The sequence below is a fragment of the Paraburkholderia sp. DD10 genome (assembly GCF_049177125.1).
GTDB lineage: Bacteria > Pseudomonadota > Gammaproteobacteria > Burkholderiales > Burkholderiaceae > Paraburkholderia > Paraburkholderia terricola.
The window spans coordinates 3,891,164-3,948,834 of record NZ_CP185393.1; the positions used below are offsets into that span (position 1 = coordinate 3,891,164).

Below are 57,671 nucleotides of genomic sequence, written 5' to 3' on the forward strand. Positions count from 1 at the left end.
CAGCACTTTTTCGCGCATGTGTTTTTCCGGCGCGACCGCACGCACGTTTTTAATCGTGACGGCGAGACGGCGCGGCGTTGCGTAGCGTTCGAACGACAGGTCGCCTTCGATCAGGTCGCGCGCCGCGAGGCGCTGCGCAATGCCTTCGGCGAAGGCCTCGCCGAGACGCGCGAGCGCCTTGGGCGGCAGTTCTTCGGTCAGCAGCTCGACGAGCAGGGTAGCTTGATGGGGATGAGTCATTTCTTGGTGTTCTCGTCAGTCCTGGTCGATCTTGCGTTCGACTTTCAGCGGCGGCGCCCAGGCGGGCATCGCGGCATCTTGCGCGTCGGTGGTGAGGCCGGGCACGCCGTGCACCGGATTGCCGAGCATCGGGAAGCCGAGCTTTTCGCGCGAATCGTAGTAAGCCTGCGCGACCAGCTTCGATAGCGCACGAATGCGGCCGATATACGCCGCGCGCTCCGTGACGGAAATGGCGCCGCGCGCGTCGAGCAGATTGAAGGTGTGACCGGCCTTCAGCACCAGTTCGTAGGCGGGCAGCGCGATTTGCGCCTCGATCATGCGCCTCGCTTCCGCCTCGTAGCTGTTGAAGATCGAGAACAGCAACTCGACGTTCGCATGCTCGAAGTTATACGTGGACTGTTCGACTTCGTTCTGGTGGTACACGTCGCCGTAGGTCAGGCGGCGGATTTCGGGGCCGTTCGGACCTTGTTCTTCCCATTCGGTCCAGACGAGGTCGTAGACGTTCTCGACCTTCTGCAAGTACATGGCGAGGCGTTCGAGACCGTAGGTGATTTCGCCGAGCACCGGCTTGCAATCGAGACCGCCCACTTGCTGGAAGTAGGTGAACTGCGTCACTTCCATGCCGTTCAGCCACACTTCCCAGCCGAGGCCCCATGCGCCGAGCGTGGGGTTTTCCCAATCGTCCTCGACAAAACGCACGTCGTTCTGCTTCAGGTCGAAGCCGAGCGCTTCGAGCGAGCCGAGGTACAGATCGAGGATATTTTCCGGCGCCGGCTTGAGCACCACCTGGTACTGGTAGTAATGCTGAAGGCGGTTCGGGTTCTCGCCGTAGCGGCCGTCTTTCGGACGGCGCGACGGTTGCACATAGGCGGCGCGCCACGGTTCCGGGCCGACCGCGCGCAGAAACGTATGAACGTGGGACGTGCCCGCGCCGACTTCCATGTCGATCGGCTGGAGCAATGCGCAACCCTGCTTGTCCCAGTAGGACTGCATTGTCAGGATGATTTGCTGAAACGTGAGCATGAAGTGCCTTTCGGGCATGGGGTCGCGCCGCGAGCGCCGAAGCGCGCGAGGCGACCGTGGAGCGAAGTGCTAAACCTTGGATTTTAACGGAAAGGGGAGGGGGGTGTCCGTTTTGCGGGGTCGGACGGAATCCGACTCAAGCCACCGCCAACCCCACCTTCGGCGCAAAGGAATCGCTTTGCGCCACCGGCCACCACTTCTCATACAGCGAATAGCGATAGGTGCCGTTCAGCAGATCGTTCGGCTCCAGATACTTCAACAACTCCGACATCAACCGCACCTCATGCGACGACACCCGTCGCACGATGTGATGCGCGCGTAATTCCGCCGGATGCTTCAAGCCCGCCGCCTGAATGATTTCCTTCAGCGCATGCAGCGTGTTGTGATGGAAGCTGAACACGCGGTCGGCCTTATCCGGCACGACGAGCGCACGCTGGCGCACCGGGTCCTGGGTCGCGACGCCGGTCGGACAGCGCCCGGTGTGGCAGGTCTGCGCCTGAATGCAGCCGACCGCGAACATGAAGCCGCGCGCCGCGTTCACCCAGTCGGCGCCGATCGCCAGCGTGCGCGTGATGTCGAATGCGGTGATCATCTTGCCGCTCGCGCCGATGCGGATGCGTTGCCGCAAGCCGATGCCGACCAGCGTGTTGTGCACGAGCAGCAGCCCTTCCTGCAACGGCACGCCCACGTGGTCGGTGAATTCCAGCGGCGCCGCGCCCGTGCCGCCTTCCGCGCCGTCCACGACGATGAAGTCCGGCAAGATTCCCGTCTCCAGCATCGCCTTCGCAATGCCGAAGAATTCCCACGGATGGCCGATGCACAGCTTGAAGCCGGTCGGCTTGCCGCCGGACAGCGTGCGCAAGCGGTCGACGAATTCGAGCAGGCCGCGCGGCGTCGAGAACTCCGAATGGGTGGCGGGCGAAATGCAATCGCGGCCCATCGGCACGCCGCGCGTTTCGGCGATTTCCGGCGTGATCTTGGCGGCCGGCAGCACGCCGCCGTGACCGGGCTTCGCCCCTTGCGAGAGCTTCACTTCGATCATCTTCACCTGCGGCTCGGCGGCCTGCCTTGCGAATTTTTCCGCGCTGAAGGAGCCGTCGTCGTTGCGGCAGCCGAAGTAGCCCGACGCGATTTCCCAGATGATGTCGCCGCCATGCTCGCGGTGATACTTGGACATCGAGCCTTCGCCCGTGTCGTGCGCGAAGTTGCCTTTCTTCGCGCCGAGGTTCAGCGCCATGATCGCGTTCGCGGACAGCGAGCCGAAGCTCATCGCGGAGACGTTGAAGATCGACATCGAGTAAGGCTGCGCGCGCTCGCCTCCCACTACGATGCGAAAGTCGTGGCTATCCAGCCTGGTCGGCGCGAGCGAATGACTGATCCATTCGTGCGCGACGGCCTTCACGTCGAGCTCGGTGCCGTAAGGGCGGCTGTCGACGTCGTTCTTCGCGCGCTGGTAGACGATGCTGCGCTGAGCGCGCGAGAACGGCTTCTCGTCGGTATCGTTCTCGACGAAATACTGGCGGATTTCCGGGCGGATGAATTCGAACAGAAAGCGCAAGTGTCCCCACAACGGATAGTTGCGCAGAATCGCGTGGCGCTGCTGCGCCAGGTCGAATACCCCGAGCGCGACGAGCGCCGCCGGCACGATGAGCCAGAACCACGCAATGCGGTGCGTTGCGGCGAGCGCCGCGCAAACGGCGAGCAGCACGGCTGCGCACCACATGGCCAGATAACGCCGAGAAAACATGGAGACTCCGGTGCAGTGAGGATCGTCATGGCGGGATCGTCGGCGCGGATTGCGCCGGCGGAATCCGCCCACGAGGGAAAACGAACGACTGCTTCTTATGGTGAAGCTGGCTGCGACTTGAAGATGCAACGCACGCGTGGAGCGCGCAGTGTCGAATCAGAAGACGCGGTGTGAACTTGAAGCGTAAAGATAAAACGCGTGCGGCGATGACGAGCCTTGCCGCACGGTGCAACGCGGCGCCTAGCGAGCGGTCAGCAGCGCGGCCGTTTGCGGCTGACGTGCCGTCGGCTGCCCGGTCACCGCGTGTTCGATGATGCCGCCGCCGAGACACACGTCGCCATCGTAGAGCACCGCCGATTGCCCCGGTGTGACAGCCCATTGCGCAGTGTCGAAGTTCAGCGCGAAGAGGCCTTCGCCGGCGTTTGCCGCGCTTGCAGCCGCGCTTGCAGCCGCACCGAACGTGCAGCGCGCATCCGCTTGCCGGTAACGGGTTTTCGCGCCGCACGCAAAGCCGTCCGCGGGCGGCTCGCCCGCGACCCAGCTCGTATTGCCCGCAGTGAGCGTATGGCTGAGCAGCCACGGATGGTCGTGGCCCTGCGCGACGTACAACGTGTTCGACGGAATGTCCTTGCCGGCGACGAACCACGGCTCGCCGCTGCCGTCCTTGCTGCCGCCGAGGCCGATACCCTTGCGCTGGCCGAACGTGTAGAACGCGAGGCCGATGTGTTCGCCGACCACTTTGCCGTCGGTGGTTTTCATCGGGCCCGGCCTGGTCGGCAGATAGCGATTCAGAAAATCGCGGAACGGCCGTTCGCCGATGAAGCAGATGCCCGTCGAATCTTTTTTCTTCGCGTTCGGCAGGGCGATCTGTTCGGCGATCTCCCGCACCTTGGTCTTGGGAATCTCGCCCAACGGAAACAGCGTCTTCGATAACTGCGCCTGATTCAGCCGATGCAGGAAGTACGACTGATCCTTCGTATGGTCGAACGCCTTCAGCAATTCGAAGCGGCCGTTGTTCTCACGCACGCGTGCGTAGTGGCCGGTCGCGATGGTTTCCGCGCCGAGCGACATTGCATGGTCGAGAAAGGCCTTGAACTTGATTTCGGCGTTGCACAGCACGTCCGGATTCGGCGTGCGGCCGGCCGAATATTCGCGCAGGAATTCGGCGAACACGCGGTCCTTGTATTCGGACGCGAAGTTGACCGCTTCGACGTCGATGCCGATCAGGTCCGCCACCGACACGACGTCGATCCAGTCCTGCCGCGTCGAGCAGTATTCGCTGTCGTCGTCGTCTTCCCAGTTTTTCATGAACAGGCCGACCACGTCGTAGCCCTGTTCCTTCAGCAGCCATGCGGTCACCGACGAATCGACGCCGCCCGACATGCCTACTACGACTTTCTGCTTGCTCATAAGATGCTCACTGGGTACTGCGTGACTTCATTGATCGTGGGTTGGCCGCTCATCAGGCTACGGCCGTTTTTGCGCGACCGAATGCGTATGCACGAAGTCGAGCGGGAAACGCCGGCCCGCGAGGTAGTCGTCGAGGCATTGCATGACGAGCGGCGTGCGATGCCGTTCGGCACAGGCGCGCAATTCGTCGGCGCTCATCCACAGCGTGCGGGCGATGTCGGGATCGAGCGCGCACTCCGCGTTCGGTTCGCCGCCCGTGCCGCAATAGGTGAAGCGCAGATACGTCACCCCCTCGCTGCCGGGCCGCTCGAAATGCGTCATGTACATGCCGACCAGCGCTTCGGGTTCGAAGGGATGGGCGGTTTCCTCGAGCGTTTCGCGGATTACCGCTTGCAGAAGCGTTTCACCCGCCTCCAGATGGCCGGCGGGCTGATTCAGGCGCAGGCCGTCGGCGGTATTTTCCTCGACCATGAGAAAGCGCCCGTCGCGCTCGACGATGGCCGCGACGGTCACGTGCGGCAACCAGGTTTCCGGTTTCATGGCTGCGCATTTTACCGTTTATGGGCGGGGGCTGCCGGAATGCGGGCGACCGCTCGCCTTGGCTGGCGGCAGGCGCATGGGCCGGAGAGCCGGCGATTGCGTGCGCAGCGGCTGCGATGTGCAAGCCGCCCGCCCGGCCGGGCGCCCCCGGATTGTCCCCGATTTCTGCGCACCCCCGTGTTTCGGTTAAAGTGAGGCGTTAGCCGTTGCACTCGTAAGCCGGCGTGCCTCGTCGGCGATCTGTCGTAAAACAGGAAGTCGAGGAGGAACAACGATGCACATCGGAGTGCCAGCCGAGACGCGCGCGCACGAAACCCGCGTCGCCGCGACGCCCGAAACGGTCAAGAAGTACGTGGCCCAGGGCCATCGGGTCACCATCCAGAGCGGCGCCGGTTCCGGCGCGAGCTTTCCTGACGATGCCTTCACAGCCGCCGGCGCCGAAATCGTCGACGCGGCCACCGCGTTCGGCGCCGATCTCGTCCTCAAGGTGCAGTCTCCAACCGATGCCGAACTGCCGCTCCTCAAGCGCGGCGCGACGCTGATTGGCATGCTCGATCCGTTCAACGCCGAAAACGCGTTGAAACTCGCGGCAGCCGGCGTCACCGCCTTCGCGCTCGAAGCCGCGCCGCGCACCACGCGCGCGCAGAGCCTCGACGTGTTGTCGTCACAGGCGAACATCGCGGGATATAAGGCGGTGCTGCTGGCGGCCACGCTTTATCCGCGCTTCATGCCGATGTTGATGACCGCCGCGGGCACCGTGAAAGCGGCGCGCGTGCTGATTCTCGGCGCGGGCGTGGCGGGTTTGCAGGCGATCGCGACCGCCAAGCGCCTGGGCGCGGTGATCGAAGCGTCCGACGTGCGTCCGGCGGTGAAGGAGCAGATCGAATCGCTCGGCGCCAAGTTTCTCGACGTGCCCTACGAAACCGACGAGGAGCGCGAAGCCGCGCAGGGCGTCGGTGGTTATGCGCGGCCGATGCCGCCGTCGTGGCTGCAACGGCAATCCGCGCTCGTTCATGAGCGCGCGAAACAGGCCGATGTGGTGATCGCCACCGCGCTGATTCCTGGCCGCGCCGCGCCGACGCTGATCTCGGTGGAAACGGTGCAGGCGATGAAACCCGGCTCGGTGCTGATCGACCTGGCGGCGGGCCGCGGCGCGGAGTACGAAGGCCGGCGCGGCGGCAACTGCCCGCTCACCGAGGCGGACCAGGTCGTGAGCAAACACGGCGTGACGATCGTCGGCTATACGAATCTGGCCTCGATGGTGCCCGCCGACGCGTCGTCTTTATACGCGCGCAACCTGCTCGACTTCCTCAAGCTGATCATCACGACGGAAGGCGCCCTGAACATCGATCTCGCGGACGATATCGTCGCGGCCACGCTGCTGGCCCGCGACGGCGAAGTCACGCGCAAGACATAAAACGAATCCACCAGGAGAAACGGCGATGGAAGTGCTCAACCACACCGTCATCAATCTGATCATCTTCGTGCTGGCGATTTACGTCGGCTACCACGTGGTCTGGAATGTCACGCCCGCGTTGCACACGCCGCTGATGGCCGTGACCAACGCGATCTCGGCGATCGTGATCGTCGGCGCGATGCTCGCAACCGGCCTCACGCTCGGCGCGCCCGGCAAGTTCTTCGGCACGCTCGCCGTCGCGCTCGCGGCGGTCAACGTGTTCGGCGGCTTTCTCGTGACGCGGCGAATGCTGGAGATGTTCCGCAAGAAAGAGCCGAAGAAACTCATCGCGGACAAGACCAAGGGGAACGCGTAATGAGCCTGAACCTCGTCACGCTGCTTTATCTGGTCGCGTCGGTCTGCTTCATTCAGGCGCTCAAGGGGCTGTCCAATCCGAAGACGGCGCGCATCGGCAATACCTTCGGCATGGTCGGGATGGCGATCGCGATCCTCACCACCATCGCGCTGATCGCCAAACAGGCCACCACGCTCGGCTCGAATCTGGGCCTCGGGCTCGGCTTGCTGCTGGTTGCGTTGGTGATCGGCGGCGCGGTCGGCGCGTTCGTCGCGGCGCGCGTCGAGATGACCAAGATGCCGGAACTGGTCGCGGCGATGCACTCGCTGATCGGTCTTGCCGCTGTCTGCATCGCGTATGCGGTGGTGTCGGAGCCCTCGGCGTTCGGCTTGATCGATCCCGAGAACCCGGTGCCGGGCTTTCTGCCGTATGGCAATCGCGTCGAGCTATTCATCGGCACGTTCGTCGGCGCGATTACGTTCTCCGGATCGGTGATCGCGTTCGGCAAGCTGTCGGGCAAGTACAAGTTCCGGCTGTTCCAGGGCGCGCCGGTGGTGTACGGCGGTCAGCATCTGATCAACCTCATGCTCGCGATTGGGATGCTCGGCTTCGGCATCATCTTCTTTCTCACGCAGTCGTGGCTGCCGTTCATCATCATGACGATCATCGCGTTCGTGCTCGGCGTGTTGATCATCATCCCGATCGGCGGCGCGGACATGCCGGTGGTGGTGTCCATGCTCAATTCGTACTCGGGCTGGGCGGCGGCGGGCATCGGCTTCTCGCTGAACAATCCGATGCTGATCATCGCGGGCTCGCTCGTCGGCTCGTCGGGTGCGATCCTGTCGTACATCATGTGCCGCGCGATGAACCGCTCGTTCTTCAATGTGATTCTCGGCGGCTTCGGCAATGAGCCGGGTGCGGCGGCGGCGGGCGGCGCGGCGGAGCAGCGTCCGGTGAAATCGGGTTCGGCCGACGATGCGTCGTTCATGCTCGGCAACGCGGAAACGGTGGTGATCGTGCCGGGTTACGGTCTCGCGGTGGCGCGCGCGCAGCATGCGTTGAAGGAGCTGACCGACAAACTGGTCGAGAAGGGCATCGAGGTGAAGTACGCGATTCACCCGGTGGCCGGACGGATGCCGGGTCACATGAACGTGTTGCTCGCCGAAGCCGAAGTGCCTTACGACATGGTGTTCGAGATGGACGACATCAACGGCGAGTTCGGTCAGGTGGACGTGGTGCTGGTGCTCGGCGCGAACGACGTGGTGAACCCGGCGGCGAAGAACGACCCGAAGTCGCCGATCGCGGGCATGCCGATCATCGAGGCGTACAAGGCGCGCACCGTGATCGTCAACAAGCGTTCGATGGCGGCGGGCTACGCCGGTCTCGACAACGATCTCTTCTACATGGACAAGACGATGATGGTGTTCGGCGACGCGAAGAAGGTGATCGAGGATATGGTGAAGGCGGTCGAATAAGCACGCGTTGGCGATTCGCGGCTTGCCTCGCGGCGGGCCGCGATTTTTATTTCGGCTTCGCGTTCACATGCCGCAACAGGTCCGCGAGCCGCCTGCCTTCCTGATCCGGATAGGGTTCGCGCATCTGAAGATCCCGGATCTTCTCCAGCCCGAAATTGCGGAAGTCGCCGCGCAATTCACACCACGCGCCGAGGGTCCAGCGTGCGCCCCAATAGGCGAGCGCGAGCGGCCAGACGCGGCGCTCGGTCGCCGCGCCGTTCACGTCGGTATAGGCAAAGCTCACCACATGTCTTGCATCGATCGCCCGATGCAGCGCGTCCAGTTGCGCGGAGAAATCGCTCTTGATGTGAAACGACGGCGCGAAGATCGCGAGGCGTTCGAGCGTCGCGCGCTTGTCGGCGGGCATTGCCGAGGCGATCTTCGCGAGCGCCCCGCGTGCGCCGCTCGCAAAGCCGGCGCCGCCCCACGATTCGAGCATCCGCGCGCCGGCGGCGAGCGCGGCCAGTTCGTCGGCGGTGAAGGTGAGCGGCGGCAGACTCGCCGCGCGGCTCAACCGGTAGCCGATGCCGGCTTCGCCTTCGATCGGCACGCCCGACAGTTGCAGATCGCGCACGTCGCGATAGACGGTGCGCAGTGAGATGTTCAGCCAGTCGGCGAGTTGTTGCGCGGTGGTCAGGCGCCGTCCGCGCAGCAGTTCGGCGATCTGGAACAGGCGGTCGGCGCGGCGCGTCATCGTGGGCGTCTTGTAGAAAAGGACGGGAACAGTTCCGCGATGATAGCGCCGCATGCCGCGCTCCGGTTTGCGTTTCGGTCTGCGCTACGCTCAGCCGTTGCGCGGCGCTTGCGCGGGCCCTGGACGTTGCTATGACGTTGCCGTGCAGGCTGTGCACGTTGTACGTGAGCGCTGCGCCGCGCCGCGCCGCGTCGTGTCGTGTCGCCGTTAACCGTTGGTCCGCGAATGCAGGCCGAGGCGGTTGCCTTCCGTATCCGTGAAAAACGCAATGTAGCCGATGTCCTGCGGCAGCTTGATCACCGGTCCGTCGGTCTTGCCGCCGGCCTGCTCGACACGGGCGAGCGCGGCGTCGACGGTCGGCTGCGCGTTCAGATAGACGAGCACGCCGTCGCCGGTGGGCGTCATCGACGGACTGTGGACGATCGCGCCGCCCGTCGCCGGTTCTTCATAGCCGAAGACCGCGATCGGCTGGCCGCCGATTTCCTGGCGATTCAGTTCGACGTCGAGCGCGGCTTCGTAAAAGCGAACGGCGCGATCGAAGTCGATCGACGGAATCTCGAACCATGCAACAACTTTGGATGATGCGGACATGACATTCTCCTGTGACGGGCGGGTAAGCCGGGTAAAGCGCCGGATGGCGTGAGGAGAAGTGTGCGGGGGTGCTGCTGACAGCGTGGTGTCAGTAGGGTGTGCCGCGACGCGGGTTGCGGAGAAAACGTTGGCAGAAGTTAGACGCCGACAACAGCGATAGTCTTTGCCCGCGTCGTGCGTTTTTTTCGCCCGCATGGGCTGGAAGAACCGTCAATCAGACGACGTTGATTCGATGTGAAGTGTTGCGCGCGGGCCGATGTTGACAAACCTTGACAGTGGTATTCGTCGGGTTCCACTACGTTACGGGTCCGTTACTGATTTCGCGCAACAGCAATGAACCGAGGAACGCACAGGCTGGTGTTCAGCCGACTGAGAGGCATGCTGGTCGCCGTCGAGGAAACCGCCACGGCGACCGGCAGGAACGCAGGCCAGACGCGCATCCGCGCACGCCGCACGGCATCAGACCGTGACGCGCTGTTCACACTGCGGCAGATCGCCTTCGCCGCCCTGGCGCTGCTCGGCGCATTGCCTGCGATCTCGGGCGCGCAGATCGTTCCCGGTGGCGCGCATGCGCCCTCCGTCATCCAGACGCAGAACGGCCTCGATCAGGTGAACATCAACCGGCCGTCCGGCGCCGGTGTTTCGGTGAATACCTACGGCCAGTTCGACGTGCAGCAGCGCGGCGCGATCCTGAACAACTCGCCGACCATCGTGCAGACGCAGCAGGCGGGCATGATCAACGGCAACCCGAACTTCGGCCCCGGCCAGTCCGCGCGGATCATCGTCAACCAGGTCAACAGCGGCGCGGCGAGCCAGATCAACGGGCATCTGGAAGTCGCGGGCCAGCGCGCGGAAGTCGTGATCGCGAACGGCTCGGGCATCAGCGTGAACGGCGGCGGCTTCATCAACACGTCGCGCGCGATCCTGACGACAGGCACGCCGAACTTCGCAGCGGACGGCTCGCTGACGGGTTTCAATGTGACGGGCGGCAACATTACCGTGCAGGGCGCGGGGCTGAATGCGTCGAACGTCGATCAGGTCGATCTGATCGCGCGCGCGGTGCAGGCGAACGCGGCGATCCATGCGAAAAACCTGAATGTCGTCACGGGTGCGAATGCGGTCGGGCACGACACGCTCACGACCACCCCAATCGCGGGCGATGGTCCGGCGCCGGGTGTGTCGATCGACGTGAGCAACCTGGGCGGCATGTACGCGAACCGCATCGTTCTCGTCGGTACGGAGAACGGCGTCGGCGTGTCGAACAGGGGCGTGCTCGCGGCGCAGGCGGGTGATCTGATCCTGACCGCGCAGGGCAGGCTCGTGCTGGCGGGGCAGACCAACGCGAGCGGCAGCATCAATGTATCCGCTCGCGATGGCATCGACAACAGCGGCACCACCTACGCGCAGCAGAACGTCACGGCGGACACGTCGGGCGCGCTCACGAACAGCGGCGTGCTCGCCGCGCAGCAGAACACAAATGTCAATGCAGGCAGCGTGGCCTCGACCGGCACACTCGGCGCGGGTGTGAACGGCGACGGCACGATTGCCAATGCGGGCGACCTGTCGGTTTCCGCCCAGGGCGCGCTCAGCGCGACCGGCCGTAACGAAGGCGGCGGCAACACGACGATCCAGGGCGCGTCCGTCAGTCTCGCCGGCAGCAACACGTCGGCGAATGGCACGCTGACGCTGGCGGCATACAGTGGCGACCTGGATCTGTCTGGTGCGACGACGACGGCAGGCGGCGCGCTCGACGCGAGCGCAGCGGGCACGCTCACCAACGACCACGGCAACCTGTCCGGCGGGTCGGTCCAGGTGACGGCGGCGAACGTGTCGAACCGCGGCGGTCAGTTCGTTTCGGGCGGCGCACTCAACGTCACGTCGGCGGGCGGCCTGTCGAACCAGGGCGGAACGATCCAGGCAGCGGGCGCACTGTCCGCCGCTACCGGTTCGCTCGAGAACACCGCGGGTCGCATCGTGTCGCTCGGCAGCGACGGGATGACCCTCACGACGACGGGCGCGCTCGTCAACGGGACGGGCGGCACCATCGGCACAAACGGCGCGTTGAATGCGTCAGCGGGCACGCTCGCGAACCAGGGGAAAATCAGCGCGGCGAGCGATGCCCGGGTTCGCGCGCAGGGCATCGACAATCACGCTGGCACGATCGGCGCCGGCGGCGCGCTCGATGTCACCACGACCGGCGCACTGAACAATGCGGCCGGCACGCTGTCAGGCGCGGCGACCACCGTGTCAGCGGCATCCATCGACAACACGAGCGGCGGCATCGAAGGCGATACGCTGGCTGTCTCGGCATCGGGCGACCTCACCAATCGCAGCGGCAGGCTCACGCAGTACGGCACAAGCGATCAGACCGTCAGCGCGGGTGGCACGCTCGACAACACGGGCGGCACGATCGCCTCGAACGGGAACAGCCTGACGGTGTCGGGCCGGTCGGTCGCGAATGACAGCGGCACGCTCCAGCACGCGGGCACAGGCTCGCTTGACGTGAGCGCGACGGCGGCGGTCTCGAACGTCGCGGGTACGCTCCAGACGAACGGCGCGCTCGCCGTCAGCGGGGAGCGCCTCGATAACACCCACGGCACGCTGTCCGCGCAGAAAGCGGCTCAGGTCGACGTGGCCTCGGACATCGTGAACCGGAGCGGCACACTGTACGGCCACGACGGCCTGACCCTCACCGCTCAAAGCGGCATCGACAACACGGACGGCTCGGCGCAGACAGCGGGCGACCTGTCGGTGACGGCGGGCGGCGCGCTGTCGAACGCACGGGGCACGCTGACCGCCAACGGCGCGCACGGCGTGGCGAACGTGACGGCGGCGAGCCTCGACAACACGGCGGGCAGGCTGACCAACGCAGGCGACGGCGCGACGACTGTTTCCGCCGCAAGCGTGACCAGCACGGGCGGAACGCTGGGCGGCAATGGCGACGTGACGCTCAACGCCCAGACGCTGGCGAACGACGCGGGCGCAAATCTCGTCGCGGGCGGCGCAGCGAACCTGAACGTCATGCAGGCCGTGAACAACGCGGGCGGCACGATCTTCGGCGGCACGGCGCTGAACCTGAACCAGGCGGGCGCGGCTGTGATCAATGACGGTGGCGCGATCCTGGGCGGGTTGGATGTGTCGGTCAATGTCGCTTCGCTGTCGAACGCGGGCGGTGCGATCCGCGCGAATCGCGACATCTCCGCAAGCGGTACGGTAGCGGGCGACGGCGACATGGTCGCGGGCCGCAACCTGTCGCTCGCGGTCCTCGGCGACTACACCAACAGCGCGGCCAACAACCTGCACGCCGATGGCGACATGAGCGTGAGCGCGACCGGCACGCTGACGAACGCCGGCACGCTCGCGGCGGCGGGCGCATTGACGGCGACGGGCGCGAACGTCGTCAATTCGGCGGGCGCGGACATCAATTCGTCGTCCACGACCGTGAACGCAGTGGGCACGCTCACGAACGATGGACGCATCGAAGGCGACACGGTCACCACCTCCAGCGCGACGCTCGCGAACACCGGTACGGTCATCGGCAACAACGTCACCGTGAACGCGAACGACGTGCGGAATACCGGCGCCGCAGCCGTGATCGCGGGCGCGAACAGCGTCCGTCTGTACGCGCAGAACTCCGTCACCAACGCCGACGGCGCGCTGATCTACAGCGCCGGCAATCTGGAGATCGCGAAGGACGGCACGCGCGACGCGTCGGGCATGCTCGCGAACCAGACCGGCTCGCTCACGAACAGCGCCGCGACCATCGAGGCGGATGGCGATATCGACATCGCCGCGCGCACGGTGAGTAACGTGCGTACGGGTGTTGTCACGCAGGCGGGCACGCCGCAGGATGCGGGCTCGACTACGCTGACGCTCTGGACCGGGGGGATGTCCGTCGATGACCTCGGTTTCTACGACAGTTTCGACTATCCGCAGTGGAGGTGGAGCCCAGGGGCGATCGGCGGGGAGAGTATCGGCAAGTTAATGACGCCGATCACCGTCACGGTTCCAAAATCGCAGGTCGCCAATCTGGACGCAACCAAGCAGACGCTCTCGCTCACGCAGCCGCTGACCGACACGTACATCAGCGCCACGACGCCGCTCGTCGAGGTCTGCAACGCCCACGATTTCTGCAGCCAGCAACACGTCAAGGCGACGCGCACGATCACCAGCAACGCGACGCAGTACTACAACAGCATTACGGACAACGGCAGCACTTACACGATTACCTTGTGGCCGGACTACGATCCGAAGACGAACATCCGGCCTGACCAGGTGGTGGTGCGAACCGACCTCGGCTCGGACAGTCACGACTACGTGGAGATGTCACGCACCTCGACGACGACCACGGCGACCGACCAGCTCGTCAGCGCGGGCAACGCGGCAACGCTCCGGGCCCAGGGCGCGATCCGTATCAACGCGGACGGCGGCAGCATCAGCAACCAGTCGTCCACGATGGCCGCGGGCGGCGATCTGGTTCGCCGCGCCACGGGGGGCAGCGTCGACGATACGGGCATCGTGCTTCAGCAGACCGTCACGCAAGACTCGCAATCGACGTTCTACTGGCACCAGAAAACCGGCGGCAGCAACGACACGCAGGTGATTGGCACCGGCATCACCCAGAGCACGACGAGCGTCGATGCGCTGCCCGCGATTGCCACGTCGAACCAGACGGTGCAGACCGATGCGCGGGATATCAGCATCAATTCGGTCAACCGTCAGGGGCAGACGGTTGCCGGCTCGGGCGTCACAGGCGGTAGCGCTGACGGCACGCAGACAGGCACCATCAGCGGTCAGTCGAGCCGGCCACAGACGGTCGGCGGCGCGACGGGCGGCATTCCGAACCTGAAACTGCCAGTCGGTGGCCTGTACACCTACAACACGGCACCGGGAGCCACCTATCTGGTGGTCACCGATCCGCGCTTCACGCAGTACAGCAGATTCATATCGAGCGACTACATGCTCGGACAGCTCGGGCTCGATCCGCAGAAGATCCAGAAGCGCCTGGGCGACGGGCTCTATGAAGAAAGGCTGATGCGCGACCAGGTCACGCAACTGACCGGCCGCACGTTCCTCGCGGGCTATACGGATAATCTCGCGCAATATACGGCGCTGATGAACAACGGCGTCGCGTATGCGAAGGCGTTCGGGCTGGAACCGGGCATTGCGCTGTCGCCATCGCAGATGCAGCAGCTGACCACCGACATGGTGTGGCTCGTGTCGCAGGACGTGACCTTGCCGGACGGTTCGCACCAGACGGTGCTGGTGCCCCAGGTCTATCTCGCGCAGTCCAGCACGGTTGACTTGGCGCACAGCGGCGCGCTTGTCGCGGGTAATGCGGTGAACCTGAACGCGAGCGGCGACGTGAATAACAGCGGCCACGTCAGCAGCAATCTCGCGACGACCATCATCGGCAACAACATCACGAACCGCGGCGTGATCGGCAGCGCGGGCGCGACGGCTGTCGCAGCGGTCCAGGACGTGCGCAACACGGGCGGCCGGATCGGCGGCGGGGACGTCGTCGTGCAGGCGGGGCGCGATGTCGTCAATGAGACGCAGACCTATGGTGTGTCGAAATCGTTCGGCTCGAACACGCTGACGGGCAGCGTCACGGGAACCGGCGTTGACGCGATCGGCACGATCTCGGCGACGAACAGCGCCACGGTGATAGCCGGGCGCGACGTGAACCTGACGGGCGCGACGATCCAGGCGGGCGGCAACGCCGCCATTGCGGCGGGCCGCGACCTGAACGTCGGCACGATCACGCTGACCAGCACGCAGGACGTCCAGACACACGACGGGCTGAACGGCGGACACGACAGGGTCACGCAGAACCTCGGCAGTGCGATTGTCGCGGGCGGGAACCTCGCGACCGTGTCAGGGCGCGATACCACGTTCACGGGTGCGACGGTGCAGGCAGGCGGCGATGTCGCGATGGTCGCCGGTAACAACCTGACGGTGACGGCGGCGAAGGACACGCATGAGCATCAGGAGCGGTCGATGGGCGGCAGCCTGTCGCATCACACGAGTTCGTCATACGACGAGTCGGTGCAGGGTTCGAATGTGAGCGCGGGCGGCAATGTAACGCTCGCGGCCGGCCAGAGCGGCGGCGGCAATCTCGCGATACTCGGCTCCAGTGTGACCACCGATGCGGCGGGCACGGGTAGCGTCAGACTCGTCTCGACGGGCGACGTGACGATCGGCGGCGTCGGCGAAACGCACGATTCGCAACGCTGGTCGCATGATGAACGTTCGGGCTTCCTGTCGAAACAGAAAACGACCGACGCGGCCAGTTCGCACCAGGTGATCGCGCAGGGCTCGACGGTATCGGGCGATACGGTCACGGGCGCGGCCGGTCACGACATGACGGTCAGCGGTTCGACGATCGCGGCCACGCACGACGTGACGCTCGCGGCGGGCAACAACCTGACCATCAACACCACGCAGGACACGAGTGAGAGCAGCCACTTCCATCAGGAGGTGAAAACCGGTCTGGGCAGTTCGGGCGGGGTCGGCATCTCCTACGGCAAGGTCGACCAGAAGGACACGACGCACGACAGTTCGGTGACGCAGAACGGGAGTCTCGTCGGTAGCACGGGTGGCAGCGTGAATCTGTCCGCGGGGGCGGACCTGCATGTGACGGGCAGCGATCTGATCGCGGCGCGCAACGTGACGGGGACGGGCGCGAATGTGATCATCGATGCGGCCACCGGTACTAGTCATCACGACGAGGTGCATGAGGTTAGCAAGAGCGGTTTTACGCTGGCTGTGAAGGGCGGACTCGTGGATGCGGTGCAGGGCGCAGTCGATCAGGCGCATGCGGCGGGCGATAGCAAAGACTCCCGCGCCTCCGCCCTGCACGCGATTGCCGCAGTCGGGAGCGTGGCTTCGGCGGGCGAAATGGCTGCGGGCGGTGCGCCCGACATGAAGATCGAACTGAGTTACGGCAGCAGCCACAGCAAGGATACCTTCACGGAAGACTCGGCATCCCAGCAGGGCTCGACCGTGCGCGCGGGCGGCACAGCCGCGTTTGCCGCGACAGGCAACGGTACGCCGGGAAGTGGCGACGTGACGATTGCCGGTTCGGACGTGAATGCAAACGACGTGGTTCTCGCCGCAAGGAATCACGTCAATCTCGTCAATACGACGAATACGGACACGACGCGCAGCACGAACCAGTCGAGTAGCGCGAGCGTGGGCGTCTCGTATGGCACGCAGGGCTTTGGCGTGTCGGCGTCGATGTCGAAGGCGCACGGCGACGCGAATAGCGACGCTGCGATGCAGAACAATACGCACATCGATGGTGCGAACAGCGTGAGCATCACATCGGGCGGCGATACGAACATCATCGGTTCGAACGTGAGCGGCAAACAGATTTCCGTTGGCGTGGGCGGCAACCTGAATGTCGCAAGCGTGCAGGACACGACCGTCAGCAGCGCGCATCAGGAAAGCTCGGGCGGCGGCTTCAGCATCAGCCAGGGCGGCGGTGGCGCGAGTTTCAGTTCACAGCACGGCGACGCGCACGGCAACTATGCGGGCGTCAACGAGCAGGCGGGCATTCAGGCGGGCTCGGGCGGGTTCGACATCAACGTGAAGGGCAACACGGACCTCAAGGGGGCCGTGATCGCCGGTGACGCCGACGCGTCGAGGAACACGCTGACAACGGGCACGCTTACCTTCTCCGATATACAGAACCGCTCGGACTACAGTGCGTCGAGCAGCGGGTTCAGCGCGGGCGCGTCCATCGGTGCGCCGGCCAGAGGCACAGGCGTATCCTCGGTCGGAAATGCGGGCGGCGTCACGCCGATGCTGAGCCAGCACGACAGCGGCAGTGATAGCGCGCTGACGAAGAGCGGCATCAGCGCGGGCACGATCAATGTCACGGACAGTGCGCACCAGACGCAGGACGCGGCCAGCCTGAATCGCGACACGACGAACACCAACGGCACGGTCGCAAGGACGCCGGACGTGAACGATCTGCTGAACCGGCAGGCCGACATGATGAACGCGTCGAGCGCGGCGGGCGAAGCGGTGGCGACGCAGATCGGGCAATATGCCGACAGCAAGCAGAAAGATGCCTTGGCCGCCAAGCAGCAGGCCCTTGACGCAAATGACACAGAACTCGCCGCGCAGTACGCGCAGGAAGCGGCTAACTGGGGCGAAGGTGGCACGTATCGCGTGGCGCTGCATACGGCAGGCGGCGGTCTGATCGCAGGCCTGGGTGGTGGCAACGCGCTGGCAGGCGCGGCAGGCGCAGGTCTGTCGTCAGCCCTAGCGGGTAACCTGAACCAGGTCAGCAACGCCGTCTATGATGCGAATCCGACCGGCGACGCTGACACGAACCGCATGCTCGGGAACGTCCTGGCGAATGCGCTGGCGGATGGCGCTGGCGCACTGGTCGGCGGCAATTCGGGGGCGTTCACCGGCTCGAATACCGATCTGTACAACCGGAGCACTTCGTGCGACGGCGCTCATTGCGACGACAGCAATGCAATCGGCAAGGGCAGCGATCCGCTCAATGCCATCCGGGTCGATCTGGTGAACCGCTATTGCGGCGCGGGCAATGTCTGCACCGATGCGCAATACAAGCAAGTTCTCCAGGCGCAGGGCGAACTTTCGCAGGCGGTCAACCAGAACGCGATGGGCGTGGTCGCCGTGGGTGGTGCAACAGCGGCTCTTGCTGCGGCCGCAATTGCTGGACCGGAGGCGCTCGCTGCGTACAAGGCCGCGCAGGCGGGATATTCGCTTTACACGGCGGCGCTCACTGGTGGGGCCGTCTCCGCGGTAGCGTATACATTTACTGGAGCTGCTGCTGCGGCTATCGCGAAGTTCCAAGGCGGCGACGCCGGAACTGCATTTGATCAACACTTTTCGCTATTGGGCCTTGGTGCTGCTACTACAGTTGGCGCAATGAATGGGATTTTTGGTGCCTCGATGTTCAAGTGGGCGGAAATTCCAAACAAACTCACGAATGTAATAACGATACCTGGTGCAGTGATTCGCCTCAATGGGATGGTACAGGGGCAGGCGGCAGGTAAGGCGGCTCAAGCAGCGATAAATCAGCACGAGCAGAATAGATGATTTGGAGAACATCATGAAACAGGATGTACTTGCGGGTGCGATGTACGGACTGATTGTGCCCATTGTTATGCCGCTCATTGCATATTGGACTCGTAAAGTGAGCTACTGGACATTCTTCGCTTGTGGTGCGCTTGGAATCCCGGTATCCGCGTTTGTATCGATGGGACTACGAGCGGGATGGGCTCGTTCCGTCGATGAAGTTTTACCTCGGGTTTTAACTCTCGAAGGCATCTTGATTATGGTGGGTTTCGGCTGCGCAACGGTATTTTTGGTCTGGATTGCACGTTTGTCCGGCTTCGTGGCATCCGAACGTGCTGATAAGCCGTGAACTACTCCAGCAAATGATAGAAGGCCAAGCTGACTGCGCAGCAACTTGGCATTTCTACGAGGCCGCATTGCGGCGGAAATATCACGCATCCAGAATTTCGTCGTCCCCCGGTAGGGCCGCATCGTTCCACGTGGCCCTACCGCTTTGCCGAATTGTTCTTCGCTACGATTGCGAAGGCGACGATGGTCATTGCCGTTTTGCTTCTTGTTGCTCTCGAACCTTTCAGTTGGGGCATGGGCACAGGCGGGGGCCTAAGCGACCTTCCAACAACTGGCAGAGGTTGGCGAAATCTATTGCTCGTTATGCTGACGATTCTCGTCGTTGTTGCGCTCGGTATTTATTTCTTTGCGCCCACAGTGAGTCACCCGCATCTCTAGACGATCCAGTTGCACTGCGGGCACGTGAAGGTGTGAACGTGGATCACTTCAACCGGCAATTACACGCTGGTGGGACGAATGTTCGCTTCGCCCGCGTAACGAACAGAATCAAAAGATTGGAACAACAATGAAAATCAGCAAGAGGCTATCGCTTCTGCCGTTGATAGCCTCTGCCTCGCTGGCGGGTCAGGCTGTTCACGCGCAGCACGCGCCGACTCCCGCCGACATCGCCACAGCAGCCCGCGCGAACGCCGAACAGAACCAGCAGGTCCAGCAGCAGCGCGAGGCGCAGGAACGCGAGAAGACCATCAACGCGCCTGCGGTGCGCTCGACCGTACCGAAGGCCGGCGTGTATCCCGAACTGCCGCATGAAGAACCCTGCTTCCGCATCGAGTCGTTCACGCTCGACGTCCCGGCGACCCTGCCCGATAGCGTGCGCAAGCACGGCGCGTCGGCGCTGCCGCTCGACCGCTTCGCCTTCGCGCGCGAATGGCTCGACCACTACCGGGGCCAGTGCGTCGGCAAGGGCGGCATCGACACGCTCGCGAAAGGATTGCAGCAGACGATCCTTTCACGCGGCTACATCACCACACGCGTACTCGTCCCACAACAGGACCTGTCAACCGGAACACTGGCCTTCGCTCTCGTGCCAGGCGTCGTGCGCCAGATCCGCTTCGCCGATCCTGAGACGCGTGGCACATGGAAAACCGCATTCCCCGCGAACAACGGCGACCTGCTGAACCTGCGCGATCTCGAACAGGGACTCGAGCAGATGAAGCGCGTCGCCTCGCAGGACGTGGACATGAAAATCGAACCGACCGACACGCCGGGCGAAAGCGATGTCGTGGTGAGCGTGAAGCGCTCGAAGCCCTGGACGTTCGTCGCATCGGTCGATAACTCCGGCACGGAAGCGACGGGCAAATGGCAGGGCAACGTGAGCCTCGGCATCTACAACCCGCTCGGCCTGAACGACGTGTTCACGGTCGGCGCGAACCAGGACCTGTCGTTGCATAACAAGTCGCTCGGTTCGCACGGTTTCAACGGTTCGTACTCGGTGCCGTGGGGCTACTGGACGGCAACCCTGTCGGGCAGCACGAACACCTACTACCAGCCTCTCGCCGGCGCGAACGAGACATTCGTGTCGAGCGGCAACGCGCAGACAACCGCGCTACGTCTCACGCGTGTACTGAGCCGCAGCCAGAACGACGTGTTCGGCGTCGAGTTCCAGCTTTCGAAGCGCTTCGGCGAAAGCTTCATCAATGACGCGAGCATTCCGACGCAGCGGCGCAACAACACCTTCATCGAAGCGGGCCTGACCGATCGCCATTACTTCGGCGCATCGCAGTTCGACGGCACGCTCGCCTACCGTCAAGGTATCGGCGGACTCGGCGCGACGCCGGACCCGTATCCGGGCGGCCCCACCTACCGCTTCCACATGACCGTGCTCGACGCGAACCTGTCGGTGCCGTTCTCCGTTGCGAAACAGAACTTCCGCTACGTGACGACGCTTCACGGCCAGTTCACGAACGACACGCTGTTCTACCTGGACGACCTGACCATCGGCAGCCGCTACACGGTGCGCGGCTTCGACGGTGAAACGATGCTGGCGGCGGAGAAAGGTTTTTACTGGCGCAACGAACTGCAGATGCCGATCGGGCAGACAGGACAGTCGCTATACGCGGGCATCGACTATGGGCGCGTGTTCGGCCCGAATACGGCATTCCTGGCGGGAACGCAACTGGCGGGCGCGGTCATCGGTATCCGTGGCGGCATACCGGCGAAGTACGCGGGACTCGCGTATGACCTGTTCGCGGCAACGCCGATCTACAAGCCGTCCGGCTTTCCCACCGCGCGCGTGACGGTGGGCTTCCAACTCACCGCGCAGTTCTAACCGGCTCAGGCAGAACTCGCATCGACGAGCCCCGTCGCCCACCACCTCTCATCCAATAGCTCGACCTACGTCGAGTACGACGGCGCAGTCCGCTATGGCGAATTGCTGACGGCGGGGGACATGCGCGACCGATTGCCCGCCGCATACAACCGCATCGCGGCAGATTTCAGCGCACAGGAAGAGCAGAGGATCGGCGCGTCGCAGCGACGGCGCTCCGCGGCGGCGTTAAAGAATGTCCTCGAGCCTCGAAGCCAACCCAAGAGCGAGCGTCGCCGGATTTGCTCATTGGATTCCACGACGGCAACGGCAGGGCGCCCGGCGAGACGGAAAGCAACAGGAAGAGCGGAGAGGAGCCGCGATCGTGAGCGCGGTCCTAACCGGAGTACCTCGAAAAAAACGCGGACCTAGGTCCGCGTTCGCTGGTTCGACGCGCAATCGCTGCGTCATTGCGCCGGCGTATCGCTTTGCGGCCGCTGCCGCACGCTGCCCGCGATCAAATCGAAACGGAACAGCCGGCATTCGAGCGCGCCGTTAAAGAGCGGCGTCTTGGTCGATTCACGCAGACGCAACTGCCCGGGCAGCTTGCGATCCGACGTGAGAATGAACGCATGCCAGCCGGTGAAGCGCTGCTTCAGCGCGTCGCCGAGCGACTGGAAAAACTCGCTGTCAGGTGCTTCTTCCTGGGCGCGACGGAAACCGTCGTCGTCGCGGTTCTCGCGATTACCGCGTTCGCGGATTTCGCCACGCGCATTGCGGCCGCGCACTTCGATCCGTTCGCCATACGGCGGATTCGCAACGAGGATGCCGGGCTCCGCGCTCGGCGGCGTCATGCCGCGCGCGTCGACCTGCTTGAGCGGAATGGTCGGCAAACCGGCGCGCTGGAAGTTCGCGCGCGCCTTGTCGAGCATGTCGCCGGAAATATCGCTGCCGTAGATCTGGATATCGGCGCGCGAATTGCGGGCCGCCTGCTTCGCGTCGAGCGCGGCGGCCTTCAGCGTTTGCCAGGTCCTGGCGTCGAATTGCTTGAGCTTTTCGAAGCCGAAGCGGCGTTCAGCGCCCGGTGCGATATTCAACGCCACTTGGGCGGCTTCCGCGAGGAAGGTGCCGCTGCCGCACATCGGATCGTAGAGCGGCGTGCCGGCGGTCCAACCCGTCAGACGCAGGATGCCCGCCGCCAGATTTTCGCGCAGGGGCGCCGCGCCCTTGTCGAGGCGCCAGCCGCGCTTGAAAAGCGGATCGCCCGAGGTGTCGAGGTAGAGCGTGCAATCGGTGGCCGTGAGGAACGCGAACACGCGCACGTCGGGCATGCCGGTGTCGATGCTCGGTCGCGCGCCGCTGACTTCACGCAGACGGTCGCAGATTGCGTCCTTGACGCGCAGCGTCGTGAATTCGAGGCTACGCAGCGGCGATTTGATCGCGGTGACGTCCACGCGCAGCGTTTCGTTCGCGGAGAACCACTGCTCCCAACGCTGTTCGACGGCAAGCGCGTACACGTCCTGCTCGCTGCGATAGGGCCGATGCGCGATCTTCAGCAGCACGCGGCTCGCGATGCGCGAATGCAAATTGGCGGCCATGCCGGCGGCCCAGCCGCCGCGGAAATGAACGCCGCCCGGCACTTGCGCGCCTGCCGTAAACGGCGCGCCGTTCAGGTGTTGCGCGGCAATTTCGGCGAGTTCGGCCGCGAGCGAGGCTTCAAGGCCGCGTGGGCAGGGGAGGAAGAAATCGAAGGACATTGAGTTGCCGGAAGGCGTTAGATAAGGCGCCATTGTACGCGGTCGGGGTGGGACCGGCGGCGCGCCGGCCGCGCGGTTTCCCGCGGATGCCGGAACACGCCGCCGGAACACGCGCTGCCAGATCGCGCAACGCGACGGCGAGCGCACCGCATCGCCCGCGATTTGACCGCCCTACAGAAGACGAACGCAAAACACACAGCCGCGCCGAGTTTCGCGATGCGCGCCGACGCCACGACCGCAACAAAGTGCCCGGTGTTGTAAAGCACCGCGACGGCCGACCAGAGTGCCGGGTATTGCAAAGTGCCGCGACGGCCGACCAGGGTGTAGGTGTTACGAAGCACCGCGACGGCGCGCGCAGCGCCGCCGGAAGAATGACTGCCTTGTCACGAACGCGGAGTGCGCGAGAACACGGATTCCAGATGCACCACTACGCCCTCCAGGCCAGGGGACCCGCTTCAGAACTGGCGGTGTGAGCCGCTTTCTTTGCCTACTTTCTTTGCGGCGGCAAAGAAAGTAGGTGCCGCCCCGCACAGGGGCAACGCTAATAGACCACTAACAACACAAGGAGAGGCCAACCAGCAACAGCACAACCACCACCCAACCAGCAACAGCACAACCACCACCCAACCCGCCGAGCAGGCAAAAAAAAAGCCTCAACCCCCACCCCCCGAAGGGCACCCCGGCACACCCACACCCCCCCCTTTCCCCCGCGAAACAGAACCAGCCATAGCCTTTACAGCAGCCCCAACCTGCAAGGAAACCTGCTCCAACGCCTGCCGATGCCCCTTCACCAGAGAATCATACCCACCGCCAACCGGCTCACTAACCACACTCCGGCAAGTCATCACCACCGCACTCCGCACAGCCCGCACACTCCACACCGCATCGATCAACGCATGCGACCCAGGCCACGACTCAAACCGCTGCACGTTCATGCTGACTCGATAAACCGGCGTCGCATCCGGATAAGCGGTGCCGTACACATCGATGGTATCGAGCTGCTGGGTCAGAGTGGTCGACAAAGCCCGGCGAATCTCGTCCCCCGGCAGGGACGCCCAACGCTCCTGTTCGAGCACGCTGACTTGCGTCGGCGCCGTCTGCACCACCAACTGATTTCTTGCCACTTGCGGCGGCACGTTGATCGGCGCGACTTCGATCAGCCACGCGGGCGCAGCCGAAGTCCGCGTGCCGACAGAAGCCGCGGTGCCGGCCACGCCGCCATCGCTCAATGTATAGAAGCGGCTCGAAGGCGACGAACAGGCCGTCATCGCCAGTAATCCGACCAGGGCGCCAGCGTAAACGGCGCCGCGCACGGGCCCGCGCGGCAGGCGAGGGAGCCGGGCAAACATCATGGTTTATCTCCTGATTTACCGCGCAACAGCGATTCGGGATGACGCTCGAGGTAATCCGACAGCGCGTTCAACGATTGCAACGTGCGCGTGAGTTCCTGCAACGCCTGATGCACATCCGACTGCAACGGCGAGTCCTGCTGCAACGTCGCCTCGGCCGAGCCGAAGGTCTGCTTCGCGGCTGCCAGCGTGTCGCGGGCCTGCGGCACGACTTCCTTGTCGAGTCGGGTGAAGAGCTGATCGGCGTTCTTCAACGCGCTGTTCAGGTTGGCACCGATCTGGTCGAACGGCACCTTGTCGAGCTTCTTCGCAATGTCGGCGACCTGCAACTGCAATTCGTCGAGCGTGTTCGGAATGGTCGGCAATTCGAGCGGATCGCTTGCGACGTCGACGGTGGCCGGCGGCGCCTTCGGGAAGATGTCCAGCGCCACATACAACTGGCTCGTGATCAGATTGCCGGTACGCAACTGACCGCGCAGGCCATGCTTGACGAGCTGTTGCAGCATGGTTTGCCCCGCGATGCTGCCCGGCACCGGAGCCGTTTCGCGGAAGCGCTTGCCGAGCCGGTCGGGGTACAGGTTCATCGTCACCGGCATGGTGAAGCTGCGTTTCTGCGGATCGTAATCGATGCCGATGTTGGTCACCTGGCCCAGCACGATGCCGCGGAAATCCACCGGCGCGCCGACCGACAAACCGCGCAGCGACTGGTTGAAGTTCATCACCACGCGCAGCGGCACGCCGTCCGGCTCGCGCATCGCGTCGGCTTCATCGGAGCCGAGGCGGAACGTCATGTTGTTCGGCGCCTGCGCGCCCACCCCCTGGCCGGGCGGCGACTCGAACGACAAGCCGCCGACGATCACCGTCGCGAGCGACTGCGTGTTCAGCTTGAAGCCGCTCGAGTCGAGCCGCAGATCGACGCCGCTCGCATGCCACCAGCGCGAATTGGTGCCGACGTACTGGTCGAACGGCGCGGACACGAACACCTGCATGGTGACGCCCGTGCCGTCCTTGTCCAGCGAGAAGCCGACCACCTGGCCGACCTGCACGCGCCGGTAGAAGATCGGCGAACCGATGTCGATCGAGCCGAGCGACTCGCCGTGCAGAATGAATTGATGGCCCTTCTGGTCGCCGGTGATCGGCGGCGGCGTTTCGAGGCCGACGAAGTTTTTCTCGGTCTCCGACGAATGACCCGCGTCCGCGCCGATGTAGGCGCCCGAGAGCAGCGTGGTGAGCCCCGAGACACCGCTCGCGCCGACGCGCGGGCGCACCACCCAGAAGCGCGAATCCTTGACCGCGAAGTCCTCGCCTTCCTTGGTCAACTGCACCTGAACCAGAACGTGCGAAAGATCCTTCGACAGCGTGATGGTCTTGACCGCGCCGACGTCGACGTCCTTGTACTTGACCTTGGTCTTGCCCGGTTCGAGGCCCTCGGCGCTGGTGAAGCTGAGCGTGATCGTGGGGCCTTTCTCGGTCACCGACTTGATCACGAGCGCGATGCCGATCAGCGCGGCGATCAGCGGAATCACCCAGACGAGCGAAGGCAGCCAGCGGCTGCGGGGCTCGATCTCGGGGTCGGGCAGTTGGGGCGGCAGCGTGGGTCCGTTCGAATCGTTGCGCGGCGCCTCGGAGGCGGGCGTCGGTCCTTGCGGGCTAGTCATGGTCTGGATCCTGAGGTTCTTTGGTATTGCCTTCCACGTGATCCCAGATGAGCCGTGGATCGAATTGTATGGAGGCCATCATCGTCAGAATCACGACGGAACCGAAGGCGATTGCCCCCGGCCCGGCGGTGATGACGGCGAGCGATTTGAAGCGCACCAGCGCGACAGTCAGCGTGACGACGAAAATATCGAGCATCGACCAGCGGCCGATCCGCTCGACCATCCGGTAAAGCGTGGTGCGTTGCCCCGGCCGCCAGCGCGAGCGGCGCTGCGCGGTGACGGTGAGCAGCACCAGCACGCTCAGCTTGAGCATGGGCACCATGATGCTGGCGACGAACACGATCACAGCGAGCGGCCAGTCGCCCGAGGTCCAGAAATAGACGACGCCGCTCATGATGGTGTCTTCTTCGGAACCGAGCAGCGACGAGGTGTGCATCACCGGCAGCAGGTTGGCGGGAATATACAGCAGGGCCGCGGCGATCAGCAGCGCCCATGTGCGCATGAGGCTGTCGGGATTGCGCGAGTGAAGGCGCGCGCCGCAGCGCCCGCAGTGCTGCGCGGTGACCGAGCGGATGCGGGGTTCGACTCTTCCGCAGGCATGGCAGGCGACGAGACCCGCGCGCTTCGCGGTGACGTATTTCATCGTGCGCTCACCCGTGACGCGGCTTCGGCGGCGCGCCGCGCGCCGAAGTGGGGGACGCCGGCGTTTGGGCCGCGCTTTGAACCGCGCTTTGAACCGCGCTTTGCACCGCATTGTGCATGCCGGGCGGCGCGGGTGGCCCGGCAACCGAACTGACGGCCGCCGCCGCGCTGTCGGCGGCGGTACGCGGTCGCGGCCGCCGCGTGCCGGCGCCCAGCTCGTCGGCGAGATCCCACAGAATGCGCGGATCGAACGTCACGACCACCGCGAACATCAGCGTGAGCGCGCCGAACGCGAAGAGCGCCGCCTCGGGAATCACGCGCGCGAGACTCACCATCTTCACGATCGTGATCAGCACGCCGAGCATGAAGACCTCGATCATGCCCCACGGGCGCACGAATTGAATCGCGCGCAGCACCTGGTTGAAGGCGGGCGGCACGTGGCCCGCGCGCAGCGGGATCAGCACGTAGAGCAGCGCGACCAGTTCGGTGAGCGGAAACAGCACGGTCGAGCAGAACACCATGACGGCGACGATCTGCATGTCTTCGTTCCACAGCGCGACGAGCGCGCCGAACAGCGTGGTTTGCGAGGTGATGCCGTTGGCTTCGAGTTCGACGATGGGAAAGCCCTGAGCTATCAGGAAGGTGATCAGCGCGCCGAGCGTCATGGCGCAGATGCTGTCGAGCTTGCGGGAGACCCCGCTGTAGAGCGTTGCGCCGCAGCGCGGACAGCGCGCGACCTTGCGCCCGACAAGCGTTGGCTTGCGGAACAGCGTATCGCATTCGTGGCACGCGATCAGGTTCTCATGGTCCATGCGGCAAAAGGCCTACGGTGTGAGGGGGAGCGTGCAATACCGGTTCTTGTCGCGCGGGTCTGCAAAATTTGCAGCAATAGTACCAAAACGCGCCCGGGCGTCGCGCCGGCCGCACCCCGAATACAGTTGCGACGCGGGTTGCGTCGCCGTTCGACTGGTTTCTAACGGAATCGCCGTGGCTCTGACAACCTCCGTCCCTAATTGTTCAATAGGGATGCACAGCGATTGAAAGCTTCCAGCGGCGCACTCGACACGAGCCGCAGCCAGCTTTTTCCGCTTGGGGTAGCATGGCGGCCTTGGCGTGTGCCGCATGGCATGTTCCGGTGAAATGTTCCCGTTGGATGCACGGTTTGCATCCGCATGGGGAATAGCGGGGCCGGCCGCGCCGTTAACCTTTATTGGCTCGTGCTGATCTGTCATGGCAATCAATCCTTCCTTCGGCGAACAGGAGTCGTACACGCGCACCGCGATCGCCTTTCACTGGCTGATCGCGCTCCTGATCGTGTGCGGCTTCGCGCTCGGCTGGGTGATGACCGACATCCCCGGCTTCACGCCCACCAAGCTGCGCTACTTCTCGTGGCACAAGTGGATCGGCGTGACGGTGTTCGCGCTCGCGGTGCTGCGCATTCTCTGGCGCGCCACGCACGTCGGCCCGCCGATGCCGCGCCGCATGCCGGCCTGGCAGCGCGGCGCCGCGCATCTCACGCATGTGTTGCTGTACGTGCTGATGATCGTGATTCCCCTGTCGGGCTATCTGTACAGTTCGGCGGCCAACGTGCCGGTGGTGTACCTCGGACTGATTCCGCTGCCGCGCCTGATCGCGCCTGATCCGCATCTCAAGGAACTGCTGAAGAACGTGCATATCGCGCTGAATTACACGTTGCTCGTGCTGGTCGCGCTGCACGTCGCGGCCGCGCTCAAGCATCAATGGCTGGACCGCGACGGTCTGCTGTCGCGCATGCTCCCTTTCATCAAATAAGGACGACCATGAAAGTTTCGTTTTACCGCTACATGCTCGCCGCGTTCGCGGCGGCCTCGTTGACCGCGGCCGGCAGCGCGCTCGCCCAGGTCGACGTCGCGAAGAGTTCGGTGACGGCCACCTCGAAGCAGATGAACGTGCCGGTCGAAGGCAAGTTCGGCAAGTTCACCGCGCAGGTCAAGTTCGATCCGGCGAAGCCCGCCGAGGGCAGCGCGCAGATCAACATCGACGTCGCCAGCTACGATCTCGGCGACGAAAGCTATAACGAGCAGGTGCGCGGCAAGGACTGGTTCGACGCCAGGACCTATCCGAGCGCCACCTTCGTTTCGAGCGCGATCGCGCCCGCCGGCGGCAACCAGTTCAAGGTGACCGGCAAGCTGACCATCAAGGGCAAATCGCAAACGGTGGTGGTGCCGGTCACGGTCACGCAGCAGGGCGGCACGGAAACCTTCGACGGTGCGCTGCCGATCAAGCGTTCGCAATTCGACATCGGCACCGGCGAATGGAAAGACACGTCGGTGGTGGCCGACGAGGTGGTGATCAAGTTTCATATCGTTGCAGCACGCAAGTGACGTTCGCTGCGCTGTTCCGGCGCAGCCGCTTTTTTTCAAAGACCAAGGAGCATGAATTGAAAACATCCATGTTGATCGCCGTTGGCGCATTGGCTTCCTCGCTCTCGCTCGGCGCGTTCGCCGCCGCCGACACCTATCAACTCGATCCGACTCACACGTATCCGAGCTTCGAGGCGGATCACTTCGGCGGCCTCTCGGTGTGGCGCGGCAAGTTCGCCAAGAGTTCCGGCACGGTGACGCTCGACCGCACGGCGAAAACCGGCACGGTGGAGGTGACGGTCGATCCGGCGTCGGTTCAGACCGGCAACGGCAAGCTCGACGAGCACTTGCAGGGCTCGGATTTCTTCGACGTGGCCAAATTCCCGTCGGCGACTTACAAAGGCACCGACATCAAGTTCGACGGCGACAAGCCGGTTGAAGTGGTCGGCAGCCTGACGATGCACGGCGTGACCAAACCGCTGAATCTGAAGATCGAATCGTTCAAGTGCATGCCGCATCCGATGCTCAAGCGGGAAGTGTGCGGCGTCGAGGCGAGCGGCCATTTCAGCCGCGCCGATTACGGCATGGATTCCGGCGTGAAGTACGGCTTCAATATGGATACCAAGCTGCATATTCAGGCCGAGGGCATCAAGCAATAAGCGCCTCGACACGCCTTTTTGCCTGATCGCATTGAATGGCGTCCACGTTACGCCGCAACAAAAACCGCTTCCATTCGCTTTGGCGAGGAAGCGGTTTTTTATTGCCTGTCTGAAGCGCCGCAGACCTGAGGTAGCGGCTCGCCGTCATTTGGCGATAGCATCCGTTTAATTTTTAAGATACATAGAGCGCTGAGGCCGTTTGGCTGCGCGCGCATCCAGTCGGCCATATCGGGCGTAAAAGAGCCCGAATCAATAACAGCTCGCGCGAATTGGAGATCTTCATGGACGCAACGACAGCAGTCAGCCGGGCGGGAACCCGGCAGAACTCGTGGCGAGCGGTGGTCGCCGCCTCGATCGGCAACGCGCTCGAATGGTTCGACCTCGTGGTGTACGGTTTTTTCGCGGTGATCATCGCGAAGCTGTTTTTCCCGGCCGGCAATGAGACGGTCTCGCTGCTGCTCACGCTCGGCACCTTCGGCGTGTCGTTCTTCATGCGGCCGCTGGGCGCGGTGGTGATCGGCGCTTACGCGGACCGCGCCGGGCGCAAGGCGGCGCTCACGCTGTCGATCGTGCTGATGATGAGCGGCACGCTGATCATCGCGGTCTTGCCGACCTACTCGAGCATCGGCCTTGCCGCGCCGGTGATCCTCGTGATCGCCCGTTTGATGCAGGGATTCTCGGCGGGCGGCGAATTCGGCAGCGCGACGGCGTTTCTCGCCGAGCACGTGCCGGGCCGGCGTGGTTTCTTCGCGAGCTGGCAGGTGGCGAGCCAGGGGCTGACCACGCTGCTCGCCGCCGGTTTCGGCGCGCTGCTGACCGGCGAACTCTCGCCGCAACACATGGCGTCGTGGGGCTGGCGCGTGCCGTTCGTGTTTGGCCTCCTGATCGGGCCGGTCGCCTGGTACATCCGCACCCGGCTCGACGAGACCCCCGAGTTCCTCGCGGCGGAAACGACCACCACGCCGCTGCGCGACACGTTCACGAGCCAGAAGCTGCGCTTGCTGATCGCAATCGGCGTGGTGGTGCTGGGGACGGTGTCCACCTATCTGGTGCTGTACATGCCGACTTACGGCGTCAAGCAACTGGGACTCGCGCCCTCGGTCGCCTTCGGGGCGATCGCGTTGACCGGCGTGATCCAGATGCTGTTCGCGCCGCTGGTCGGCCATCTGTCGGACCGCTACGGGCGCACCACGATCATGCTGGCGCCGGCGCTGCTGCTGCTCGTCCTGATCTATCCGGCCTTCGTGTACCTGATCGCGCATCCGAGCTTCGGCACGCTGATCGCGCTGCAGATCGTGTTCGGCTTTCTGATGACGGGCTACTTCGCGGCGCTGCCCGGTTTGCTCTCGGAGATGTTCCCGGTGCAGACGCGTACCACCGGCATGTCGCTCGCCTATAACATCGCGGTGACGATTTTCGGCGGCTTTGGGCCGTTCATCATCGCGTGGCTGATCGGCTTCACGGGTTCGAAGGCGGCGCCGAGCTACTATCTGATTTTTGCCGCCGTGGTGAGTCTCGTCGCGTTGATGGCGGCGCGGCGCAAGCTCGGGTTTCGCTGAGGCGCGAAGTTTTTTCGCCGCGCCTCGGCGAGCGCGGCGTAAACGCAAAAGGCCGGTTCGAGAGAACCGGCCTTTTGCATGGAGCTGCGAAGTCTGCGGCTACAACCGACTCAGACTTGCGCGCCCGCGTTCGGATCGTTTGGATCGGTGCCGACCTTCTTGTCCTTCAACAGATCTTCACGCTTCACGCCGAACCACATGGCGAGCGCCGCCGCGACGAACACCGACGAGTAGATACCAAACAGGATACCCACCGTCAACGCGAGCGCGAAGTAGTGCAGCGTGGGGCCGCCGAACAGGAACATCGACAGCACCATCATTTGCGTACAGCCGTGCGTGATGATCGTGCGCGACATCGTGCTGGTGATCGCGTGGTTGATCACCTCGATCACGGTCATCTTGCGTTCGCGGCGGAAGGTTTCGCGAATCCGGTCGAAAATAACCACCGACTCGTTCACCGAATAGCCGAGCACCGCGAGCACCGCGGCCAGCACCGACAGCGAGAACTCCCACTGGAAGAACGCAAAGAAGCCGAGAATGATGATCACGTCGTGCAGGTTCGCGATCACGCCGGCCACCGCGTACTTCCATTCGAAACGGAACGACAGGTAGATCACGATGCCGATCACCACGCAGGCGAGCGCGAGCAAGCCGTCCGTGGCCAGTTCCTTGCCGACCTGCGGGCCGACGAACTCGACGCGCTGCAATTGCACCTGCGGCGTCTCGGTTCGCAGCGCGCCCATCACCTGGTCGCTCTGTTGCGCGGACGTAAAGCCCTGCTTGAGCGGCAAGCGGATCAGCACGTCGCGCGAGGTGCCGAAGTTCTGCACTTGCGCGTCGGCATAGCCGAGTCTCGCGAGCGTGCCGCGCACCGGTTCGAGCGGCGCGGCGCCCGGATACTGCACTTCGATGACGGTGCCGCCGGTGAACTCCACCGACAGATGCAGCCCGCGATGCAGCAGGAAGAACACAGCGGCAAGGAACGTCAACAGCGAGACTGCGTTGAAGATCAACGCACGCTGCATGAACGGAATGTCTTTGCGAAAACGGAAAAATTCCATGGTCTTGTTCTCCGGGACTCAGCGGGATGAACCCGGTTTCTGCGGCGTGTTCGACGCATTCGGCGACGCATTCGACGCATTGCGGCGGCGCACGGTCGGCTTGCCGGCACGCGCTTGCGCGCCAGCGTTGGCCTTCGGCTTCGCGGTGACGGCAGCGACGGCTTGTGCGGTATCCGTTGCTGCGTCTTCGTTACCGAGGTACGCGGCGGCACCGTCGATACCTTCCGCTTGCGGACGCCACACCTGGCCGATCGCCAGCGACTTGAGCTTCTTCTTGCCGCCGTACCAGAGGTTGACGAGGCCGCGCGAGAAGAACACGGCCGAGAACATCGACGTCAGAATGCCGATACAGTGGACCATCGCGAAGCCGCGCACCGGGCCCGAGCCGAACGCGAGCAGCGCGAGACCGGCGATCAGCGTGGTGACGTTCGAGTCGAGAATCGTCGCCCATGCGTGCGCGTAGCCGTTCTGGATCGCCAGTTGCGGCGGCGCGCCGTGGCGCAGTTCCTCGCGCACGCGCTCGTTGATCAGCACGTTCGCGTCGATCGCCATACCGAGCGCGAGCGCGATAGCGGCGATACCCGGCAACGTGAGCGTGGCCTGCAGCATCGACAGCACGGCGACCAGCAGCAGCAGGTTGACCGACAGGCCGATCATCGAAATCACGCCGAACAGCATGTAGTACGCGATCATGAAGACGGCGATTGCCGCGAAGCCCCACACCACCGAGTGGAAGCCCTTGTTGATGTTGTCCGCGCCGAGGCTCGGACCGATCGTGCGTTCTTCGATGATCTCCATTGGGGCCGCCAGCGAACCGGCGCGCAGCAGCAGCGCGAGGTCGGCGGCGCCTTGCGGCGTGGCCTGGCCGGTGATCTGGAAGCGGTCGCCCAGTTCCGACTGGATGGTCGCCACCGTCAGCACTTCGCCCTTGCCCTTTTCGAACAGCACCATCGCCATCGGCTTGCCGATGTTGTCGCGCGACACGCTGCGCACCGCGCGCCCACCCGCCGAATCGAGGCGGATGTTGACCGACGGACGCTGATGTTCGTCGAACCCGGCCGACGCGTCGATAATCCGGTCGCCCGTGAAGATGATCTGCTTTCTCAGCAGCACCGGCGTCTGGTTGCCTTGCGTGAACAGTTCGTCGCCCGGCGGCACCGGGTCGGACGGATTCGGGTGCGTGTTGACCGGGTCGGCCAGACGCGCTTCGAGCGTTGCCGTGCGGCCGATGATGTCCTTCGCCTTCGCCGTGTCCTGCACGCCCGGCAGTTCGACCACGATGCGATCCGCGCCTTGCTGCTGGATCACCGGCTCGGCCACGCCGAGTTCGTTCACGCGGTTGTGCAGCGTGGTGATGTTCTGCTTGAGCGCCGCATCCTCGACGGTTTTCTGCACCGCGGGCGTGAACGTGCCGACGAGTTGCACGCTGCCGTCGGCGCTGGCTTGCGAGGCCCACTGGAGTTCGCTGATGCCGCGGCCCAGTTGCTTGAGCGCCGCGTCCGCCGTGGCCTGGTCGGCGAAATTGATCACCACCGTCTGGTTGACGCGATTCACGCCGCCGTCGCGGATGTTGTTGTCGCGCAGGAGCGTGCGCGCGTCCGAGGCGTCCGAGTCGAGCTTCTTGTTGAGCGCGCCGGCCATGTCGACCTGCAGCAGGAAGTGCACGCCGCCGCGCAGGTCGAGACCGAGGTACATCGGCAGCGCGTGCAAGGCGGTCAGCCAGCGCGGCGACGCGCTTTGCAGGTTCAGCGCGACGATGAACTGCGGGTCGGTGGGGTCGCTGTTCAGCGACTTCTGCAGCAGGTCCTTCACGCGCAATTGCGTGTCGGTGTCCGTCAGGCGCACGCGAATGTTCGCGTTGGCCGACGTGTTGTCGAACGTGACGTCGGCCGGCTTGATCTGACTGGCCGCGAGCGCGGCTTCGACCGCCGACAGCGTGGTCGAGTCGAGCTTGACCGTTGCCTTGCCGCTCGACACCTGCACCGCCGGCGCTTCGCCGAACAGATTGGGCAGCGTGTACACGAGGCCGATGACCAGAGCCACCAGCATCACGGCGTATTTCCAGAGGGGGTAACGATTCATGAGTGGTCCAACGGGAAGGTTGGCTTGGAAGCGATGCGCCCGGCGATGAGCGCGGGCGGTTCGGCGTTGCGTTGCATGAACCGCCGGCGAGGCCGCGCCGGACGCGAGAGAGCAGGCCTTACAGCGACTTGATCGTGCCCTTCGGGAGAATCGTCGTGACCGACGCTTTTTGCACGGTGATTTCCGTGCCTTCCGAGATTTCGATGCCGACGTAAGCTTCGCCCACCTTGGTCACCTTGCCGACGATGCCGCCATTCGTCACTACCTCGTCGCCCTTGGCCATCGCGGCGAGCATGCTGCGATGTTCCTTCTGGCGCTTCATTTGCGGGCGAATCATGATGAAGTACAGCACGCCGAACATCAAGATCAGCGGCAGGAAGCTCATCAGATTCGATTCAATGCCACCAGTTGCTGTGCCTTGAGCGAAGGCATTGGAAATGAACGACACGTTGGTCTCTCCGTTATAAGTCAAAAACGATCAAAAAAATCAGCCGGTTATTCTACCACTGGCCCTATGCGCGTCGGCGCGGCGAATCGGCTTTGCGATCAATCGGTTAAAGCCTGTTTACCTCGCGCGCGAAAGTGGATTGTAAGGTTTTCCGCGTGACGCCGACGGAATCCTCATGCAAATCCTTCGGCGCGCGCACCGTCTGTCTAATCGATGCCGCGCGCGCGGTTCTCCTGGAAACGCCGGCGGAACGGCTCGAACATTTTTGCGTCGATGGCGTCGCGCATTTCCTGCATCAGTTCGAGGTAGTAGTGCAGGTTGTGGATCGTGTTGAGCTGCGCGCCGAGGATTTCCCCCACGCGATGCAGATGGTGCAGATAGCCGCGGGTTAAGTTTCGACAGGTATAGCAGCCGCATTGCTCGTCGAGCGGGCGCAGCGAATTTTTGTGCGCCGCGTTGCGGATCTTGATGTCGCCGAAACGCGTGAACAGCCAGCCGTTGCGCGCGTTGCGGGTCGGCATCACGCAGTCGAACATGTCGACGCCGGCTGCGACGCCCGCCACCAGATCCTCCGGCGTGCCGACGCCCATCAGGTAGTGCGGCTTGTCGGCCGGCAGCTTCGGGCCGATGTGGTTCAGCACGCGCAGCATGTCTTCCTTCGGCTCGCCGACCGACAACCCGCCGATCGCCAGCCCGTGGAAATCCATTTCCGCGAGACCCGCCAGCGATTCGTCGCGCAGATCCTCGAACATGCCGCCCTGGACGATGCCGAACAGCGCATTCGGATTGCCGAGCCGGTTGAATTCGTCGATCGAGCGCTTCGCCCAGCGCATCGACATGCGCATCGAATCGGCGGCTTCCTGGTGCGAGGTCGGCACATTGTTGGTGGCGTACGGCGTGCATTCGTCGAACTGCATGACGATGTCCGAGTTCAGCACCTTCTGGATCTGCATCGATACTTCCGGCGACAGGAACAGCTTGTCGCCGTTGATCGGCGAAGCGAACGTGACGCCGTCCTCGGTGATCTTGCGCAGATCGCCGAGCGAGAACACCTGAAAGCCGCCGGAGTCCGTCAGGATCGGCTTCTTCCAGCCCATGAAGCCATGCAGGCCGCCGTGCGCCTCGATCGTTTCCAGCCCCGGACGCAACCACAGGTGGAAGGTGTTGCCGAGAATGATCTGCGCGTGCATTTCCTCGAGCTCGCGCGGCTGGACGGCTTTCACCGTGCCGTACGTGCCGACCGGCATGAAGATCGGCGTTTCGACCACGCCGTGATTCAGCGTGACGCGCCCGCGGCGCGCCTGGCCGTCGGTGCCGAGCAGTTCGAATGCGAGGCCGTTATCGGGGCGCGAGGCGGTGTTCCCGCCGGTATTGCCGCTACCGCGTGTATCGTGGGTATGACCTTCGGTCATGGAGACTCCTGTGCCACCGGAGAACAGTCCGGCGCGGTATCGAACGCCGCCGGGTCAGCCACGGCGGCAGGGTAATAAAACTCGAGATGCGGGCATGCCCGCTCAAGAGCGGGGCAAGCACCGCCGCCACATCAACGCGGCAAGGAGCGGCAGACTACCGCGCACATGGCCGGCGCGCAACGCCATCGGCGCGATACGACGGTCTCAGCCTTCCCGCCGCGTAAGCAGCATGGCGTCGCCGTAGCTGAAGAAGCGGTAACGCTCGTCGATCGCATGGCGATACGCTTCGCGAATCGTCTCGACGCCGGCGAACGCCGACACCAGCATCAGCAGCGTCGACTTCGGCAAATGGAAATTGGTCACCAGCCGGTCGACCACGCGGAATTTGTAGCCCGGCGTGATGAAGATGTCGGTTTCCGTGCTGGCGGCGGCAAGCGGCCGGCCGGCGGCTTCGGCGTCGCGCGCGGCGGCTTCGAGCGCGCGCATCGAGGTCGTGCCGACCGCGATCACGCGGTTGCCGCGCTCATGCGTGGCCGCGATCCTGTCGGCGAGCGATTGCGGCAGGTGATACCACTCGCTGTGCATCTTGTGCTCGGCCAGGTTCTCGACCCGCACCGGCTGGAACGTGCCCGCGCCGACGTGCAGCGTCAGCGTCGCGCGTTGCACGCCTTTGGCGTCGAGCTTCGCGAGCAGCGCGTCGTCGAAATGCAGGCCGGCGGTGGGCGCGGCGACCGCGCCCGGATTTTGCGCGAACACCGTTTGATAACGCGTTTCGTCGGTTGCGTCGGGATCGTGCTCGATGTACGGCGGCAACGGCAGGCGGCCGTGTTGCTCGATCAGCGTCAGGCAGTCGTCCGGGAAATGCAGCGTGTAGAACGGCTCGACGCGTTCGCCGACGGTGACGTCGAACGCGTCGGCCAGGCGGATCGTGGTGCCCGGCTGCGGGCTCTTGCTCGCGCGGATTTGCGCGAGCGCCGTGCGCTCGCCGGTGAGGCGCTCCACCAGCACTTCGACCTTGCCGCCACTGGCCTTCTGGCCGAGGAAACGCGCCTTCAGGACTTTGGTATCGTTGAAGACGAGCAGGTCGCCCGCCGCGATGCAATCGGGCAGTTCGGCAAAGCGGCGGTCGATCAGGCGCGCGGCGCCGGCATCGAGCGGATTGTCCACCTCGAGCAGACGGCTCGCGCTGCGCTCGGGCAGCGCGACTTGCGCGATCAGCTCGGGTGGCAGATCGAAATCGAAATCGGAAAGCGTAAACATGCGGACGACTGGAAGCGAATTGGGACGGAATTGAGCCGAAGCCGGAGCCGGGCGGCTATGATTGCGGGACGCCTGAGCGGCCCGCGAGCCCGCGCGCTGATTGGCGGCGACATCTTTGACAGCCGATATTGTACTTGCGAAGCAACCCATGCCTTTGTCCGAACGCCGATTGCCCTCCGCTACCGACGAAGTGAGCGCCGAGCCCAAGCGCCGCGTCTCGCGGGGCAGGCCGGCGGCGGGTGCGGCCGATGCGGTTGGTGCGGGCGGTGCGATGAGCGGCGCGAGCGGTGCTACTAACGTCACCAACGCCACCAACGCCACCAGCGCCAAAGTCGCACCGGACCCGGCAACTCCCAGCGGCGCCAAAGCCGCACCTGACTCAGCCCCCGCGAGCAACGTCAGATCCGCATCCGAATCGGCAACCTCGAACAGCACCAAAACCGCCGCCGCGCCGGACAAAAAGAAAGCCGCGTCCCCGGCGGCCAAGCCTGCGGCCAAACCCGCCGACAAACTCGCCAAGCTCGGCCTCACGCGCGACATCGACCTCGTGCTGCATCTGCCGATGCGCTACGAAGACGAAACCTCGCTGACGCCGATCGGCCACCTGCTGCCGGGCGGCGTCGCGCAAACGGAAGGGGTGGTGTTCGACAACGAGATCGCCTATCGTCCGCGTCGCCAGTTGCTGGTGAAGTTGCGCGACGACGCCGGCGACGAGCTCGTACTGCGCTTTCTGAATTTCTACGGCTCGCAGGTCAAGCAGATGGCGATCGGCGCGCGCCTGCGGGTGCGCGGCGACGTGCGCGGCGGTTTCTTCGGTCTGGAGATGGTGCATCCGGCGGTGCGCGTGGTCGACGAGGACACGCCGCTGCCGCAGGCGCTGACGCCGGTGTATCCGAGCACCGCGGGCGTGACCCAGGCGTATCTGCGCAAATCGATCGACAACGCGTTGTCGCGCACCGCGTTGCCGGAATTGCTGCCCGAGCCGATCGCGCGGGCCTATCTGCAGCCGCTCGGCGTGCCGACGCTGATGGACGCCGTGCGCACGCTGCATCATCCGGGCGTGCAGTCCGATGAAACCGCGTTGATCGACGGCACGCATCCGGCGTGGGTGCGCATCAAGTTCGAGGAATTGCTCGCGCAGCAGATGTCGCTCAAGCGCGCGCACGAAGAGCGCCGCAGGCGCGCGGCGCCGGCCATGCCGCGCCGCAAGCTGGGCGACGAATCCGCGCTGGTGGCGCGTTTGCTGAAGGCGCTGCCGTTTTCGCTGACGGCGGCGCAGGAGCGCGTCGGCGGCGAGATCGCGCTCGATCTGACGCAGCCTCATCCGATGCAGCGGTTGCTGCAGGGCGACGTCGGCAGCGGCAAGACGATCGTCGCCGCGCTGGCGGCGGCGCAGGCGATCGACGCCGGCTATCAGGCCGCGCTGATGGCGCCTACCGAAATCCTCGCCGAGCAACACGCGCGCAAGCTGCGCGGCTGGCTGGAGCCGCTCGGCGTGAGCGTCGCGTGGCTGGCCGGCAGTCTTAAGACCCGCGAAAAGCGCGCCGCGCTCGAAGCCGCCGCGCTCGGCACGGCGCATCTCGTGATCGGCACGCACGCGATCATTCAGGACGCGGTCGAATTTGCGCGGCTGGGGCTCGTGATCGTCGACGAACAGCATCGCTTCGGCGTCGCGCAGCGGCTCGCGTTGCGCGCCAAGGCGCCCAAAGCCGCCGACGGCGTGCGCGAGTTCCAGCCGCATCAGTTGATGATGTCCGCCACGCCGATTCCGCGCACGCTCGCGATGACCTATTACGCCGATCTCGATGTCTCCACGATCGACGAATTGCCGCCGGGGCGCACGCCGATTCTCACCAAACTGGTGTCCGATGCGCGCCGCGAGGAAGTGATCGGCCGCGTGCGCGAAGCCGCGTTGACGGGGCGCCAGGTGTACTGGGTATGTCCGCTGATCGAGGAAAGCGAGACCTTGCAGTTGCAGACCGCGGTGGAAACCTACGAGACGCTGGTAGCCGCGTTGCCCGAACTGAACGTGGGCCTCGTGCATGGCCGGCTCGCGCCGGCCGAGAAGGCGGCGGTGATGGACGCCTTCACCCGCAACGAGGTGCAGTTGCTGGTCGCGACGACGGTGATCGAAGTGGGGGTCGACGTGCCGAATGCGTCGTTGATGGTGATCGAGCACGCCGAGCGGTTCGGCCTCGCGCAATTGCACCAGTTGCGCGGACGGGTGGGGCGCGGGAGCGCGGCGTCGGTTTGCGTGCTGCTTTACACCGGGCCGCTGTCGATGACGGCGCGCGCCCGCTTGCAGACCATGCGCGAGACCACCGACGGCTTCGAGATCGCTCGAAAGGACCTCGAGATCCGCGGGCCGGGGGAATTCCTGGGCGCGCGGCAGTCGGGCGCGGCCATGCTGCGCTTCGCGGATCTGGAGAACGATCAGTGGCTGATCGAGCCGGCGCGCGAAGCCGCGGCGGCGTTGCTCGAGCAATACCCCGAGGTCGTGATGCAGCATCTCGCGCGGTGGCTCGGGGCGCGCGAGCACTATCTGAAAGCGTGATGCCGCTTGGCGGACAAACAGCAGCGCCTTCGGGAAAGCCGGGGGATCAAAAGGTTGGCGAACCGACCCTATAGGTGTATAACTAGAACCTATCAAATTCACCGCACTGATTGGTCCCCTAATGACGCTCACCGAATTGAAATACATCGTCGCGGTTGCCCGCGAGCGGCACTTCGGCCGGGCCGCCGAAGCGTGTTTCGTTAGCCAGCCGACCTTGTCGGTGGCGATCAAGAAGCTCGAAGACGAGTTGAACGTGCAGATTTTCGAGCGCGGCACCAGCGAGGTCAGCGTCACGCCGATCGGCGAACAGATCGTCACGCAAGCGCAGCGCGTCCTCGAACAGACGCTCGCCATCAAGGAAATCGCCAAGCAGGGCAAGGACCCGCTGGTCGGAGCGCTGCGCCTCGGCGTGATCTATACGATCGGGCCATATCTGCTGCCCACGCTCGTCAAGCAGATGATCAAGCGCGTCCCGCAAATGCCGCTGATGCTGCAGGAAAATTACACGCTCAAGCTGATCGAGCTGCTCAAGCAGGGCGAAATCGACGTCGCGATCATGGCGTTGCCTTTCCCGGAAACGGGCCTGATGCTGCGCTCGCTGTACGACGAGCCGTTCGTCGTCGCGCTGCCCTCGGGCCACGCGTGGGAAAACCGCAAGGAAATCGACGCCGACGATCTGAAGCAGGAAACCATGCTGCTGCTCGGCAGCGGCCATTGCTTCCGCGACCACGTATTGGGCGTGTGCCCGGAATTGATGCGCTTTTCGCAGAACGCGGACGGCATCCAGAAGACTTTCGAAGGTTCGTCGCTGGAAACCATTCGCCATATGGTGGCGAGCGGCGTCGGCATTACCGTGCTGCCGCGCATGTCGGTGCATGAAGTGAAGGCGCATGCGGGCGGCATCGACTCGGGCCTGCTGAGCTACGTTCCTTTCGGCGAGCCGGTGCCGGATCGCCGCGTCGTGCTCGCCTGGCGCAAGAGTTTCACCCGCATGCCCGCCATCGAGGCCATTTGCGACGCGGTCAGCGCCTGCGATCTGCCAGGCGTCAAGAAGCTGGACCTGCCGGTCGCCGTCAACTGATTTTCACCCGCTGATTGTTACCCGTTTCGCGCCGAAGCCGGCTCGCCAAGTATCCTGGCGGCCCGGCCATCGCCCAAGGCGCCGTTGGTCCCGCGCCTATCAAATAGATTAAATTAATTAACCACGGAAGTTCGATAGGGTTGATATAGTTTCTCCAACGGATCACCCGATCCCATAAGACCCGGAGGACATCATGGCCCAACCGAATTCGCAGCAAGCCCAAGCCGTCGCCACGCCCCGCGCGTTCGCCGCGTCGATGCTGAATATGCGCACCGTCGCGTTCTCGTTGCTGGTCGACCGGGCTCTGTCCGCTTAGTGCCCACTTAGCATTCGCTCGATATCGGCTCAAGTTTCCGGCATCAGTGTGCCGCGCCTCTCCCCACATTCAGTTTCGATACAAGACACCCAGGAGTCACGCATGTCAGAACGCAAGCTCACCAATGCCGCCGGCGCACCCGTCGCCGACAACCAGAATTCGATGACTGCCGGCACGCGCGGCCCGGTCGTCCTGCAAGACGTATGGCTGCTCGAAAAACTCGCCCACTTCGATCGTGAAGTGATTCCGGAGCGCCGCGTTCACGCCAAAGGCTCGGGCGCATTCGGCACGCTGAAAGTGACGCACGACATCTCGCGCTACACGAAGGCGAAAGTGTTCGCCGAGGTCGGCAAGGAAACGCCGCTCTTCATGCGGTTTTCCACGGTGGCGGGCGAGCGCGGCGCGGCCGACGCGGAACGCGACGTGCGCGGTTTCTCGATCAAGTTCTACACGGAAGAAGGCAACTGGGACGTGGTCGGCAACAACACGCCGGTGTTCTTCATCCGCGATCCGCTGAAGTTCCCGGACTTCATCCATACGCAAAAGCGTGACCCGTACACCAACATGCGCAGCAACGTCGCGGCGTGGGACTTCTGGTCGCGTCATCCCGAGTCGCTGCACCAGGTGACGATTCTGATGAGCGATCGTGGTATTCCGAAGAACTATCGTCAGATGCACGGTTTCGGCTCGCACACGTACTCGTTCATCAACGCGAACAACGAACGTTTTTGGGTGAAGTTCCACTTCAAGTCGCTGCAGGGCGTTGAAAATTTCACCGATGCCGAAGCGGCGCAAGTGGTCGCGCAGGACCGTGAAAGCGCGCAGCGCGATCTGGTCGCGAACATCGACGCGGGCAATTTCCCGAAATGGCGCTTCGCGATTCAGGTGATGCCGGAAGCGGAAGCCGCGGCATATCGCTTCAATCCGTTCGATATCACGAAGGTGTGGTCGCAGAAGGACTATCCGTTGATCGACGTCGGCACGATCGAGTTGAACCGCAATGCGGCCAACTATTTCGCGGACGTGGAGCAGGCGGCGTTCACGCCGGCCAACGTGGTGCCGGGCATCGGCTTCTCGCCGGACCGTCTGTTGCAAGGCCGTTTGTTCTCGTACGGCGACACGCAGCGCTATCGCCTCGGCATCAACCATCACCAGATTCCGGTGAATGCGGCGCGCGTGCCGAACCCGCATTCGTTCCATCGCGACGGCGCGATGCGCACCGACGGCAACCTCGGCGGTAACGTGAACTACGAGCCGAGCCGTTTCGGCGACTTCGCGCAGGACGCGAATGCGTCCGAGCCGCCGCTCGCGGCGGGCGCGGTGGATCGCTACGATCATCGGCTGGACGACGACTACTACACGCAGCCGGCGATGCTGTTCGCGCTCTTCGACGCCGCGCAGCGCGAGCGTCTGTTCGGCAATATCGCGCGCCATATCAACGGTGTGCCGCAGGAGATCGTCGCGCGTCAGATCGAGCATTTCCGCCGCATCGATCCGGCCTACGCCGAAGGCGTGACCGCCGCGCTGGCCGCGCTTGCGGAAGCCGGCAAGAAGTAAGCGGTCGAAGTAATCGGGAAGTGATGCAGCAAAGCGGGGCGCATCGGCGCCCCGCCGGTATTGAGACGAATCGAGGAAGCACGATCATGATCCAGATGATGATGGCGACCATCGGCGGCACGCCGTCGACGCGCGGCGCGCAACAGCGGCAGGCATGGATGGCGCGCAAGACCGTGGGTTTCGCGATCTTCACGAGCGGACTGGCGGTGATCGTCGCAGAAGCGCTCCGGCACGCGTCAGGCGGCTGATTCAAGCGCTTGCCGCAAGGGCGGCAAGTGACCACGCGTCACACGAACGCGGCACCTTTCTAAGATAAACTGTCGAGCGTTCGATGTTTCCGGTTTGTCATTCGCAAACCGTTAGTTTGCCGACCGGTTCGTATCACTCTTCAAAGGAGTCATCATGGCCAAGAAAGAAGCCGTACAGCATGTCAACATCGGGATCAGCGACAAGGATCGCAAGAAGATCGCGGAAGGTTTGTCGCATCTGCTCGCCGACACCTACACGCTGTATCTGAAGACCCACAACTTTCACTGGAACGTCACGGGTCCGATGTTCAACACGCTGCACCTGATGTTCGAAACGCAGTACAACGAGTTGGCGCTGGCGGTGGATTCGATCGCCGAACGTATTCGCGCGCTGGGTGTCCACGCGCCGGGCAGCTACAAGGATTTCGCCAAGCTGTCGTCGATTCCCGAAGCGGACGGCGTGCCGGCTGCCGAGGAAATGATCCGCCAGTTGGTGGAAGGTCAGGAAGCCGTGGTGCGTACCGCGCGCGCGATTTTCCCGTCGACGGAAGCCGCCAACGACGAACCGACCGCCGACCTGCTGACGCAACGCATGCAGACGCATGAGAAAACCGCGTGGATGCTGCGTTCGATGCTGGCTTGAGCGGTTGATCCGCTTGAGCGGCGGCGTGCGGATTCATCGACCGGCGCTTCGGCGTGTGTGATGAATCCAGACGGAGCCTCCCTTTACGGGAGGCTTTTGTTTTTTTACGGGGCGGATTTCGGCTTCGACGCTGGCGTTCGCTCCTGCGTCGGCGCCGAGCGCGTGACCGTCGTCCTGCCGAAGCTCCCCGCAGCCCGCATCCCGTAAAATAGCCGCACATCTCCGCATTCCACCGAATCCGCCATGTTCGCCCGACTTCCCCTGTATTTGCGCCTCGTGCGCATGGACAAGCCGATCGGCAGCCTGCTGCTGCTGTGGCCCACGCTCAACGCGCTGTGGATCGCCTCCGACGGTCATCCGTCGTGGCCGCTGCTGGTGATCTTCACGGTGGGCACGGTGCTGATGCGCTCGGCCGGTTGCGCAATAAACGACTATGCGGATCGCGATTTCGACCGCTACGTGAAGCGCACCGAAAACCGTCCGATCACCTCGGGCAAGATCAAGGCATGGGAAGCGGTGGCGCTCGCGGCGGGCCTGTCCCTGCTGGCCTTTCTGCTGATCCTGCCGCTCAATACGCTGACCAAGGAGCTGTCCGTCGCCGCGTTGTTCGTCGCCGGTTCGTATCCGTTCACGAAGCGTTTCTTCGCGATTCCGCAGGCATACCTCGGCATCGCGTTCGGCTTCGGCATTCCGATGGCGTTCGCCGCGATTCAGGACCACGTGCCGATGCTCGCCTGGGTGATGCTGTTGGCCAACGTGTTCTGGTCGGTCGCGTACGACACCGAATACGCGATGGTCGATCGCGACGACGACATCAAGATCGGCATCCGCACCTCGGCGCTGACCTTCGGGCGCTTCGACGTGACCGCGATCATGCTGTGCTATGCGGCAACGCTGGGGATTTACGTCGGCATCGGCGTACTGCTCGGTTTCGGCGTGCTGTACTGGCTGGGATGGGCGGCGGCGGCGGGCTGCGCGATCTATCACTACACGCTGATCCGCAACCGCGAGCGGATGGCCTGCTTCGCGGCGTTCCGGCATAACAACTGGCTGGGCGGCGCGCTGTTTGCCGGCATCGCCGCGCATTACGCGGCGGCTTCGTTCTAGTTTTTCAGCGCTGTGTTCGCGTTGCCTTTGTGCCGCGCACGCCGCCTCGGTTCGAATCCACTTCTGTTCTAACTGCTCGTCGGCGCGGAGCGCGACGACCGCGCTAACCGCTCTGATCGCCGGCCGAATCCGTCAGCTAATTTCGAGGCGCCGCGTCCTGCGGCGCACTTTTCCTGACTGACTGCCTGATCCGCGCTTAACGCGTCGAGCGCACCAACCGCGCTTACTGCTTGCCGAACTCGTCGCCCATTTCCTTGGCACGCGCATCGGCGGCCAGCACGCCGCGCACGATTGCATCCTTGATGCCGCTCGCGTCGAACGACGCCAGCGCGGCTGCGGTGGTGCCGCCCTTCGACGTCACACGTTCGCGCAGCACGGACGGCGGCTCGTCCGAGTTCGCGGCGAGTTGCGCCGCGCCGGTGAAGGTCGCCACCGCCAGCGCGCGGCCTTGCGCTTCGTTCATGCCGAGCTGGCGCGCGGCTTCCTGCAACGCTTCGATGAAATGGAACACGTAGGCCGGGCCGCTACCCGAGATGGCGGTGACCGCGTCGATCTTCGCTTCGTCGTCGAACCAGACGGTTTCGCCCACCGCGCCGAGCACCTGCGACGCCAATGCGCAACCCGCTTCGTCGACGCTGCGCGTGGCGGTGAGACCGGCCACGCCCATGCCGATCAGCGCCGGCGTATTCGGCATCACGCGCACGATGCGGCTGTGGCCGTTCAGCCAGCGCGACATATCGTCCATGCGAATCCCGGCGACGATGCTGATCGCCAGTTGCGACGCGTTCAAGTGCGGCGCCAGCGCCTCGGCGACGCTCTTCAGGATCTGCGGCTTCACCGCCAGCACGACGGCGTCATACGACGCGAGCGCGGCGTCCGCCGCGGCGCCGGTCCGGATGCCGAACTGCTGCTCGTTGCGCTTGCGCGCGTCCTCGTTGGGATCGATCGCATAGAGATCGGCGGGCGCGACGCCACGTTTGATGAGGCCGCCGATCAACGCCGCAGCCATGTTGCCGCCGCCGATAAAAGCAATTTTCATGATGGTCCGAAAGAAGTTCCGTTGAGAGCCCGCCTGGGTTCGAACAAGCAAGGGTCAGTGAGAGTAATCCCGCGCGCCGAAGATCGCGGTGCCGACGCGCACGATCGTCGCGCCTTCCAGCACGGCCGCCTCCAGGTCGCTCGACATGCCCATCGAAAGGGTATCGAGCGGCAGACCGTTCTCGCGCAGGCGCTCGAACAGTTCGCGCAAGCGGCGATGCGGCACACGTTGCTCGTCGATGCCGCCGGCCGGTTCCGGAATCGCCATCAAGCCGCGCAAACGCAGCTTCGGCAGCGCGGCGATCGCCTGCGCGACTTCCACCGCCTCGGCCATGCTCACGCCGCTTTTCGACGCCTCGCCGCTGATGTTGACTTGCAAGCACACGTTCAGCGGCGGCAGATTGTCCGGCCGCTGCTCCGACAAGCGTTGTGCGATCTTCAAGCGGTCGACCGAATGCACCCAGTCGAAATGCTCGGCGACCGGCCGCGTCTTGTTCGATTGCAACGGTCCGATGAAATGCCATTCGAGCGCGGCGCGCAAATCGGCCAGCGCTTCGATTTTCGCAATGGCTTCCTGCACGTAGTTCTCGCCGAACGCGCGCTGGCCCGCGTCGTAGGCGGCGCGCACGTCTTCGGCGGGAAAGGTCTTGGAAACCGCGAGCAGGTCGATGGTGCGCGCGTCGCGTCCGGCCGCGTGCGCGGCGGCCGCGATGCGCTGCCGCACCGCTTCGAGGTGGTGAATCAGATCGGACATGGAACGGATCCGGAGGGCGATGACCGGATTATACGGACAGCATGTGCTCGACCAGTTCGATCCAGTGCGCGACCGGCGTGGACGTGCCGCTTTGCAGATGCGCGATGCAGCCGACGTTCGACGACACGATCACCTGCGGTTCCTGCGCATGGAGCCGCTCGAGCTTCTGGTCGCGCAACGCATACGAGAGCTTGGGCTGCGTGAGCGAGTAAGTGCCGGCCGAGCCGCAGCACAAGTGGCTATCCGTGGGAAGACGCACTTCGACGCCGAGCGCCGTCAGCAGATGCTCGACCTTGCCGCGCACCTGCTGACCGTGCTGCAACGTGCAGGGCGGATGAAACGCCACCGTGTGAACCGAGCGGCGCCTCGTGGCCGCGATCAGGCTTTCCTCGAACTCCGGCAAGATCTCCGCGATGTCGCGCGTCAGTTCGACGATGCGGCGCGCCTTCTCCGCGTAGGCCGGATCGTGGCGCAACAGGTGCGCGTATTCCTTGACCGTCGCGCCGCAACCGGACGCGTTCATCACGATCGCTTCCACGCCGTTTTCAACCTGGGGCCACCATGCGTCGATGTTCGCACGCAGATCGTCGAGCGCTTCGTCGTTGTAGCCGAGATGCAGGCGGATCGCGCCGCAGCAGCCGGCTTCGGGCGCGACCACGGTCTCGATGCCGAGCGCGTCGAGCACCCGCGCGGTCGCCGTATTGACGTTCGGCATCATCGACGGTTGCACGCAGCCCGCCAGCATTAGCATCTTGCGCGAATGTTTCGCGCTCGGCCATTCGAGCGGACGCTGCCGCGCGGGCACCTTGTCGCGCAGCTTCTTCGGCAGGAGCGGGCGGACATGCTGACCGAGCCGCATGGCCGGCGTAAACAGCGCGCTGTTCGGCACGAAGCTCGCGAGGAACCGCCGCACCACCCGCTGACCGAACGGTCGCGTGACTTTTTCCTCGGTGAGCTTGCGGCCGATTTCCACCAGCCGGCCGTATTGCACGCCCGACGGACACGTGGTTTCGCAGTTGCGGCAAGTGAGGCAGCGGTCCAGATGAACCTGCGTGCTGCGCGTGACCGGCGCGCCCTCGACCATCTGCTTGATCAGATAAATGCGTCCGCGCGGGCCGTCGAGTTCGTCGCCCAGCAATTGATAGGTCGGGCAGGTGGCCGTGCAGAAACCGCAGTGCACGCAATTGCGCAGGATGGCGTCGGCTTCGTCGCCGTCGGGCGTATTGCGAATGAAGTCCGCGAGGTTGGTTTGCATCGCGTCGCTTAGAAGTCGGGGTAGAGACGGCCGCGATTGAAGATGCGGGCTGGATCGAAGGCCGCTTTCAGGCCGCGATGGATTTTCATCAGCGGCGCGGGCAGCGGCGTGAACACGCCGGTGCTGCGGTCATAGCCGTGGCCGGTGCGGAAAATGGTGGCGTGGCCGCCCGCCTGCTTGGCGCTGATGCGCACGGTTTGCGCGTCGGTGTCGGTGATCCACCAGCGCTGGGCGCCGCCCCATTCCATCAACTGCGCGCCCGGCAACTGCATGGGCTCGGTGATCGACGGCAGCGCGAGGCGCCACAGCGCGGCCTTTGGCGGAATCGCCGAGAAAAACAGGTCGGTCTGTTCGCGCAGGCCCGCCCAGAAGCGTTCCGCCTCGACCGCATCGACGACTTCGCCGCCAAGCGTCGTGCGCGCTGTCTTGACGGCGCTTTCCGCGCCGGCCAGCCGCACGGCCAAGGTGCCGTGACGCCATGCGCTCGCGGTGATCGGCAGCGGCCGGCCGCCCCATTCGTTGAGCTTGCGGACCGCGTCGGTGCCGTTCATATCGAACTTGAGGGTCGTTTCGGCCTGCGGCAGCGGCAACACCTTGACGGACAATTCGAGGATCAGCCCTAGCGTGCCGAGCGAGCCCGCCATCAGGCGCGAGACGTCGTAACCGGCGACGTTCTTCACCACTTGCCCGCCGAAACGCAGCGTCTGCCCCTGGCCGTTCATGACGACGGCGCCGAGCACGAAGTCGCGCGCCGCGCCCGCAGCCGGGCGGCGCGGACCGGCGATGCCCGCCGCGATGCAGCCGCCGAAGGTGGCCTGCGGCCCGAAGTGCGGCGGCTCGAACGCGAGCATCTGATGGTGTTCGGCGAGCGCCGCCTCGAGCTCCAGCAAAGGCGTGCCCGCGCGCGCGGTGATGACCAGTTCGGCCGGATCGTACGCGATGATGCCGCGATAGGCGCGCGTGTCGAGGATCTCACCTTCCAGCGCCTGACCGTACCAGTCCTTCGTGCCGCCGCCACGGATGCGCAACGCGCGTCCCGCGGCGCTGGCCGAACGCACGCGTTCGGACCAAACGGCGACGATGTCGTCCTCTTCCATGGTGTCCTGCTTCATTGTGTTTCGTTTGATTGTACCGGCCGGGAGCGCGCTGACAACCCGGAGCGGACCCGCATCGGGTAATCAGGGTGAACGCCGGAAAGCCCCGCCAGAGCGGGCTATGCGCGCTGCGTCAGTTCGCCATGGGTGAGCGGAAACCCATGAGTTAAAACCGCGGAAGGTCGGGATGCGGCAGCAAGCCGCCGCGCACGTGCATCTTGCCGTATTCGGCGCAGCGCGCTCGGGTGGGAATGCCCTTGTCGGGGTTGAGCAGGCCCGGCGCGTCGAAGGCGCGCTTGACCGCGTGGAACGTGTCGCGCTCCTCGGGCGAGAACTGCACGCACATCGAGTTGATTTTCTCGATGCCGACGCCGTGTTCGCCCGTTATCGTGCCGCCGAGTTCGACGCAGGTTTCGAGGATGTCGCTACCGAACGCTTCCGCGCGGTGCCACTCGTCCCGGTCGTTGCCGTTGAACAGGATCAGCGGATGCATGTTGCCGTCGCCGGCGTGAAAGACGTTGATGCAGCGCAGGCCGTATTTCTTCTCCATCGCTTCGATGCGCGCGAGCAGCGGGCCGATACTGCGGCGCGGCACCGTGCCGTCCATGCAGTAGTAGTCCGGTGAAATGCGGCCCGCGGCCGGAAACGCGTTCTTGCGCCCGGACCAGAAGCGCAGCCGCTCGTTCTCCGAGCGGGAAATCTGGATGCGGGTGGCGCCCTGTTCACGCAGCACCGCCGTCATGCGCACGATTTCGTCGGCGACTTCTTCGGGCGTGCCGTCCGATTCGCAGAGCAGGATCGCGGCTGCGTCCAGGTCGTAGCCCGCATGGACGAATTCCTCCACCGCGCGCGTGGCCGGTTTGTCCATCATCTCCAGGCCCGCCGGGATGATGCCCGCGGCAATGATGCCGGCCACCGCGTCGCCGCCTTTCACGACGTCGTCGAAACTGGCCATGATGACCTGCGCCGTTTGCGGCTTCGGGATGAGCTTGACGGTGACCTCGGTGACGATCGCGAACATGCCTTCGCTGCCGATCAACACCGCGAGCAGATCGAGGCCGGGCGCGTCAGGCCCGAGCGAGCCGAATTCGACGATCTCGCCTTCCATCGTCACGGCGCGAACGCGCAGCACGTTGTGCACCGTGAGGCCGTACTTGAGGCAGTGCACGCCGCCGGAATTCTCGGAGACGTTGCCGCCGATCGTGCAGGCGATCTGCGACGACGGATCCGGCGCGTAGTACAAGCCATAGGGCGCGGCGGCCTCGGAAATCGACAGATTGCGCACGCCCGGCTGGACCGTGGCGGTACGCGCGTAGGAGTCGACCTCGACGATCTTGCGAAAGCGCGCGAGCGACACCACCACGCCGTGGCGAATCGGCATCGCGCCGCCGGACAAACCGGTGCCCGCGCCGCGCGGCACGATCGGCACGTCGAGGCGATGGCAGATCTGCACGATGCGCTGCACCTGCGATTCCGTCTCCGGCAACGCGACCGCGAGCGGCAGACGCCGGTAGGCGGCAAGCCCGTCGCAGTCGTAGGCGACGGTGTCTTCCTCGCGGTATAGCAGACAGTGGGTCGGCAACACGGCCATCAGCGCCTGCACGACTTCGCGCTGGCGCTGGGCGAGTACGTCGGCCGTCAGTTCAGCGGGTGCGTTCATGTGGGTTGTCTCCTCGTGTCGCTCACCCGGCGTGCTCGTCGGGTTCGATGCGGCGGCGGCGCCGCTGCCGCGCGGCGGCCGTGCCTGGAAATGCCTCAAGCCGCCCAGGAAAAGATCTTGCCGGGGTTCATGAGATTGCGCGGATCGAGCGCGTGTTTGATCGAGCGCATGGTATCCACCGCGACTTCGCCGTGTTCCTCGAGCAGGAAGCCCATCTTGTGCAGGCCGACGCCATGCTCGCCCGTGCAGGTGCCGTCCATGCGCAGCGCGCGTTGCACGATGCGCTGGTTCAGACGCTCCGCTTCGACGAGCTCTTCGGGCTTTTCCGGATCGATCAGGATCGCCACGTGGAAGTTGCCGTCGCCGACATGGCCGACGATCGGGCAGGGCAGCGGCGACGCCTTCAGATCCTGCTCCGTCTCCACCACGCATTCGGCGAGGCGCGAGATCGGCACGCAGACGTCGGTCGTGACCGCGCGGCAACCGGGCTTCAGTTGCAGCATCGCGAAATAAGCGTTGTGGCGCGCGTTCCACAGGCGGCTGCGGTCTTCCGGCCGGGTCGCCCATTCGAAACCCTCGCCGGCATTCTGCGCGGCGATTTCCTGCACCAGCCCGGCTTGCTCCTTGACACCGGCCTCGGTGCCGTGGAATTCGAAGAACAGCGTGGACGCCTCGCGCAGCGTCAGATTCGAATGGCGATTGATCGAGCGGATCGCGAGCGAGTCGACGAACTCGACGCGCGCGATCGGCACGCCGATCTGGATCGTTTCGATGACCGCGCGCACCGCGTCGCCCATCGACGGGAATGCGCATACCGCGGCGGACACTGCTTCCGGCAGCGGATAGAGGCGCACGGTGATTTCGGTGATCACGCCGAGCGTGCCTTCCGAGCCCACGAACAGACGCGTGAGGTCGTATCCGGCCGCCGACTTGCGCGCCCGCGTGCCGGTCTTGATCACGCGGCCGTCGGCCAGCACCACGGTCAGCCCGAGCACGTTCTCGCGCATCGTGCCGTAGCGCACGGCGTTGGTGCCCGAGGCGCGCGTGGCCGACATGCCGCCGATGCTCGCGTCCGCGCCGGGGTCGATGGGGAAGAACAGCCCTGTGTCGCGCAGCGCTTCGTTCAGTTGCTTGCGCGAGATGCCGGGCTCGACGGTGACGGTGAGGTCTTCCGCGTTGATCGACAGCACGCGGTTCATTTCCGACAAGTCGATCGACACGCCGCCTTGCACCGCCAGCAGGTGCCCTTCGAGCGAGGAGCCGTTGCCGTAGGGGATGATCGGCACGTCATGCTGCGCGCATAGCTTGACGATGGTCTGCACTTCCTCGGTCGTGCGCGCGAATACGACGGCGTCGGGCAACTGGGGATCGAAGGGTGATTCATCGCGGCCATGATGGGCGCGCACGGCTTCGGCAATCGACACGCGTTCGCCGAAAGCGGCGTTCAGCGCGCTCAGCAACTCAGCGGGAAACGGCCGGCGCAACGGAGCCGATGGCTCGGGATGGTTCACGCATGTCTCCTGATATAGGGTGGCAGAGCTGGTTTGCAGCAGGCGTTTCATTTTACGCCGATCGCCTTCTGGCCGGCGTCGGGACCGGCTTGCGCTTCTATAATGGCGGCGACCTCGCGATGCGCGCAATATGGATAAACGCGGTGGCTTGTCCGCTGGCTTATCCGGCCGGGTGGCCGATGCGCCGGATGGAATGGCCGGCGCCGCGCGGACGCATCGTTACTAAATGCACGGAGACATCATGGGCAACCGCTTGAGCAAGATCGCCACCCGCACCGGCGACGACGGCACCACCGGTCTCGGCGACGGCCGCCGCGTGCGCAAGGACAGCGCGCGCATCGCGGCGATCGGCGACGTCGACGAACTCAATTCGAACCTCGGCGTGCTGCTGTGCGAGACACTGCCGGACGAAGTGCGAGCGGCGCTCGTCGCGATTCAGCACGATCTGTTCGATCTGGGCGGCGAGCTTTGCATCCCCGGCCACACCATGATCACCGACCAACATCTCGGCCAGCTCGACGATTGGCTCGCCGACTACAACGCGACGCTGCCGCCATTGAAGGAATTCATTCTGCCGGCGGGCTCGCGCGCGGCCGCGCTCGCGCACGTGTGCCGCACGGTGTGCCGGCGCGCGGAGCGGGCGATCGTCGCGCTGGGCGAAATCGAAGCGATCAATCCGGCGCCGCGCCAGTATGTGAACCGCTTGTCCGATCTTCTGTTTGTGCTGGCGCGCGTGCTGAATCGCGCGGACGGCGGCGCGGACGTACTGTGGCAGCACGACCGCGGGGCCGGATAGGCGCATTGGTGGCCCTGTGACAATCTGTCCGGGCAAGTCTTTTCTTAAAGAGGTATTCTACGCGCATCTTTAGGAGAAAGCCTGATGACCACGCTCACCGCTGACCAGATCGCCCGCGTCAAAGCCACTGTTCCCGTGCTCGCCGAACACGGCACCATCATCACCAAGCACTTTTACAAGCGCATGTTCGCGCACCACCCCGAGTTGAAGAACGTGTTCAACCAGACCCACCAGAAGAGCGGCAATCAGCCGGAAACGCTGGCGAAAGCGGTGTATGCGTATGCAGCCAATATCGACAATCTCGGCGCCCTCGGCCCGACGGTCTCGCGGATCGCGCATAAGCACGCCAGCCTGAATATCCGCCCGGAGCAGTACCCGATCGTGGGCCGCCACCTGCTCGGCGCGATCGTCGATGTGCTCGGCGACGCGGTCGATCAGGAAACGCTCAGTGCATGGCAAGCCGCGTACGGGCAGTTGGCCAATATCTTCATCGGCACCGAGGCGAAGCTGTACGACGGCGCCGCGTGGACCGGCTTCCGGCCGTTCAAGGTCGCCCGCAAGGAAGTGGAGAGCGACGAGATCACGTCGTTCTATCTGACTCCCGCCGACGGCTCGCCGGCCTGCGGTTTCGAACCCGGCCAATATCTGAGCGTGAAGCGCTTTGTCGATGAACTGGGTGTTGACCAGCCGCGGCAATACAGTTTGTCGGATGCGCCCAACGGCAAGTGGCTGCGCATTTCGGTGAAGCGCGAAGCCGGCCGCGAGGACACGGCGCCGGGCCACGTATCGAACCTGATGCACGACGGAGTGGAAGTGGGCGAGGTGGTGCATGTGAGCGCGCCGATGGGCGACTTCACGCTCGACCGCAAGAAGACGACCCCGGTGGTGCTGATGAGCGGCGGCGTGGGCGTGACGCCGATGACCTCGATGCTGTCCACGTTGTTGGCCGAGAAGAGCGAGCGTAGCGTGACCTTCGTGCATGCGTGCCGCAATGGCCGGGTACACGCATTCCGTCAGTGGCTTAACGATACGGTTACAGCGCACCCGAACGTGACCCGCGCAGTGTTCTATGAAGCTGTTGAAGCGACCGACCGCCTCGGCGTCGACTACGATTTCGAAGGCCGTCTCGACGTGACGAAAATCGCCGACAAGGTGATCGTGCCCGATGCGGATTACTACATCTGCGGGCCGCTGCCGTTCATGCGCGCGCAGTGCGATGCGCTGGCCGCGCTCGGCGTGGACGCTGCGCGAATCCACACCGAAGTGTTCGGTTCAGGCGCCGTTCAGTAAGGCAAGACGCATGGCAAACCGCTCCGGGCGAAAGCCCGCCGCGCAGCTTGCCATGCTCTTACCCGACCGCCAGCGTGACTGGCTTGCCGATCCGGCTCATCATTTCGACGAGCGTGTCGATGGTGAACTTGGTGGTCTTCTTGTTCACCACGTCGGACACACGCGGGCGCGACACCATCAGAATCTCGGCGGCCTCGGCCTGCTTCAAATGATGCTGTTCGATCCAGCTTGAGAGCTCGGTCATCAACTGCTCCTTGAGCAGCCGCGTGTCGTTGATCTGTTTCTGCGATGCCGCGTGCAGGCGCTTCGCCTCTTCGGCGGAGAAGCCGAGCTCGAGGAACAGATTGGCACCGGGCTTGGTTACGTGACGGACTTTGGCATCGATCGTCATTTTCAAATTTTCCTCTCAGTCATGATGGCGCGATAACGCGTCTCGGCAATCTGTTTATCGTGCGGACTCAGCTTCTGCGTTTTCTTCTGGAAGCAATGCAACACATAGAGCGCTTCCACGAACTTGGTCACATACATGACGCGATAGATGCCGTCCGCTTCCTTGATGCGAATCTCGCGGGTTCCTGCGCCGATCGAATCAAATGGCTTCCAGTCGTCAGGGTCGAGCCCTGCCTGGATCTTGCCCAATTGAAACCCTGCCCGCCGACGCGGCTCTTCGGGAAAAGCGAGTAAATCGCGGTAGCTGGAGCCCATCCAGCGAATTTCTTTTTCCTGCTCCATAGCCGCCTTTCATGTACAAAATTGTATACGCAACACCTCGGCCCGGTCAAGTCAATTTCGACCCGGCGGCGAGCCCGGCAACGAGTTGTTACGGTACAGAGGCGGCAGGCGGCGCACCATTCGTCCGTTCGGCTAACAAAAAAGCCCGGCTCGATTGAGCCGGGCTTTCTAAACTAACTTGCAGCGATCGAGCGGGTTTTCTCAGTTGCCGCTGCCGCGCGCAATACGCCGTTGCTTGACCGCGTCGGCGAGACCTTCCAGCACGGCTACGCTTTCGTCCCAGCCGATGCATGCATCGGTAATGCTTTGCCCATAGGTCAACTGGCAGCCTTCCTGCAGATCCTGGCGGCCCGCCACGAGGTGCGATTCCACCATCACGCCGACGATCCGTTCGTCACCCGAAGCGATTTGCCGGCCGATGTCCGCGCACACCGGAATCTGATTCTCGTGCTTCTTCGAACTGTTCGCGTGGCTCGCGTCGATCATCAGGCGCGCGGCGAGACCGGCCTTGCCGATGTCGGCGCACGCGGCATTGACGCTGTCCGCGTCGTAGTTCGGCGTCTTGCCGCCGCGCAGGATGATGTGGCAGTCCTCGTTGCCGGCGGTCGAGACGATCGCCGAGTGGCCGCCCTTCGTGACCGACAGGAAATGGTGCGGCTGCGAGGCGGCCTTGATCGCGTCGACGGCGATCTTCACGTTGCCGTCGGTGCCGTTCTTGAAGCCGACCGGGCACGACAGTCCCGAAGCGAGTTCACGGTGCACCTGCGACTCGGTGGTCCGCGCGCCGATCGCGCCCCACGAGATCAGATCCGCGATGTATTGCGGGCTGATCATGTCGAGGTATTCGGTGCCGGCCGGCAGACCGAGTTCGTTGATGCGCAACAGCAGTTCGCGCGCGGTGCGCAGACCGTCGTTGATCTTGAAGCTGTTGTCCATGTGCGGGTCGTTGATGAGACCCTTCCAGCCCACCGTCGTGCGCGGCTTTTCGAAGTACACGCGCATCACGATTTCGAGCTCGCCGGCGAAGCGCTTGCGCTGTTCGACGAGACGACCCGCGTATTCGAGCGCCGCCTTCGTGTCGTGAATCGAGCACGGTCCGATGACGACGATCAGACGGTCTTCCATGCCGTGCAGAATGCGATGCATCGCGTTGCGCGAGTTGTAGATGACGTCGGACACCGTTTCATCGCAAGCGAATTCGCGGATCAGGTGAGCGGGGGGCGTGAGTTCTTTCAATTCGCGAATGCGGACATCGTCGGTGTTGTGCGGGGGCATGTTGTTCTCCTGAATCGGTTCGTAGCGTGTTCGCGCGGGTAACGAGGGCTGCGGCAATGAGCAGCGATGCACGCGCGGACGACAATCAAAAAAGTTGCAACGACAAAAGTTCTAACGGCATGGGGCGAAAAAAAACCGCCAGACTCGCTGGCGGTTTTTCGGGAATTCTCGGTGTCTTGCGTGCACTAACACCCCTCTCGATCCGCCAGCGGTCTGAGATGCCAAAAAAAGTAAAAGTAAAACTTGGCGGACATGGCGAAATGAGGTCGCTGGTCAAAAAGGGTGAGTGACTTTATAACCCCTACAGGCTCGACTGGCAAGCCGGAAGGCGTAAAAATGCGGAAATTCCGCATACTTCGCGCATTTTATGCACGAAGTATGCGTTTTATCTGGATTCAGGCGGTGCCGCCGACGGTCATGCGGTCGATGCGCAGCGTCGGCTGGCCGACGCCGACCGGCACGCTTTGGCCTTCCTTGCCGCACACGCCCACGCCCGAATCGAGCTTCATGTCGTTGCCGATCATGCTGACGTATTTGAGCGACTCGGGGCCGCTGCCGATCAGCGTCGCGCCCTTGACCGGGTAAGTGACCTTGCCGTTTTCGATCATGTACGCCTCGGAGGCCGAGAACACGAACTTGCCGTTGGTGATGTCGACCTGGCCGCCGCCGAAGTTCACCGCGTACAAACCGTTTTTCACGGAGGCGATGATTTCCCGCGGGTCCTTGTCGCCGTTGAGCATGTACGTGTTGGTCATGCGCGGCATCGGCAGCGCGGCGTACGATTCGCGGCGCGCGTTGCCCGTGACCGGCATTTTCATCAGACGCGCGTTCAGCGTGTCCTGAATGTAGCCTTTCAGGATGCCGTCCTCGATCAGCGTCGTGCATTGCGTCGGATTGCCCTCGTCGTCGATATTGAGCGAGCCGCGGCGGTTCGGCAGCGTGCCGTCGTCGACCACCGTGACGCCCTTGGCCGCAACCTGTTCGCCGATCCGCCCCGCGAACGCCGACGAACCCTTGCGGTTGAAGTCGCCCTCCAGCCCGTGGCCGATCGCCTCGTGCAGCAGCACGCCGGGCCAGCCCGGTCCGAGCACCACGGTCATCGCGCCGGCCGGCGCCGGGCGGGCGTCGAGGTTCACGAGCGCTGCGTGCACCGCGTCGTCGACATAGCCCGACAGTACTTCGTCGGTGAAATAGCCGTAGTCGAAGCGGCCGCCGCCGCCGCCGCTGCCGATTTCGCGGCGGCCGTTCTGTTCGGCGATCACCGTGACCGACACGCGCACCAGCGGACGGATGTCGGCCGCGAAGCCGCCGTCGCTGCGCGCGACCAGCACGACGTCGTACTCGCCGGCAAGGCCAGCCATGACTTGC

Annotated in this window: 47 protein-coding genes (2 of these 47 running past the window's edge); 20 read left to right on the forward strand and 27 right to left on the reverse strand. The window is 64.3% G+C overall.

What is annotated here, in order from left to right; all coding sequences use genetic code 11:
- From glyS to ACOCG7_RS33010, 5 genes are all read right to left on the reverse strand, one after another.
- Nucleotides 1-240 carry the beginning of a glycine--tRNA ligase subunit beta gene (gene glyS / locus ACOCG7_RS32990; RefSeq protein WP_114161886.1) on the reverse strand. Its footprint begins 1,860 nt before the window's first position, so 240 of the gene's 2,100 nt are visible here — the first part of the coding sequence; its start codon is at nt 238-240; its stop codon lies beyond the left edge, outside the window.
- Nucleotides 241-255: 15 nt separating this feature from the next.
- Nucleotides 256-1,263 (reverse strand): glycine--tRNA ligase subunit alpha, encoded by a 1,008-nt coding sequence (gene glyQ / locus ACOCG7_RS32995; RefSeq protein ID WP_073428304.1) that lies wholly within the window; start codon nt 1,261-1,263, stop codon nt 256-258.
- Between the two features lie 136 nt (nt 1,264-1,399).
- Nucleotides 1,400-3,010, reverse strand: a complete 1,611-nt coding sequence (locus ACOCG7_RS33000; protein ID WP_114161887.1) for an FMN-binding glutamate synthase family protein — start codon at nt 3,008-3,010, stop codon at nt 1,400-1,402.
- Nucleotides 3,011-3,250: 240 nt separating this feature from the next.
- A complete protein-coding gene (mnmA, locus tag ACOCG7_RS33005; RefSeq protein WP_114161888.1) occupies nt 3,251-4,420 on the reverse strand; it encodes a tRNA 2-thiouridine(34) synthase MnmA in 1,170 nt (389 codons plus the stop codon).
- Nucleotides 4,421-4,477: 57 nt separating this feature from the next.
- Nucleotides 4,478-4,960, reverse strand: coding sequence for an NUDIX hydrolase (locus ACOCG7_RS33010; RefSeq protein WP_073428249.1), 483 nt, complete (start codon nt 4,958-4,960; stop codon nt 4,478-4,480).
- A gap of 274 nt (nt 4,961-5,234) precedes the next feature.
- Here ACOCG7_RS33010 and ACOCG7_RS33015 point away from each other — a divergent pair, with 274 nt between their 5' ends.
- From ACOCG7_RS33015 to ACOCG7_RS33025, 3 genes are read left to right on the forward strand one after another with little or no spacing between them, the layout of a single operon-like run.
- Nucleotides 5,235-6,377, forward strand: a complete 1,143-nt coding sequence (locus ACOCG7_RS33015; RefSeq protein WP_114161889.1) for a Re/Si-specific NAD(P)(+) transhydrogenase subunit alpha — start codon at nt 5,235-5,237, stop codon at nt 6,375-6,377.
- 25 nt (nt 6,378-6,402) lie between these two features.
- Complete coding sequence (locus ACOCG7_RS33020; RefSeq protein ID WP_073428247.1) at nt 6,403-6,732, forward strand: NAD(P) transhydrogenase subunit alpha; 330 nt, start codon at nt 6,403-6,405, stop codon at nt 6,730-6,732.
- Entirely contained in the window at nt 6,732-8,186 is a 1,455-nt protein-coding gene (locus ACOCG7_RS33025) for an NAD(P)(+) transhydrogenase (Re/Si-specific) subunit beta (RefSeq protein WP_114161890.1), read from the forward strand. The genes ACOCG7_RS33020 and ACOCG7_RS33025 overlap by 1 nt, the downstream gene beginning before the upstream one ends.
- Before the next feature lie 46 nt (nt 8,187-8,232).
- On the opposite strand, the gene ACOCG7_RS33030 is transcribed toward ACOCG7_RS33025, so the two are convergent.
- Nucleotides 8,233-8,973: a helix-turn-helix transcriptional regulator gene (locus ACOCG7_RS33030; RefSeq protein WP_073428245.1), complete on the reverse strand. Its 741-nt coding sequence runs from the start codon at nt 8,971-8,973 to the stop codon at nt 8,233-8,235.
- A 153-nt stretch (nt 8,974-9,126) separates the two neighbouring features.
- A complete protein-coding gene (locus ACOCG7_RS33035) occupies nt 9,127-9,510 on the reverse strand; it encodes a VOC family protein (RefSeq protein ID WP_083084589.1) in 384 nt (127 codons plus the stop codon).
- 333 nt (nt 9,511-9,843) lie between these two features.
- Between ACOCG7_RS33035 and ACOCG7_RS33040 the strand changes: the two genes are divergently transcribed.
- The 3 genes from ACOCG7_RS33040 to ACOCG7_RS33050 all read left to right on the forward strand — a co-directional run bounded on the left by ACOCG7_RS33040 (nt 9,844) and on the right by ACOCG7_RS33050 (nt 21,187).
- Nucleotides 9,844-18,591 carry a hemagglutinin repeat-containing protein gene (locus ACOCG7_RS33040; RefSeq protein ID WP_114161891.1) on the forward strand — a complete coding sequence of 2,916 codons (8,748 nt, stop codon included), beginning with the start codon at nt 9,844-9,846 and terminating at the stop codon, nt 18,589-18,591.
- Between the two features lie 13 nt (nt 18,592-18,604).
- Entirely contained in the window at nt 18,605-18,919 is a 315-nt protein-coding gene (locus tag ACOCG7_RS33045; protein ID WP_143326654.1) for a hypothetical protein, read from the forward strand.
- A gap of 504 nt (nt 18,920-19,423) precedes the next feature.
- Nucleotides 19,424-21,187, forward strand: a complete 1,764-nt coding sequence (locus ACOCG7_RS33050) for a ShlB/FhaC/HecB family hemolysin secretion/activation protein (RefSeq protein ID WP_114161892.1) — start codon at nt 19,424-19,426, stop codon at nt 21,185-21,187.
- A 443-nt stretch (nt 21,188-21,630) separates the two neighbouring features.
- Here the strand turns inward: ACOCG7_RS33050 and ACOCG7_RS33055 are convergent, their stop codons facing one another.
- From ACOCG7_RS33055 to ACOCG7_RS33075, 5 genes are all read right to left on the reverse strand, one after another.
- Complete coding sequence (locus tag ACOCG7_RS33055; RefSeq protein WP_114161893.1) at nt 21,631-22,920, reverse strand: THUMP domain-containing class I SAM-dependent RNA methyltransferase; 1,290 nt, start codon at nt 22,918-22,920, stop codon at nt 21,631-21,633.
- Nucleotides 22,921-23,573: 653 nt separating this feature from the next.
- Complete coding sequence (locus tag ACOCG7_RS33060; protein ID WP_114161894.1) at nt 23,574-24,272, reverse strand: PqiC family protein; 699 nt, start codon at nt 24,270-24,272, stop codon at nt 23,574-23,576.
- Nucleotides 24,269-25,927 carry an intermembrane transport protein PqiB gene (locus ACOCG7_RS33065; protein WP_073428238.1) on the reverse strand — a complete coding sequence of 553 codons (1,659 nt, stop codon included), beginning with the start codon at nt 25,925-25,927 and terminating at the stop codon, nt 24,269-24,271. Before ACOCG7_RS33065 ends, ACOCG7_RS33060 begins: the two co-directional genes overlap by 4 nt.
- Entirely contained in the window at nt 25,920-26,570 is a 651-nt protein-coding gene (locus ACOCG7_RS33070) for a paraquat-inducible protein A (protein WP_114161895.1), read from the reverse strand. Before ACOCG7_RS33070 ends, ACOCG7_RS33065 begins: the two co-directional genes overlap by 8 nt.
- 7 nt (nt 26,571-26,577) lie before the next feature.
- The gene (locus ACOCG7_RS33075; RefSeq protein WP_421378884.1) at nt 26,578-27,381 is read right to left on the reverse strand and encodes a paraquat-inducible protein A; all 804 of its coding nucleotides are present in this window, start codon (nt 27,379-27,381) and stop codon (nt 26,578-26,580) included.
- A 418-nt stretch (nt 27,382-27,799) separates the two neighbouring features.
- Between ACOCG7_RS33075 and ACOCG7_RS33080 the strand changes: the two genes are divergently transcribed.
- The 4 genes from ACOCG7_RS33080 to ACOCG7_RS33095 all read left to right on the forward strand — a co-directional run bounded on the left by ACOCG7_RS33080 (nt 27,800) and on the right by ACOCG7_RS33095 (nt 31,129).
- Nucleotides 27,800-28,360, forward strand: a complete 561-nt coding sequence (locus ACOCG7_RS33080) for a cytochrome b (RefSeq protein ID WP_083084579.1) — start codon at nt 27,800-27,802, stop codon at nt 28,358-28,360.
- A gap of 8 nt (nt 28,361-28,368) precedes the next feature.
- Nucleotides 28,369-28,932 carry a YceI family protein gene (locus tag ACOCG7_RS33085; protein WP_073428234.1) on the forward strand — a complete coding sequence of 188 codons (564 nt, stop codon included), beginning with the start codon at nt 28,369-28,371 and terminating at the stop codon, nt 28,930-28,932.
- A 68-nt stretch (nt 28,933-29,000) separates the two neighbouring features.
- Entirely contained in the window at nt 29,001-29,570 is a 570-nt protein-coding gene (locus ACOCG7_RS33090; protein WP_073428303.1) for a YceI family protein, read from the forward strand.
- A gap of 281 nt (nt 29,571-29,851) precedes the next feature.
- Nucleotides 29,852-31,129 carry an MFS transporter gene (locus ACOCG7_RS33095; protein WP_114161896.1) on the forward strand — a complete coding sequence of 426 codons (1,278 nt, stop codon included), beginning with the start codon at nt 29,852-29,854 and terminating at the stop codon, nt 31,127-31,129.
- Nucleotides 31,130-31,239: 110 nt separating this feature from the next.
- Here the strand turns inward: ACOCG7_RS33095 and secF are convergent, their stop codons facing one another.
- The 5 genes from secF to queA form a co-directional block, all read right to left on the reverse strand.
- A complete protein-coding gene (gene secF, locus ACOCG7_RS33100) occupies nt 31,240-32,190 on the reverse strand; it encodes a protein translocase subunit SecF (RefSeq protein WP_073428232.1) in 951 nt (316 codons plus the stop codon).
- A gap of 18 nt (nt 32,191-32,208) precedes the next feature.
- Entirely contained in the window at nt 32,209-34,272 is a 2,064-nt protein-coding gene (gene secD, locus ACOCG7_RS33105) for a protein translocase subunit SecD (protein WP_073428231.1), read from the reverse strand.
- Between the two features lie 118 nt (nt 34,273-34,390).
- On the reverse strand, nt 34,391-34,720 hold the full coding sequence (gene yajC, locus ACOCG7_RS33110) for a preprotein translocase subunit YajC (RefSeq protein WP_073428230.1): 330 nt from the start codon (nt 34,718-34,720) through the stop codon (nt 34,391-34,393).
- A gap of 206 nt (nt 34,721-34,926) precedes the next feature.
- The gene (tgt, locus tag ACOCG7_RS33115; protein ID WP_114161897.1) at nt 34,927-36,132 is read right to left on the reverse strand and encodes a tRNA guanosine(34) transglycosylase Tgt; all 1,206 of its coding nucleotides are present in this window, start codon (nt 36,130-36,132) and stop codon (nt 34,927-34,929) included.
- 204 nt (nt 36,133-36,336) lie between these two features.
- Entirely contained in the window at nt 36,337-37,392 is a 1,056-nt protein-coding gene (queA, locus tag ACOCG7_RS33120) for a tRNA preQ1(34) S-adenosylmethionine ribosyltransferase-isomerase QueA (RefSeq protein WP_114161898.1), read from the reverse strand.
- A 148-nt stretch (nt 37,393-37,540) separates the two neighbouring features.
- Between queA and recG the strand changes: the two genes are divergently transcribed.
- The 7 genes from recG to ubiA all read left to right on the forward strand — a co-directional run bounded on the left by recG (nt 37,541) and on the right by ubiA (nt 44,898).
- The gene (recG, locus tag ACOCG7_RS33125; RefSeq protein ID WP_114161899.1) at nt 37,541-39,946 is read left to right on the forward strand and encodes an ATP-dependent DNA helicase RecG; all 2,406 of its coding nucleotides are present in this window, start codon (nt 37,541-37,543) and stop codon (nt 39,944-39,946) included.
- A gap of 121 nt (nt 39,947-40,067) precedes the next feature.
- A complete protein-coding gene (locus tag ACOCG7_RS33130) occupies nt 40,068-41,027 on the forward strand; it encodes a hydrogen peroxide-inducible genes activator (RefSeq protein ID WP_114161900.1) in 960 nt (319 codons plus the stop codon).
- A 193-nt stretch (nt 41,028-41,220) separates the two neighbouring features.
- Complete coding sequence (locus ACOCG7_RS33135; protein ID WP_277998130.1) at nt 41,221-41,343, forward strand: hypothetical protein; 123 nt, start codon at nt 41,221-41,223, stop codon at nt 41,341-41,343.
- A gap of 102 nt (nt 41,344-41,445) precedes the next feature.
- A complete protein-coding gene (locus tag ACOCG7_RS33140; RefSeq protein ID WP_114161901.1) occupies nt 41,446-42,900 on the forward strand; it encodes a catalase in 1,455 nt (484 codons plus the stop codon).
- Between the two features lie 86 nt (nt 42,901-42,986).
- Nucleotides 42,987-43,148 carry a hypothetical protein gene (locus tag ACOCG7_RS33145; RefSeq protein ID WP_167449644.1) on the forward strand — a complete coding sequence of 54 codons (162 nt, stop codon included), beginning with the start codon at nt 42,987-42,989 and terminating at the stop codon, nt 43,146-43,148.
- 154 nt (nt 43,149-43,302) lie between these two features.
- Nucleotides 43,303-43,791 (forward strand): Dps family protein, encoded by a 489-nt coding sequence (locus tag ACOCG7_RS33150; protein ID WP_073428224.1) that lies wholly within the window; start codon nt 43,303-43,305, stop codon nt 43,789-43,791.
- A 243-nt stretch (nt 43,792-44,034) separates the two neighbouring features.
- On the forward strand, nt 44,035-44,898 hold the full coding sequence (gene ubiA, locus ACOCG7_RS33155; RefSeq protein WP_114161902.1) for a 4-hydroxybenzoate octaprenyltransferase: 864 nt from the start codon (nt 44,035-44,037) through the stop codon (nt 44,896-44,898).
- 223 nt (nt 44,899-45,121) lie between these two features.
- Here ubiA and proC read toward each other — a convergent pair whose 3' ends face one another.
- The 6 genes from proC to ACOCG7_RS33185 all read right to left on the reverse strand — a co-directional run bounded on the left by proC (nt 45,122) and on the right by ACOCG7_RS33185 (nt 52,210).
- Nucleotides 45,122-45,937 carry a pyrroline-5-carboxylate reductase gene (gene proC / locus ACOCG7_RS33160; RefSeq protein WP_114161903.1) on the reverse strand — a complete coding sequence of 272 codons (816 nt, stop codon included), beginning with the start codon at nt 45,935-45,937 and terminating at the stop codon, nt 45,122-45,124.
- Between the two features lie 54 nt (nt 45,938-45,991).
- Nucleotides 45,992-46,690: a YggS family pyridoxal phosphate-dependent enzyme gene (locus tag ACOCG7_RS33165; protein WP_083084565.1), complete on the reverse strand. Its 699-nt coding sequence runs from the start codon at nt 46,688-46,690 to the stop codon at nt 45,992-45,994.
- A 28-nt stretch (nt 46,691-46,718) separates the two neighbouring features.
- A complete protein-coding gene (glcF, locus tag ACOCG7_RS33170; protein WP_114161904.1) occupies nt 46,719-47,945 on the reverse strand; it encodes a glycolate oxidase subunit GlcF in 1,227 nt (408 codons plus the stop codon).
- 8 nt (nt 47,946-47,953) lie between these two features.
- On the reverse strand, nt 47,954-49,042 hold the full coding sequence (gene glcE, locus ACOCG7_RS33175; RefSeq protein ID WP_073428302.1) for a glycolate oxidase subunit GlcE: 1,089 nt from the start codon (nt 49,040-49,042) through the stop codon (nt 47,954-47,956).
- Nucleotides 49,043-49,205: 163 nt separating this feature from the next.
- Nucleotides 49,206-50,699 (reverse strand): FAD-linked oxidase C-terminal domain-containing protein, encoded by a 1,494-nt coding sequence (locus ACOCG7_RS33180; RefSeq protein WP_114161905.1) that lies wholly within the window; start codon nt 50,697-50,699, stop codon nt 49,206-49,208.
- Between the two features lie 95 nt (nt 50,700-50,794).
- Entirely contained in the window at nt 50,795-52,210 is a 1,416-nt protein-coding gene (locus ACOCG7_RS33185) for an FAD-linked oxidase C-terminal domain-containing protein (RefSeq protein WP_114163413.1), read from the reverse strand.
- Nucleotides 52,211-52,451: 241 nt separating this feature from the next.
- Here ACOCG7_RS33185 and ACOCG7_RS33190 point away from each other — a divergent pair, with 241 nt between their 5' ends.
- Complete coding sequence (locus ACOCG7_RS33190) at nt 52,452-53,006, forward strand: cob(I)yrinic acid a,c-diamide adenosyltransferase (protein ID WP_114161906.1); 555 nt, start codon at nt 52,452-52,454, stop codon at nt 53,004-53,006.
- 84 nt (nt 53,007-53,090) lie between these two features.
- Nucleotides 53,091-54,296: an NO-inducible flavohemoprotein gene (gene hmpA, locus ACOCG7_RS33195; RefSeq protein WP_073428217.1), complete on the forward strand. Its 1,206-nt coding sequence runs from the start codon at nt 53,091-53,093 to the stop codon at nt 54,294-54,296.
- 58 nt (nt 54,297-54,354) lie between these two features.
- On the opposite strand, the gene ACOCG7_RS33200 is transcribed toward hmpA, so the two are convergent.
- The 3 genes from ACOCG7_RS33200 to aroG all read right to left on the reverse strand — a co-directional run bounded on the left by ACOCG7_RS33200 (nt 54,355) and on the right by aroG (nt 56,303).
- Complete coding sequence (locus ACOCG7_RS33200; protein WP_073428216.1) at nt 54,355-54,687, reverse strand: helix-turn-helix domain-containing protein; 333 nt, start codon at nt 54,685-54,687, stop codon at nt 54,355-54,357.
- Nucleotides 54,688-54,689: 2 nt separating this feature from the next.
- Nucleotides 54,690-55,028, reverse strand: a complete 339-nt coding sequence (locus ACOCG7_RS33205; protein ID WP_073428215.1) for a type II toxin-antitoxin system RelE/ParE family toxin — start codon at nt 55,026-55,028, stop codon at nt 54,690-54,692.
- 201 nt (nt 55,029-55,229) lie between these two features.
- A complete protein-coding gene (gene aroG / locus ACOCG7_RS33210; RefSeq protein WP_083084561.1) occupies nt 55,230-56,303 on the reverse strand; it encodes a 3-deoxy-7-phosphoheptulonate synthase AroG in 1,074 nt (357 codons plus the stop codon).
- Between the two features lie 56 nt (nt 56,304-56,359).
- On the opposite strand from aroG, the gene ACOCG7_RS33215 reads away from it, so the two are divergent.
- On the forward strand, nt 56,360-56,593 hold the full coding sequence (locus ACOCG7_RS33215) for a hypothetical protein (protein WP_161553678.1): 234 nt from the start codon (nt 56,360-56,362) through the stop codon (nt 56,591-56,593).
- 105 nt (nt 56,594-56,698) lie between these two features.
- Here the strand turns inward: ACOCG7_RS33215 and tldD are convergent, their stop codons facing one another.
- A protein-coding gene (tldD, locus tag ACOCG7_RS33220) for a metalloprotease TldD (RefSeq protein ID WP_073428213.1) crosses the window boundary here: on the reverse strand, nt 56,699-57,671 show its 3' portion. It continues 494 nt past the right edge of the window; 973 of the gene's 1,467 nt are visible here — the last part of the coding sequence; the start codon falls outside the window, past its right edge — the gene reads right to left on this strand; it ends in the stop codon at nt 56,699-56,701.

Bases quoted from the DNA above. Each gene is read 5' to 3' on its own strand.
- glyQ (WP_073428304.1), bottom strand. From the start codon at position 1,263: ATGCTCACGTTTCAGCAAATCATCCTGACAATGCAGTCCTACTGGGAC.
- ACOCG7_RS33000 (WP_114161887.1), bottom strand. From the start codon at position 3,010: ATGTTTTCTCGGCGTTATCTGGCCATGTGGTGCGCAGCCGTGCTGCTC.
- mnmA (WP_114161888.1), bottom strand. From the start codon at position 4,420: ATGAGCAAGCAGAAAGTCGTAGTAGGCATGTCGGGCGGCGTCGATTCG.
- ACOCG7_RS33010 (WP_073428249.1), bottom strand. From the start codon at position 4,960: ATGAAACCGGAAACCTGGTTGCCGCACGTGACCGTCGCGGCCATCGTC.
- ACOCG7_RS33015 (WP_114161889.1), top strand. From the start codon at position 5,235: ATGCACATCGGAGTGCCAGCCGAGACGCGCGCGCACGAAACCCGCGTC.
- ACOCG7_RS33020 (WP_073428247.1), top strand. From the start codon at position 6,403: ATGGAAGTGCTCAACCACACCGTCATCAATCTGATCATCTTCGTGCTG.
- ACOCG7_RS33025 (WP_114161890.1), top strand. From the start codon at position 6,732: ATGAGCCTGAACCTCGTCACGCTGCTTTATCTGGTCGCGTCGGTCTGC.
- ACOCG7_RS33030 (WP_073428245.1), bottom strand. From the start codon at position 8,973: ATGCGGCGCTATCATCGCGGAACTGTTCCCGTCCTTTTCTACAAGACG.
- ACOCG7_RS33035 (WP_083084589.1), bottom strand. From the start codon at position 9,510: ATGTCCGCATCATCCAAAGTTGTTGCATGGTTCGAGATTCCGTCGATC.
- ACOCG7_RS33040 (WP_114161891.1), top strand. From the start codon at position 9,844: ATGAACCGAGGAACGCACAGGCTGGTGTTCAGCCGACTGAGAGGCATG.
- ACOCG7_RS33045 (WP_143326654.1), top strand. From the start codon at position 18,605: ATGAAACAGGATGTACTTGCGGGTGCGATGTACGGACTGATTGTGCCC.
- ACOCG7_RS33050 (WP_114161892.1), top strand. From the start codon at position 19,424: ATGAAAATCAGCAAGAGGCTATCGCTTCTGCCGTTGATAGCCTCTGCC.
- ACOCG7_RS33055 (WP_114161893.1), bottom strand. From the start codon at position 22,920: ATGTCCTTCGATTTCTTCCTCCCCTGCCCACGCGGCCTTGAAGCCTCG.
- ACOCG7_RS33060 (WP_114161894.1), bottom strand. From the start codon at position 24,272: ATGATGTTTGCCCGGCTCCCTCGCCTGCCGCGCGGGCCCGTGCGCGGC.
- ACOCG7_RS33065 (WP_073428238.1), bottom strand. From the start codon at position 25,927: ATGACTAGCCCGCAAGGACCGACGCCCGCCTCCGAGGCGCCGCGCAAC.
- ACOCG7_RS33070 (WP_114161895.1), bottom strand. From the start codon at position 26,570: ATGAAATACGTCACCGCGAAGCGCGCGGGTCTCGTCGCCTGCCATGCC.
- ACOCG7_RS33075 (WP_421378884.1), bottom strand. From the start codon at position 27,381: ATGGACCATGAGAACCTGATCGCGTGCCACGAATGCGATACGCTGTTC.
- ACOCG7_RS33080 (WP_083084579.1), top strand. From the start codon at position 27,800: ATGGCAATCAATCCTTCCTTCGGCGAACAGGAGTCGTACACGCGCACC.
- ACOCG7_RS33085 (WP_073428234.1), top strand. From the start codon at position 28,369: ATGAAAGTTTCGTTTTACCGCTACATGCTCGCCGCGTTCGCGGCGGCC.
- ACOCG7_RS33090 (WP_073428303.1), top strand. From the start codon at position 29,001: ATGTTGATCGCCGTTGGCGCATTGGCTTCCTCGCTCTCGCTCGGCGCG.
- ACOCG7_RS33095 (WP_114161896.1), top strand. From the start codon at position 29,852: ATGGACGCAACGACAGCAGTCAGCCGGGCGGGAACCCGGCAGAACTCG.
- secF (WP_073428232.1), bottom strand. From the start codon at position 32,190: ATGGAATTTTTCCGTTTTCGCAAAGACATTCCGTTCATGCAGCGTGCG.
- secD (WP_073428231.1), bottom strand. From the start codon at position 34,272: ATGAATCGTTACCCCCTCTGGAAATACGCCGTGATGCTGGTGGCTCTG.
- tgt (WP_114161897.1), bottom strand. From the start codon at position 36,132: ATGACCGAAGGTCATACCCACGATACACGCGGTAGCGGCAATACCGGC.
- queA (WP_114161898.1), bottom strand. From the start codon at position 37,392: ATGTTTACGCTTTCCGATTTCGATTTCGATCTGCCACCCGAGCTGATC.
- recG (WP_114161899.1), top strand. From the start codon at position 37,541: ATGCCTTTGTCCGAACGCCGATTGCCCTCCGCTACCGACGAAGTGAGC.
- ACOCG7_RS33130 (WP_114161900.1), top strand. From the start codon at position 40,068: ATGACGCTCACCGAATTGAAATACATCGTCGCGGTTGCCCGCGAGCGG.
- ACOCG7_RS33135 (WP_277998130.1), top strand. From the start codon at position 41,221: ATGGCCCAACCGAATTCGCAGCAAGCCCAAGCCGTCGCCACGCCCCGC.
- ACOCG7_RS33140 (WP_114161901.1), top strand. From the start codon at position 41,446: ATGTCAGAACGCAAGCTCACCAATGCCGCCGGCGCACCCGTCGCCGAC.
- ACOCG7_RS33145 (WP_167449644.1), top strand. From the start codon at position 42,987: ATGATCCAGATGATGATGGCGACCATCGGCGGCACGCCGTCGACGCGC.
- ACOCG7_RS33150 (WP_073428224.1), top strand. From the start codon at position 43,303: ATGGCCAAGAAAGAAGCCGTACAGCATGTCAACATCGGGATCAGCGAC.
- ubiA (WP_114161902.1), top strand. From the start codon at position 44,035: ATGTTCGCCCGACTTCCCCTGTATTTGCGCCTCGTGCGCATGGACAAG.
- proC (WP_114161903.1), bottom strand. From the start codon at position 45,937: ATGAAAATTGCTTTTATCGGCGGCGGCAACATGGCTGCGGCGTTGATC.
- ACOCG7_RS33165 (WP_083084565.1), bottom strand. From the start codon at position 46,690: ATGTCCGATCTGATTCACCACCTCGAAGCGGTGCGGCAGCGCATCGCG.
- glcF (WP_114161904.1), bottom strand. From the start codon at position 47,945: ATGCAAACCAACCTCGCGGACTTCATTCGCAATACGCCCGACGGCGAC.
- glcE (WP_073428302.1), bottom strand. From the start codon at position 49,042: ATGGAAGAGGACGACATCGTCGCCGTTTGGTCCGAACGCGTGCGTTCG.
- ACOCG7_RS33180 (WP_114161905.1), bottom strand. From the start codon at position 50,699: ATGAACGCACCCGCTGAACTGACGGCCGACGTACTCGCCCAGCGCCAG.
- ACOCG7_RS33190 (WP_114161906.1), top strand. From the start codon at position 52,452: ATGGGCAACCGCTTGAGCAAGATCGCCACCCGCACCGGCGACGACGGC.
- hmpA (WP_073428217.1), top strand. From the start codon at position 53,091: ATGACCACGCTCACCGCTGACCAGATCGCCCGCGTCAAAGCCACTGTT.
- ACOCG7_RS33200 (WP_073428216.1), bottom strand. From the start codon at position 54,687: ATGACGATCGATGCCAAAGTCCGTCACGTAACCAAGCCCGGTGCCAAT.
- ACOCG7_RS33205 (WP_073428215.1), bottom strand. From the start codon at position 55,028: ATGGAGCAGGAAAAAGAAATTCGCTGGATGGGCTCCAGCTACCGCGAT.
- aroG (WP_083084561.1), bottom strand. From the start codon at position 56,303: ATGCCCCCGCACAACACCGACGATGTCCGCATTCGCGAATTGAAAGAA.
- ACOCG7_RS33215 (WP_161553678.1), top strand. From the start codon at position 56,360: ATGAGCAGCGATGCACGCGCGGACGACAATCAAAAAAGTTGCAACGAC.